The sequence below is a fragment of the Rhodococcus sp. P4_B6 genome (assembly GCF_056402215.1).
Window position 1 is genome coordinate 56,128 of record NZ_JBFUHV010000020.1, and the last position, 57,030, is coordinate 113,157.

The window sequence follows — 57,030 nt, forward strand, 5'->3', positions numbered from 1 at the left end:
GGCGGCCCGGACGGCGTCGTCGATGTCCTGCCCGGTTCCGGCGGACACGTCGACGAGGGGGCGTCCGGTGGCCGGGTTCAGGTCCGTGAACGTTCCGCCGTCGGACGCCGGACGCCACTGCCCGCCGATGAACAGCTGCGTGGCGGTTCCATCAGGAAGCCCTGTGGCACTGACGTTCTCGTGTACTGCGGTCATGGCGTCAACTCTCCCGGTGGTGTTGTGATGGCTGTCACAAGCATGCGGGCGAGGGGGTGGCGTCGTCTTGCACGCACGCGCATGCTTGTTGCTCGTATGCGCACCGATTCGACGTCCGGGGCCGCTGAGTCGCGGTTTCCTGACAGTAAACAGCGCTGTTACGATGCGGACGTGACGACTCGACCCGAGACCGAGGTTCACCGCGACACGGGAGACCCCGCGCCCGTCGAGCGGGAGGTGCCGTCCGACACGCCGACCGGGCCCGATCTCGAGAAGGTGATCGCCAGGCAGGTCCGGGCGCTCCGCAAGGCCAGCGGGCTGTCCGTCGGGGACATGGCAGCCAAGGTGGGGATCTCCAAGGCGATGCTGTCGAAGATCGAGAACTCGCAGACCTCGTGCAGTCTGTCGACACTGGCGCGTCTCGCCGCCGGACTCGACGTGCCGGTGACCTCCCTGTTCCGGGGTGCCGACACCGCCCGCGACGCTGTATACGTCGAGGCGGGCCACGGCGCGGTCATCGTCGGACGCGGCACCCGGGTGGGGCACCACTACGAACTCCTCGGCGCCCTGCGCGGGCAGCACAAGCGACTCGAACCGGTGCTGGTCACGCTCACCGACGCCAGCGAGACGTTTCCGCTGTTCCARCACGCGGGCACCGAACTGCTCTACATGCTCGAGGGCGTCATGGTCTACGGGCACGGCGAGGCCGAGTACACGCTGCGACCGGGGGACTCGCTGCTCCTCGACGGCGAGGGCCTGCACGGTCCCAACGACCTTGTGCGGTTGCCCATCCGGTTCCTCGCCGTCACCGCGTACCCGGACCATCACGAGGAGTGACTCCTCCGACCGCGTTTTCGTCCTTCCTCCACGCCGGGTGCCGGGCGTAGAGTGGCGGGTGGTTCGAAAGGTCGTGGTAGCAATGTTGGCGACAGTTCAGATAGCGTCCGGTGGAAAAGCGGCGCTGCCCTTCGATCCTGCCGAGCCGGTCTACCTGGCCACCGCGGGCGCGATCGGGCTCTACTATTTCGATTACGGCACCGATGCGCGGATGAACGCGGATGATCACGGCGACTTCTACGTCGTTCAGATCCCGCTGTCGGGAACGGCCAGAATTACCTGTGGCGCAGAAGAGTTCGACTCGACCATGTCGGTCGCGTCGATTCTGTCGCCGGGACGCCCAGCAAGCATGGAGTGGCACGAGGGGCAGTCTCAGCTGATCATCCGACTGGCGCGCGGCACCCTCGAAGAGCACCTGCAGGAAATTCTCGGGAGTCCACTCAATCAACCCCTGCGATTCGAGCCGCAGATGGAACTCGGAAGTCCCGCTGTGCGCGGGTGGCGTGAGGCGGTCGAACTGCTCGAACGCGAAGTCGCGAATCATGCAGCAATCACCGGTGATTCGGCCGCGATGGAGGAATTCGATCGAATCGTGCTGACCCAGTTCCTGTCCGCCCAGCCGAACAACTACAGCGACAGGCTTCGGAGTCTGGCTCAGAGCCTGACGTAGTCGGCGACGAAGGCAGGGCCCTGCCCGCGGAATGCTGCGGACAGGGCCTGGTCTGTGTGGCGCTGGATCAGGCCTTCGCGGGGTCTCCCACCGCTTCCGCGGCGATGGCTTCCGCACCGAGCACCGCGTCTGCGCCGTGCTTGGATGCTCCGGTGAGGCCGACGGCGTCGAGCACGTAGGCCGTCTCACCGTGGACGGACACGTCGAGGCCGTCGTATTCGCTGTCCTGGTCGGCCCGGATGCCCATGAACTTCTTCAGTGCCGCGGCGATCACCAGGGTGACAACGAAGCAGTAGGCGAGAACGGCTGCCACGGCGACACATTGGCGCCACAGCACGTCGAAGCCGCCGCCGTAGAGCAGTCCCGCTGCGCCGTTGGGTGCGGCCGGATCCGCGAGGAACCCGATCAGAACGGTGCCGAGGATGCCACCGACCAGGTGCACGCCGACGACGTCGAGCGCGTCGTCGTAGCCGAGCCGGTACTTCCAGGAGACCGCGAAGCAGCAGACCGCGCCGGCCGCGCCTCCGACGACCAGTGCGCCGAGGGGGGAGACGGCGCCGCAGGCGGGCGTGATGGCGACCAGGGCGGCGATCAGCCCGGATGCCGCGCCGAGCGACGTGGCCCGGCCTTCTCGCAGCTTCTCGACGGCCAGCCACGCGCAGATGCCTGCGCATGCCGCGGCGACGGTGTTGAGGATGACGACGGACGCGCTGTTACCGGCGGACAGTGCCGAGCCGCCGTTGAACCCGAACCAGCCGAACAGCAGGATGCCGGCGCCGAGCATCGTCAGAGGAAGGCTGTGCGGGCGCGGCGAGACGGGGAACGTCTTGCGGGCCCCGAGAACCAGGACGACGGCGAGGGCGGCAACGCCGGCATTGATGTGCACCGCCGTGCCTCCGGCGAAGTCGATGGCGCCGAGGGTGTTGGCGATCCATCCACCGATCACCGATCCGTCCTCCGAGTCGAACGCGAAGACCCAGTGGGCGACGGGGAAGTAGACGAACGTGGCCCACAGTCCGGCGAACAGCATCCACGCGCCGAACTTCATCCGGTCGGCCAGTGCGCCCGAGATGAGGGCCACGGTGATGCCGGCGAACAACAGCTGGAATCCGGAGACCAGCGCGGGCGGCAGTCCGGGTTCGGCGGGCGCGTCCAGCAGCGCACTGGAGCCGAAGAACTCGAGCGGGTCGCCCAGGAGGCCGAGGCCGCCGAGGGAATTGCCGAGCACGGCCGAGTAGCCGAACACGATCCACAGCACGCCGACGACGGCGAACGCGCCGAACGTCATCATGGCCATGTTGAGCGTGTTGCGCACGCTGACCATCCCGCCGTAGAACATGGCCAGGCCCGGCACCATCAGGCTCACCGCCGTGAAGGCCGCCAGAATCCAGGCGGTGTCGGCCGCAGCGACTGCTTCGTTCATAGTCGTCCACCTTGATCGAGGATGGCGGGACACTCGCAGTGTCCGCCGATGGGAATCAATGTCTAGCGTCAGTGAACCAAAGTGGAGATTGCAAAAATAGTGCGTTGCGTGACGAATGCGTTAAGTATGGTTTCAGGAAACAAAGTATCTTATTAGTGAACTTGATGAGTGAGGAGGACTGGTGACAACAGCTCGCGAGGCACGCCTCATCCGTCGCGCGGATCGTCGCGTCACGCGGTGGGCCAACGGTGCGGGGACGACCGCGGAGATCGCCGCCGGTGCCGCGTCCCGGTGGCGGTTCAGCGTCGCGACGCTCGACGGGAGTTCGACGTTCTCGCCGTTCCCCGAGGTGGACCGCATCTTCACGGTGATCGGCGACCATCCGGTGTCCCTCGACTTCGGCGGTGGCCCGACCATGATTGCCCGTCTCGGCCCGACCCCCTTCGCCGGTGAGGACGGCCCCGCCTGCGAGGCGGCCGGGGCGACCGAGGCGTTCAACGTGATGGTCCACCGGTCCACGACTGCCGCCTCGGTGGAGATCGTCGAGATCGGGACGGCGCACGAGACAGCCGCGGACGGGCGGGTGGCCGTCCTCCTGCTGGTCCTGAGCGGAGGCCTCACGACGGACCTCGGGCCTCTCGAACCCGGCGACTGCCTGCTCGTCGAACAGGGGTCCGTCCACCTGTCCGGACCGGCGTCGGTCGCTCTCGCCCAGATCCTCGACAGGTGAGCGGCAAAGTGTGCCCCGGCACGCTTCGAGAGAATCCGGCGCAGGCGCTCGATGGCGCGCTCGGTCGCGGGACGATCCTTCGCGACCAGCTGGTGCATGATGAAGCCCTCGATCGCCGAGTACACCAGCAGGGTCAGATCTTCGTCGGCGGTGATGCCCAGGCGGGTCAGTGCCTGGGACGTCGCCTCGATGTACGTGGCGTACAGCAGTTTCACGTGTGGATCGAGGCGCGGCGTTCGCCGGGATTCGAGCATCAGCTCGTACTGGAAGACCTGTAGGTCGGGGTCGCGGGCGACGAGGTCCGTGAGGTGCTCGACGAAGTGGTCGAGTGACGACCCGTCGGCGATGTCGGCGAAGACGCTCGCGCTCTTGTCCAGCGCGTACCGGAGTGCGGCGTCGACGAGGGCGTCCGTCGACGCGAAACTCTGCCGGACTTCCGCGTCCGTGATGCCCGCCTCCGCGGCGACGGCCCGGACCGTCAGACCGCGCAGACCGTCGCGGGCGATCACGGCGACTGTCGCGAGGACGAGGTCGAGAGCCACCTGATCGCTGCAGGGGACTGCCCGCCGCCGCCCGTCAGCCAGCGTCACAGTTCCACATCCCCGTGGGCGGCAAGCCATCTCATGCCGGGTTCCCGGGTGCGGCTGATGCCCTTGTACTCGGCCATGTCCACCGGCAGGTCCTCGAGGACCTTGTACAGCCGTGCACCCCACTCGGGGACGGACGCGACGTCGCGGAGCGGAAGCAGGTAGGTGCGGATGAGGAACATGACGGCGCCGGAGTGGGCGAGCCGGATCAGGTGCTGCACTTCGGTTCTCAGGAACAGTCGGTCGCCTACCTCGGCGAGCGGTCCGTCGGCGAGGGTGCGACGGTCCTTCCCCCACTCCGGATAGGTCTCGGTGGACGTGTCGAGTTTGCCGTCGACGGTCAGCGTCCAGTTGGTGCGCCGGTAGCTCTGGCCGGGTTCGAGCCGCATCAGGAAGTTGTGGGCGCGGGTGATGATCTTCTCGCTGTGGACACGCGGGACGGGGCCGTGGATCTCGAGGAAGCTCATCCCGACGTCGAATCCGAAGGACCAGTCCGCCGCGAACGTCACCAGTCCGGCATCGCCCCACAATGCGCCCTCGCGCTGATCGAGGAGCACGACGTCTTCCTGGATCTGGCCGCAGATGTACACCAGCGGCGGCGCCGGCAGCGTGGTGAGGTCGCCGAACACGAAGCTGTGCTCGATCCCGAGGAGGTCGTTCCGCCAGAACCAGGTGTCCCCGCGACGTTCGAGGGTCATGGTGTCGGGGTATTCGTCGGCGAGGGTACGCATCAGGGTGAGCATGGCGTCCCACGCGGCGGGGACCATGTGCGGCAGGCACTGGTGCCGCGACGGGTCCGCGGTGAGGATGCGTTCGCGCTCGGCGAGTTCGCGGTGGTAATGATCGTCGATGGCGATGCGGGTATCACCCCAGCTGCCGGCGACGGTGTCGGTGGGGTTCCCGGCAGGCTCGACATTGGTGCTGTAGCGGTACTGGTCGCGGGGAAAGGGGAAGGGAAAACGCGCGGTACGCGAGTCGGTCGAGGTCACAGTTCCAGCTCCAATCGGTCTCCTACGGCCCGTGACACGCACGGCATGATCGAATCTCCGGACGCCTTCTCCTCGTCGGTGAGGAACAGGTCGCGGTGCTCGACCTCGCCGCCGCGGACCGACAGCCGGCATTCGCCGCACACCCCCTGGCGGCACAAATTCGGGACGGCGATTCCCTTGTCCAGCAGGGCTTCGAGAAGGCTGGTGCCCGCGGGGACGGGGACGATCATCCCGGTGCGTCCGAGCTTGGCGGCGAACGGGTTTCCATCGGGCAGCGGGCCCGCGCCGAACGCCTCCGAGTGCACCCGGCCCGGCGGCCAGCCGCATTCGCGGGCCCACTCGGCGACCGCGGCGATCATCGGCGCGGGACCGCACGTGTAGACGTGGGTGCCGAGTGGTTGATCGGCCAGCGTCGGGACGAGGCGGTCCGCGAGTTCCCCGGGGGTGGACACTGTGACGAGCCGGTCGCCGCACAGCGCCGCCAGTTCGTCGGCGTGCGCCCCCTGACTGTCGCGGAACGAATAGATCACCTCGAACGAACGACCCCATTCGAGGGCAGCCCGCACGTGCGACAGGATGGGGGTGACGCCGATCCCGCCCGCGACCAGGATGTGGTGCCGGGCGTTGAGGATCGGCGCGAACGCGCTGCGCGGACGGCTCACCCGGACGGTCTGCCCCGGCTGGAGGTCGTGGACCCAGAGCGAACCGCCGTGGCCGTTCTCGTCGAGCCGGACCGAGATCGCGTAGTGGTCCGGCTCGATCGACGGCCCCGTCAGCGAGTACGAGTTGTGCCTGCCCTCGGACCAGTTCACCGCGATATGGCTACCCGGGGTGAACGTCGGCAGCGCGCGGCCGCCCGGGTCCGCGAGCACGACGTGCCGGACACCCGGGCACAGTAGTCGGACCTCGCGCACCATCAGGGCGAGCGCGCCGGTAACACCCTCGCCCGCAGCCGTTTCGAGCACCATGGTCATGGCAGTTCCTCCGCATCGGCTCGGTAACCCAGGTACGCGCTGTGGCGCCGGGAGAAGTGGTAGTAGACGGTCAGCTCTTCGGAACACCCCGTGCACGGCGTCTGCCCGCCCACGGCCACCGGAACGTTCGGCGACGTCGTGTGGCAGTGCGCGCAGTACACGTCGCGGCCCCCGGTGTCCACGTCGCGGCCCCCGGTGTCCCCGTCGCTGATCACGGCGGCGATCTCCGCGGGCAACGCGCCCGCGGAGATCATGCGGGAGCGCACCGCCCCCACCGTCCGCTCGGAACCCGCCACCACGAATCGCCACCCGATTCGCGCTTCGGACAGCAGGTCGTCGAGCCCCGATCCCTCCACGTTTTCGACGGCCAGCGTGCGAGTCGGTACCGGGGCGACCCGCTCGGACAGCTCGCGCGGCGCCCGAGCGCCGACCGAACCGTCCGAGACGAGCACGTAGCAGGTGACGAGAGCGCCGGCCGCCAGGTCGTCGACGGCCGAGTAGTCGGACCGCCACCGTGGGACGCTCGTCGACCTCATCGAGACGGCCATCGCAGATCAGGGCGCGAAGGAACGGTGGCCGACGAAGTAGGCCAGCGCGCGGTCGGGGGTGGTGAAGCGGATGCGCGACCCCTTGGGGAAGAAGATCGCATCCTTCGCCTTCGCCACCTCGACCTGGCCGGTGTCGAGGTTCTCCAGGGTGAATTCGCCTTCGAGGACGACCTTCATCTCGTCGTACGCGTAGTAGTAGTCGAGCGGGGCGTCGGTGCGCTGAAGTTCGAAGTAGCCGGCCGACATCTCGGAGCCGTCCGGGTTGGCGAAGACGTCGTCGATGTATCCCTTGGTGCCCGGGTACTCCGCGACCGGCATCTGCGGCAGGTTCTCGTGGAATCCGGCGGTGACGCGGAACGGGACGGCGGTGGGCTTGTCGGTCGTGGTCATGGAGTCTCCTGTGAGAGGCGATGAGGGTGATGAAGAGCGAATCCCCTGCGTGAAACTCGGGGTAGCAACAGGAAACCACATCGCATATTTCCACGGCGTAAATCTCGTCGGCGGTCCGGAAAGTGTGCAGTTCAGGACCGCATTATCCTGCCGAAGCCTCAGTTAGGCGGGAGATTTTGGTGATTCGGCCACAACATTGCCGTAACGCGATGGACATAGTAGAACTGTTTCATAGTGAACAACAGCGATTCATGAGGTGAAACGAACCGCTACTCAAGCCACCAGAGCCCGACCGTCCGGCCGAATGAAGGAAGCAACGTGACAGAGACAGCAAAGTTCGTGATCGTCGGTGGAGGACTCGAGGGTCTCGCCATCGCGTGGTCGCTCGCGGACCGCGGCGAGACCGACGTCCTGGTGCTCGAGCGTGACACCTTGTGCTCGGGCATGACCGGCAAGTCGTCCGGCGTGGTCCGGTGCCACTACGGGACGCCGTCGCTGGCGGCGATGTCCTGGTACGGCGTCGACATCTTCACCCGGGCCACCGAGATCTTCGGCGACGACATGGCGTTCCGTCAGTGCGGGTACGTGGTCGGCGTCGGCGAGAACAACATCGACCCGCTCAAGGCGAACGTCGCGATGATGCAGGGACTCGGCATCGACGTCGACTACATCGGCCACGACAAGATGGCCGAGCTGTGGCCCGGGCTGCACCTCGACGATTTCGCCGCCTTCGCGTACGAGCCCCTCGGTGGCCGCGGCGAGGCGTACATGGCCGGTATGGCATTCGGCGCGTCCGCCCGCAAGCTGGGCGTCACGATCCGCCAGAGCACTCCGGTGGCGTCACTGCTGCAGAACGCCGACGGCCGCGTCTACGGGGTCACCCTGGGTAACGGCGACGAGGTGCACGCCGAGCACGTGATCCTCGCGACCGGCCCGTGGGCGCCCGAACTCGGTGCCGGAGTCGGCGTCGGCATCCCGGTGAAAGCCCAACGCGCGCAACTCGTCCTGATCGACCAGGGGGTACCCACGCCGGAGGTGCCGGTGCTGTCGGACCTCGCCGGACTGCAGTACATCTGCCGCGAACCCAACGGCGAACTGCTCGTCGGGAACAGCGACCATGCCGCACCCGAATACATCGACCCCGACAAGTACAGCAACCGCGCGGACGACAGCACCATCGAGAAGAACATCATGAAGCTGGGCAACCGGCTGCCGGACATGCCGGACCCGCGCATCACGTCCTCGTATGTCGGGGCGTACGATGTCACCCCCGACTACAACCCGATCATCGGACCCGCGCCCGTCGACGGGCTGTTCCTGGCCACCGGGTTCTCCGGTCACGGTTTCAAGATCTCGCCCGCGGTCGGCCGCCTGGTCGCCGACATGCTGCTCGACGACGGCAAGACCTCCCTCCCGAACGTCGAGCCGTCCGACTTCCGCTACTCGCGCTTCGAGGAGGGCGACCTCCTCTTCAGCCTGCACCCCTACGAGGGCGCCGGCGAGATGCGCTGACCCACACACCACCTCACCTGTAGACCACCAGTTCAGGAGCTCCCCATGGCTGTCGACACTGCTGACGCGTTCACCGCGCAGAACATCGTGACATCCCCACCGCAGACCTTGTCCGAGGTGGCCCGGGCCACCGGAACCACCTTCATTCTCGCCCTGTTCGTCACCCTGTCCGGGAAGCCGTGCGCCAAACTCGTTCCGATCGAGGCCGTCGAGCAACTTCAGGACGACGGCGTGGGCTTCGCCGGCTACGCGGCCGGGCACATGGGGCAGGAACCCAAGGATTCCGATCTCGTTGCCGTGCCCGATGTCTCGTCGTTCACGCCGATCCCGTTCGTGAAGCCCGGACTCGCGATCGTGCACTGCGACCCCCACGTGGAGGGCACGCCGTGGCCGTATGCGCCGCGGGTGATCCTGAAGGAGACCCTGAAGAAGGCGGCCGAACTCGGCCTGTCGGTCAACGTCGGGGCGGAGATCGAGTACTTTCTCGTCAACCGCACCGGCGACGGTCCCCTCACCACCGCGGACACCGACGACGTCAGCCGTCAGCCGTGTTACGACGCCCGCGACGTCACCCGGATGTACGACCATCTCACCGAGGTGTCGCAGGCCATGAACACGCTCGGGTGGGGCAACTACGCCAACGATCACGAGGACGGCAACGGGCAGTTCGAGCAGAACTTCGACTACGCCGACGCGATGACCACCTCGGACCGGGTGATCACCGCCCGGTACCTGTTGTCGGTGATCGCCGAGAAGCGAGGCATGAAGGCCACGTTCATGCCCAAACCGTTCTCCGACCGCACCGGGTCGGGCATGCACCTGCACCTGTCGCTGTGGAACGACGGCGGTTCGGTGTTCCCGGACGGTGACGACCCCAAGGGGCTCGGACTGTCGAAGACCGCGTACGCGTTCATCGCCGGCATTCTGGAGCATGCGTGCGCTCTGCAGGGCGTGATCGCCCCGACGGTCAACTCCTACAAGCGAACCGGCGCCACCTCGACGAGCAGCGGCGCCACCTGGTCGCCGCGGTACGCCACGTACGGTGGCAACGACCGCACCCACTACCTGCGGGTGCCGGACAAGAACCGGGTGGAACTGCGCGGCGGCGACGGCTCCGCCAACCCCTACCTCGCGGCCGCCACCGCGATCGCTGCCGGCCTGGACGGCATCGCCCGCGACCTCGACCCCGGCACCCCCGGATCCGGCGACAGCCCCAGCGACATGCTGCCGATGACGCTGCTGCACGCCATGGACGCACTGGAATCGGATCCGATCGTGACGGGCGCCCTCGACGTCGCGGGCCCCGGCGTCGCCGAGTACTTCGCGAAACTCAAGCGCGAGGAGTTCTTCGCCTGGCACAACACCGTTTCCCCCTGGGAACTCGACCACTACCTGACAGCGTTCTGACAGACCTCCCGAAAGGAGACATCCATGTGTGGAATCGTCGGACTTCACCTGCGTGAGCCGTCCCTCTACCCACAACTCGGCGCCCTGCTCACCGACATGCTCGCGCAGATGTGCGACCGCGGCCCCGATTCCGCCGGCATGGCCATCTACGGCGACCGGACCTGGTCGCCGGAAGGGGAGTCGACGGTCTCCCTGCTCGACTGCCCCATCCCCGCAGCGGATCTCGCCGCGACGCTGTCGTCCACCCTCGACACGACGATCACCGGACTCGACCTGGACCCGACCACGATCCTGCACGGGGTCGTCGGCGCGGAGGATCTCGCCGCGGCTGTGCGCAGCGTCGTCCCCACGGCACGGGTCATCGGCTTCGGCAACGATCTCACCGTCCTCAAGGGCGTCGGGAACCCCGTCGATCTGGCGAACCGGTTCGGGCTGCCCGCCGCCACCGGCTGGCAGGGCGTCGCCCATACCCGGATGGCCACCGAATCCGCCGTCACCGCCGAGGGTTCGCACCCGTTCTCCGTCGGCCCCGACGAGTGCCTGGTGCACAACGGGTCCTTCTCGAACCACATGAGCATCAAGCACCAGCTCGAGCGCGACGGTGTCGTGTTCGACAGCGCCAACGACACCGAGGTCGGGGCGCGGTTCGTCGCCAAGCAACTCGCCGAGGGCGTCGATCTGGAGAAGGCGCTCCTGATGCTGAACGAGACGTTCGACGGCTTCTACACCCTCCTCGTCTCGACCGCCGACTCGTTCGCCGTGGTCCGCGACGCCATCTCCTGCAAGCCCGCCGTCATCGCCGAGACCGACCAGTGGGTCGCGATGGCCTCCGAATACCGCGCCCTGGCGAACCTGCCCGGCGTCGAGAACGCCCGAATCTTCGAGCCCGAACCGGAAGAGGTGTACGTATGGCACCGGTAGCCACCACCGAAGCAACTGTCCTGGACCTCGCGTCGTCGAGCACCCGGGCCGTCAACGAGCGGCTCACCTCGCCCGAGGCGCCGAGGACGGTCACCGTCACCGGCCCCCAGGGTGCGCACGCTCTCGCCTGCGGCCTCGACTCGGACATCGACGTCACGATCGAGGGCCACGTCGGCTACTACTGCGCCGGCATGAACCAGCAGGCCACCGTGACCGTGACCGGCAACGCCGGCGTCGGGGTCGCCGAGAACATGATGTCGGGGACGGTGCACGTCARGGGCGACGCGTCGCAGTCCGCCGGCGCCACCGCCCACGGCGGGTTGCTCGTGATCGACGGCAATGYCGCCGCCCGCTGCGGCATCTCGATGAAGGGCGTCGACATCGTCGTCGGCGGCAACATCGGGCACATGTCCGCGTTCATGGGTCAGGCCGGACGTCTCGTCGTCCTCGGCGACGCCGGCGAGGCCCTCGGCGACTCGCTGTACGAGGCCCGGATCTATGTGCGCGGCACCGTCGCCTCCCTCGGCGCCGACTGCATCAAGAAGGAGATGCGCGAAGAGCACCTGACGGAACTGCGGGATCTGCTGGATCAGGCCGGTTTCGACGCCGACCCGTCCGAGTTCACCCGCTACGGCTCCGCCCGCAAGCTCTACAACTTCCACGTCGACAACGCCAGCGCGTACTAGGAGACCCGTCATGAACACCCCGAACCCGGCCCTGCGCGAATCGGCGACCTTCGACCGCGGCGTCATCTCCGAGATCCAGCGGGCCGCCGAGACCGGCATCTACGACATCCGCGGCTGGGGCGCCAAGCGCAGGCTGCCCCACTTCGACGACCTCCTGTTCCTCGGGGCGTCGATGTCGCGGTACCCGCTCGAGGGGTACCGCGAAAAGTGCGACACGGACGTCGTGCTGGGTGACCGCAACGCGAAGTTCCCGCTGCACCTCGACATCCCGATCACCATCGCCGGCATGAGCTTCGGTGCGCTGTCCGGGCAGGCGAAGGAAGCCCTCGGCCGCGGCGCCAGTGAGGTCGGCACGTCCACCACCACCGGTGACGGCGGCATGACCCCGGAGGAGCGGGGACAGTCGAAGAACCTCGTCTACCAGTACCTGCCGTCGCGGTACGGGATGAACCCTGACGACCTGCGCAAGGCGGACGCCATCGAGATCGTCCTCGGTCAGGGCGCCAAGCCGGGTGGCGGCGGAATGCTGCTGGGGCAGAAGATCACCGAACGCGTCGCCGGGATGCGCACCCTCCCCATGGGTGTCGACCAGCGGTCGGCATGCAGGCACCCCGACTGGACCGGTCCCGACGACCTCGCCATCAAGATCATCGAACTGCGCGAGATCACCAACTGGGAGAAGCCGATCTACATCAAGGTCGGTGCCACCCGCACCTACTACGACGTGAAGCTCGCCGTGAAGGCCGGCGCCGACGTCGTCGTCGTCGACGGCATGCAGGGCGGCACCGCCGCCACCCAGGACGTGTTCATCGAGCACGTCGGCATCCCCACCCTCGCCGCGATCCCGCAGGCCGTCCAGGCGCTGCAGGAACTCGGGGTGCACCGCAAGGTCCAGCTCATCGTGTCGGGCGGCATCCGCAGCGGCGCGGACGTCGCGAAGGCCATGGCCCTCGGTGCGGACGCCGTCGCGATCGGCACCGCCGCCCTGATCGCGTTGGGAGACAACAGTCCCCGCTACGCGAAGCAGTACGAGGAACTCGGCTCCGCCGCCGGGTTCTACGACGACTTCCAGGCCGGGAAGGACCCCGCCGGGATCACCACCCAGGACCCGGAACTGTCGAAGAACCTCGACCCCGTCGAGGGCGGACGGCGGCTCGCCAACTACCTGCGGGTCCTCACCATGGAAGCGCAGACCCTGGCCCGCGCCTGCGGCAAGTCGCACCTGCGCAACCTCGAACCGGAGGACCTCGTCGCCCTCACCGTCGAGGCGTCCGCCATGGCCCGCGTGCCCCTTGCCGGAACCACCTGGATCCCCGGCGCCCTGTAGGCGGCTCCGCCACCCGTGCGCCTTTTTGGTAGCTGGAACAACCAGAAAGGCGCACGGGCGCGAAGCGCCTACTCCTACGAGTAGAGGACCCAATACATGACTTCGTTCGATTCGCTGTGGGCGACCATTCTCGATGTCGGTCAGCACAAGTCGACGCGCGGGTACCGCCGCTTCGCGTGGAACGACTCCGACATGACGCTGCGCGAATGGTTCGGCGACTGCGCCCGGCAGCGGGGGATGAGCGTCGAGGAAGACCGCAACGGCAACCTGTGGGCCTGGTGGATGCCGGAGGGATGGGACGGCGATCCACGCGACAGTTTCGTCACCGGATCGCACCTCGACTCCGTGCCTGACGGCGGCGCCTACGACGGACCCCTTGGGGTCGTGTCGGCGTTCGCGGCGATCGACCTGGTGCGGGAACGGGGGATCGTGCCGACGCGTCCGGTGGCGGTCACGGCGTTCTCCGACGAGGAGGGTGCGCGATTCGGTGTCGCCTGCGTCGGCTCGCAACTGTCCACCGGGGCGGTGGCACCCGCCCGTGCCCTGGCTCTGCGGGACAGCGACGGCATCAGCCTCGGCGAGGCACTGATCTCCGCCGGCCGCGACCCACACCATCTCGGCGAGGATCCCGACCTCGTCGACCGCGTCGGCGTGTACGTCGAACTGCACGTCGAGCAGGGGCGCGCCCTCGATCTGATCGACAGCCCCATCGCCGTGGCCTCGTCGATCTGGCCGCACGGCCGGTGGCAGTTCGTGTTCTCCGGGGAGGCCAACCATGCAGGCGCCACCCGGTTGGTCGACCGCCGCGACCCGATGCTCGCGTTCGCGTCCTCGGTCCACACCGCACGGTCCGCCGCGGCGCTGCACGAGGCGGTCGCCACGTTCGGCAAGGTGCGGGTACTTCCCAACGGTGCCAATGCCATTCCGTCGGAGGTGCGGGCGTGGCTCGACGCCCGGGCCGCCGACGAGGAGACGCTGACGAAACTGGTGCAGCAGATCACCGCCGAGGCGCAGGCCTACGCGGCCGCCGACGGCATCGGTCTCGAGGTCGACGCCGAATCGGTGACACCGATCGTCGACTTCCCGCACGACACCCGGGAGCGACTGCGCCGCTCCCTCGCTCACCTCGGCGACATCCCCGTCCTCCCGACCGCGGCCGGCCACGACGCCGGAATCCTGTCGGCGAAGGTACCCACCGCGATGATGTTCGTCCGCAACCCGACCGGTGTGTCCCACTCGCCCGACGAGTTCGCCGAAGCCGACGACTGCAACCGTGGCGCGGAGGCGCTGGCGGACGTGATGGCCGACTGGGTGACCGCCACCTGACCCCCATGTGAGTGGCAAAGCGTGCCGGGGCACTCTTTGCCACTCACGTGCGGCACGCCCCTCGGGTCAGGGACGTGCCGCACGTGCAGCACCAGTAGGCGATTCGGAACGCTATCCGACCACGGCGGCCGGGCTGCGCCGCGGCACCCTTCCCTTGTCGGCGGTGAGCGTGGCGGGGTTTGCCACCTCTCGCATCATCCTGCTCGCTATTTGACAGGTGCGGGATTCGAGCCGGTCAGCAGCAGGTGGCCGGCGTCGACGGGGATGGTCACGCCTGTCACCGACGCGGCGAGGTCGGAGTTCAGGTAGAGCGCAGTATCCGCGATGACCTGCGGCGGCATGAACGTCGTGCCCTTGAGGGCGTGGAAGTGATAGCCGCCCTCGATCATGTCGGCCTCGGTCCCGCCCTCGTGGCCGGCGAACATGTCCCAGGCGCCCTGGTGGTCGGTCATCGGTGTCTTGATCGCTCCCGGGTTGATCGAGTTGCACCGGATCCCGTGCGGCGCCAGCTCGAGCGCGATGTTTTTCATCAATCCGATCACGCCGTGCTTGGCCGTGACGTAGTGCGCGTAGTTCATGCCCGGCTCCAGTCCGTTGACCGAGGACGTGATGACGATGGACCCGCTTTGGCGCTCGATCATGTGTGGTGCCACGGCCTTCGCGGACTTCCACACGCCGGTCAGGTTGACGCCCATCATCTCTTCCCAGTCGTCTTCGCTGAGCTCCCAGAACGGTGCCTGTGTCCAGATACCCGCATTGGCGATCAGGATGTCGATCTTTCCGAACGTCGAGATGGTCTGGGTGACTGCGTCGTCGAGTGAAGCCTGCGACCGCACGTCAACCTCGAACGACAGCGCCCGGCGCCCGAGGGCCTCGACCTGCGCAACCGTCTCGGCGAGGTCGGATCCGTCCGCCATCTTGTACGGCGCGGTGCCCATCTGGGCGGCGATGTCGATGACCACGACGTCCGCGCCCTCGCGCGCCGAGGTTACAGCGTGCGCGCGCCCCTGGCCGCGTGCTCCACCGGTGATGAATGCGACCTTCCCGTCCAGCATTCCCATGATTACCTCCTGATTGATGGAACGATTTCGCTGCTGTCAGAGTTGTCCGCCGGCGTCGACGGTGTGCGTGGTGCCGGTGATGTACCGGCCGGCGTCACCGACCAGGTACAGCACCGCATTCGAAATGTCGATCGACTCCAGTGCGGGGACGGGAAGCGCGTTGAGCGTGAGCGCAGCTTCCTCGAAGTCGGCACGCGTGGGGTGTCCGAGATCCGGTCGGAAGAGCTGGTAGGTGGGCTCGTTGAGGATCATGTCCGTCGCCACCGTGGTGGGATGAATGGTGTTGACCCGGATGCTCTGCGGGGCGAGTTCCTGCGCGAGCACGCGCATGAACCCGATCAGGCCCGCCTTGGCGGCCGAGTAGTGCGCGGTGTTCGCGTTGGCTTTGAGGGCCGCGAGGGAACTGGTGATCACTACCGAGCCACCGCGTCCTCCGGCGATGATGTGGGGTACCGCGGCAACACAGGTCTTCCAGACGCCGGTGAGATTGACGTCGATCATCGTCGACCACGTCTGTTCGGACATTTCCAGCGTGGGCGCGGGTACCGAGATTCCGGCGTTGCCGAGCACGATGTCGAGTCGGCCGAGTTGAGCGACCCCGTCGTCGACGGCTGAAGTGAGCGCGGCGAGGTCCCGGACGTCGACTTCGGCGGTCACGATCCGGCGGCCGAGGGCCTTGACCTGGCGCGCGGTCTCGGCGAGATCGTCCGGGGTGGCCGTCGCATACGGCACGGTCTCCACCGGGCGGCAGACGTCCACCGCGATGATGTCCGCGCCTTCCCGGGCGAGGAGCAATGCGTGACTGCGGCCCTGGCCGCGTGCGGCGCCTGTGATGAATGCGACCTGATTCTCGAGTTGTCCCATGACAGTTGACCTTCCGGCACATGCGGCGCCGATTCGAGCGGCATCGCGTCGTATCGAGCAGGTTATGTCATGCGGTGACAAAACATCGCGAATTGGGTGATTCGGTTGGGAAGTCGTCCGCCGGGCACTCGGCCTTTGAGATCATCGACGCGTGACCAGGATCGGCGACCGAACCCCCGCACCCTCCGACCGCGGTGGGCGTCCCGCGGCGACCAGTGCGCACGAGCTGGCAGCGGTGGCGCAGCGGCTGTTCCTCACCCATGGGTTCGAGCAGACGAGCGTCGACGACATCGCCGCGGAGGTCGGCATCAGCCGCCGCACCTTCTTCCGCTACTTCCCGTCCAAGGCCGATGTCCTCTGGGTCGAGTCGGACGCCGAACTGGCCAGGCTGTGCGAACAACTCTCGGCCGGTCTGCCGGCCGAGCCGTACCGGACGGTCGTCGCACGCGCGGTGATCGGGGCCCTGCACGTTCCCGAAGACCAGCACGAGTGGGCGCGGCACCGGGCTCAGTTGGTGCTCAGCGTCCCGGCGGTGCAGGTGCACGCCGCGGCCCGGCACGCCGCGTGGCGTGCTGCGGCCACCGAGTTCGCCAGCGTCCGATCGGGGGAGCCGGCGACCGCACTGTTCCCGACAGCGGTCGGGTACGCGGTGGTGGCGGCGGTTCACACCGCGCACGAGTTCTGGCTTACCAACCCGGGTGTTGACCTCGACGAGGCCCTCGCCCGGTCGCTCGATCTCCTGCTGCCACCGGAGCCCGCCACCCGGTGAGGTCGCCGCGCTCGACGACACGGCGCGCCACCGTGACCCCCATGTGAGTGGCAACGCGTGTTCGGGCACTCTTTTCCACTCACGTACGGGAGGGGCGCCATTCCTCCAGCTGTTCGACGGCGGTGTTCGCGACCGCGACGGCCTCGTCGCGGTCGACCCGCGACAGCAGGAGGGCGCTGACGGACAGGGACGTCAGGAGCCGGGCTCGGTGCTGCAGGGTGGCGGCCGGGGCGTCGGGGTCGTGGGCGCGGAGTGCGTGGGTGAGCGCCCCGGACAGTTCACGCTGGTAGCTCTCGACGACGGACCGTTGCGTGTCGTCGTGCGCGGCGAAACCGGCGGCACTGTTGAGCAGCAGGCAGCCGCGGCCGGGGGTTTCGTCGGGGAGGGAGGCGAGGGCGCCGGCGAGGCTGCGGTAGTAGCGCGAGGCGGCGTCGGGGCGGGTGGGCTCGTCGGTCAGGATGCGGAGCCGAGGGCGCACCACCCGGTCCAGGTAGTCGTGCACTGCGGCGTCGTAGAGTCCGCGTTTGCTGGTGAAGGCGTTGTAGAGGCTCGACCGATTCAAACCGGTGACGCGCTCGAGGTCGGGTATCGACGTGGCTTCGAAGCCCTTGTCCCAGAACAGGTCGCGGGCGCGGCCGACCACCTCGGCCGTGTCGAAGTCCTGCGTGCGCGGCATGACGATCCTCACTCGTGGTTGTGAAACGGCCATTTCAGTATATATTGAAATGGTCAGTTCAGAACGAGGAGGGATTTCGTATGGTCGCCGCGGGTCTTGTTCTTGCCGCACTCGCCAGTGCGCTGCACGTGTACATCTTCGTGCTCGAATCCATCCTCTGGACCGCTCCGCGCACCCGCGCGACGTTCGGGACCGGCGTCGAAGAGGCCGCCGCCACCCGGGAGCTTGCCTTCAACCAGGGCTTCTACAACCTCTTCCTGGCGATCGTGACGGCAGTCGGAATCGTCGCCGTCGCCATCGGCGCCACCGCGGTCGGATCGGCCCTCGTGTTCGCCGGCGCGGGCTCCATGCTGCTCGCGGCGCTCGTACTCCTGCTGTCGTCGCCCGACAAGGCTCGCGCGGCGATCACCCAGGGGACGCTGCCGCTGCTCGCCGTCGTCCTCCTCGCGCTCGGACTGGCGCTGTGACCTCAGAAGTATCGAAAGGAACACCATGCCGTCGAGCACCCAGATTCAACTGATCAACCGGCCGGTGGGCTGGCCCACCCAGGACGACTTCCGCACCGCCTCCGTCGAGTTGCCCGCACTCGGGCCCGAGCAGGTGCGCGTGCACAACGAGTTCGTCTCGGTCGACCCCTACATGCGCGGCCGGATGAACGATGTGAAGTCGTACATCCCGCCGTTCGTGCTGGGCGAGACGATGACCGGCGGGGCCGTCGGTCGCGTCGTCGAATCCACCGCCGCCACCCATCCGGGCGGCTCGGTGGTCGTCCACGACCTCGGGTGGCGCGACGTCGCGCAGGGTGACGCCTCGGCGTTCCGCGTGGTCGAAGAGATTCCGGGAGTGCCGATCTCGGCCTACCTCGGGATTCTCGGACTGACCGGGCTCACCGCCTACGTCGGCCTCGTGCACATCGCCCACCTGAAGGCCGGCGACGCGGTGTTCATCTCCGGAGCCGCGGGAGCGGTCGGGACCGCCGCCGGACAGATCGCGCGACTCGAGGGCGCGTCCCGGGTCATCGGATCCGCCGGGTCCGCGGAGAAGGTCGCGCTGCTGACCGACCGGTACGGATACGACGCCGCCTTCGACTACAAGCAGGCGCCGGTGCGCGAGCAGCTTCGCGGACTCGCGGGCGACGGCATCGACGTCTACTTCGACAATGTCGGCGGCGATCACCTCGAGGCCGCCCTCGACGTCATGCGCCCCGGCGGGCGGGCCGCACTGTGCGGCGCGATCGCGGCATACAACGCCACCGAGCGCACTCCCGGCCCCGACAACATGGTGAACATCATCAGCCGCGGTCTCACCCTCGAGGGCTTCACGCTCGGCAACTACACCCACGTGTTCCCCGAGTTCGCCGCCAAGATGGGACCGTGGCTCGCGTCCGGCGACGTGGTGCACGACGAGACCGTCGTCGACGGCATCGAGAACTCGGTCGACGCGTTCTTGCAGCTCATGCGCGGCGCGAACGTCGGGAAGATGCTGGTGAAGGTGTAGCCACCCGTGCGCGGCTAAGGAGTCCAGAGACTCGTTAACCGCGCACAGGCGCGTCAGCGCCTCACGGAGGAGTACCGCTCGCGGACGTCGGGTGCCGGGTCGGCCTCGAAGCGCCGGGTGGACGTCTGGCTCCACTGCGGCGGCTCCGGGGTCCCGGCGAGGGTCCAGGCCGCTTGACGGCACGCGCCGATCGCGACGTATTCCGCCGGCTGCGGCACGAGAACCGGCGCCCCGAAGATGGCGGGCGCGAGTTCACACAGTGCCTGTGAGCGGGCACCGCCGCCGATCAAGAGGATCCGACGCACGGTGACGCCCTGGGCGATCAGGTGGTCGATGCCTTCCGCCAGACCGCACAGCAGCCCCTCGACGGCCGCGCGAGCGAGGTGGGCGGGCGTCGAATTCGCCAGCCGCAGACCGTGAACGGAGCCGGTGGCGTCGGGACGGTTGGGGGTGCGTTCGCCCTCGAAGTACGGCACCATCACCAGGCCGCCGCTGCCGGACGGCGCCGACAGCGCCAGCCGCGACAGCTCGTCGTGATCGACTCCCAGTAGCGAGGCGGTCGCGTCGAGGACCCGGGCGGCGTTCAGCGTGCACACGAGCGGCAGCTGGCGTCCGGTGGCGTCGGCGAAGCCGGCGACGAAACCGCCCGGATCGTTCGCCGGTGTCACGGACACCGCGGACACGACGCCCGACGTTCCCACGGAGACGACGACGTCGCCCTCCTGGGCGTCGAGGGCGAGTGCTGCGGCGGCGTTGTCCCCGGTGCCCGGTCCGACGGCGGCACCCCAGCGGGTCTCACCGATCCGCTCGGCGGGCCCGGCGACACGCGGCACGGCGGCCGTGCGCCCCCGCAGCGCCAGCGACAGCAGGTCGGTCCGGTAGGAATCCGTTGCGGCGGAGAAGTATCCGGTGCCGCTGGCGTCGCCGCGGTCGGTGGCCAGGGTGCCGAGGTCGGATCGGCCGGTGAGCTGCCAGGCGAGCCAGTCGTGGGGCAGGCACACCGCGGACGTCCGGTCGGCGTTCGCCGGTTCGGAATCGGCGAGCCAGCGCAGTTTGCTGACGGTGATCGCGGCGAGGGGCACCACACCCACCGCATCCGCCCACGCGTCCGGACCGCCGAGGTCCTCCACCAGTTGCGTGGCGGCGCCGGCGGAGCGAGTGTCGTTCCACAGCAACGCCGGACGCACGACCGCGCCCGCGTCGTCGAGACAGACCATGCCGTGCTGTTGCGCTCCGACCGACACCGCCGCGACGTCGTCGAGTCCGCCGGCGGCGGCGACGGCGTCGTCGAGGGCCGAAGCCCACTCGCGCGGATCGACCTCGGTGCCGTCCGGGTGCGAGGCCTTGCCCTCGCGGACGAGTGCGCCGGTGTCGGCGTCGCAGACCATCACCTTGCACGACTGGGTGGACGAGTCGATGCCCGCGACGAGTGTCATTGCCGCACACCCGCCGCGCGGTCCAGTGTCTCGCGGGTAGGGAGGTCCGCCCCGGCGCGCGCGACCGTGAGGCCCGACATCAGTACGGCGTTGTCGAGCACGTTCCGCAGTTCGTCCGGTTCGATCGCGTGGAGGGCGGCGCGGCTCTCCGCGCCGAGGAAGCCGTGCGACCAGAATCCGTCGAGGAGTCCGGCCATGAACGCGTCGCCCGCTCCGACGGTGTCGACCACCTCGACGTGGCGGGCCGCGACCTCGACGAGTCCGGCCGCGCAGACCGCGAAGGCGCCCTCGGCGCCCTTCGTCACCGCGACCATCGCCGGACCGCGCGACAGCCACGCGCGGGCGATGTCGACGGGGTCCCGATCGGGGTCGTACCAGCGGAGGTCCTCGTCGCTGACCTTGACGATGTCGGAGATCGACACGAGGTGCTCGATTCGCTCCCGGGCGCGCGTTTTGTCGGTGATCAACACCGGTCGCACGTTGGGGTCGTAGCTGATCGTCGCGGCGGCGCGCCGGCGTTCGAGCATGTTTGCCACCACATCGCAGCCGGGTTCCATCACGGCGGCAATGGAACCGGTGTGGACGAGCGACGGGGCGGATGCCCCGCTGGGGGAGGGGAGGTCCCACTCGATGTCGAACTCGTAGGTGGCGGATCCGGCAGTGTCGAGGGTGGCGTGGGCCGTCGCGGTTCGCTGCGCGGTGACGCTGCCGGGCGCGACGATCACCCCCGACTGCTCGAGGTGCCGGATGATCGACCGGCCCCGTGTGTCGTCGCCGATCCGGGTGACGAATTCGACCGGACGACCGAGCCTGCCGAGGCCGACCGCGACGTTGAGCGGGCTACCGCCGACGTATTCGGTGGTGGCGCCGTCGCTCGCCGTGACGATGTCGATGAGGGCTTCACCGATGACCAGACTCATGACTGCACCTTCTCACGCAGAGCCTCGAGTGTCTTCCGTGCGCCGACGCCGTGCAGTGAGTCCAGCGCCCAGAGGTAGGCGGTGACGAAGCGCGGGTTGTCGGCCAGATCGCCGAAGACGGATCGGTTCTCGATGAAGGCCGTGGGGTTCTCGTGCTGGCTGCGCGCGATCGGGACGAGGGAGTCCTTCAACTGGTCGACGACGTCGATGGGTTGTCCGTCCTCGTCGACTCCTTCGGCGTAGCGGGCCCAGCTCGCCACGATCGCGGCCGACAGTCGAATGTGCCGGTCGGCCACCAGGTTCTCGCGGATCACCGGCAGCAGCCACTTCGGGATGCGGTCGGACGATTCGGCACACAGGCGAGCGACGGTGTCGCGGATCTCGGGATTGGAGAAGCGTTCGATGAGCGTGCGCTTGTAGTCGTCGAGGTCGACGCCGGGGACCGGCGCCAGGGTGGGTGTGGCCTCGTCGTCCATGTATGCGAGCAGGAAGTCGGCGAACAGCGGATCCTGTGCGACGTCGTGCACCAGTCGGTACCCGGCCAGGTATCCGAAATAGCAGAGGCCCTGGTGGCTGGCGTTGAGCAGGCGCAGTTTCATCAGTTCGTACGGTTCGACGTCGTCGACCACCTGTACACCGACGTCCTCGAATGCCGGGCGTCCGAGCGGGAACGCGTCCTCGAGCACCCATGACGTGAACGGCTCGGCTGCGACGGGCCACCGGTCGTCGACGCCGAAGCGCGACGACAGCGCCTCCGTCACCTCGGGGGTGGTGACGGGTGTGATGCGGTCGACCATGGAGTTGGGGAACGACGTCTCGGCGCGCATCCACTCGGCGAGGTCCGGGTCCTTCAACTCCGCGTACGCCAGGAACATCCGGCGCGCCACGTCGCCGTTGCCCTGAATGTTGTCGCAGGACATGATGGTCGGTGACGGCAACCCGCGCGCGCGGCGCCGGGACAGGGCCTCGACGACGAGTCCGAACGTGGTCCGCGGGACGGCCCCGTCGGTGAGATCGTGCACGACGTCGGGGTTCTCGGCGTCGAACTTGCCCGTGTCGTGGGTGAAGTTGTAGCCGCCCTCCGTGATCGTCAGCGAGACGATCCGGGTGGTCTCCGCGGCGATCTTCTCGATGACCGCCTCGGGGTCGTCGGGGGCGAGAAGATAGTCGACGATGGACCCGATGACGCTCACGTCCCAGGTGCCGTCCGGGTGTCGCAGCGCCAGCGTGTACAGGCCGTCCTGGGCGTCGAGGGCGTCCTTCATGCGCCGGTCACCGGGCAGCACCCCGACTCCGCAGATGCCCCAGTCGCGCGCCTGACCGCGCCGCAACAGGCGGTCGACGTACATCGCCTGGTGTGCCCGGTGGAATCCGCCGACACCGAAATGCACTATGCCCACGGTGATGTCGCCTCGGTCGTAGTTCGGCACCTGCACGGTGTCGTCGAACTGCTGCAGTGCCTGCGCGCTCAGTTGCATCGGTCTCTCCTCATTCCTGGACGCGTACGACGGCCTTGAGGCTGCCCGGCGTCCGGTCTGCGTTCAGTGCTTGTTCCGCCTCGGCGAGCGGGAATCTTCCGGTGACCATCGAATCGAGGTCGACGCGCCCGGACCGCGCCAGCGCGATCGCCGTCGGCCAGGTGTTGGCGTAACGAAACACCCCGGTCAGAACCAACTCTCGGTTCTGGATGGTCTGGACGGGCAGCGTCATCTCGGGGGCGCCCATGCCCACCAGGACAACGGTTCCCGCAGGCCGGACCGCCTGGATGCCGGCCAGTACCGCGCTCGGGGCGCCCGACGCGTCGACGAACGAGTCCACGTGAAGTCCCGCGACGTCCTGCTCGCGCGGGTCGAGCACTGCGGTGGCACCGAATTTCGCTGCGACGTCGCGCCGCCGGGGGTCGAGGTCGGAGACGACCACCTCGGTGGCACCGAACGCGAGGACCGTCTGCACCAGTGCGATTCCGATCGGCCCCGCACCTGCGATCAGAACCCGCGAACCCGCCGTCACGCCGGCCTTGCGGGTGGTGGCGATGGCCACCGACAACGGCTCGCACAGTGCGGCCGCGTCCTCGGACATCTCGTCGGGAATCGGATGCGCGAACGCCGAGCCGATGGTCACGTACTCGGCCAGCGCCCCGTCGATCGGCGGGGTGGCATAGAACTGCATGTGCGGGCACAGGTTGTAGAGACCGCGCCGGGATTCGTCGGTGTCCGGGTCGGGGCGCTGCGGTTCGATGGAGACTCGCTGCCCGATGCGCTCCGCCGAGACGCCGGCCCCGACACCCACCACGGTGCCCGACGCCTCGTGTCCCAGCACGATCGGCTGATCGACCACGAACTCGCCGATGCGGCCCTCGCGGTAGTAGTGGGCGTCCGATCCGCAGACGCCGACCGAGGCCACGCGGATCAGGACGTCACCGGGGCCTGGAGTGGGCACGGACCGTTCCCGGATTTCGATCGCGCCCGGCTCGACGAGCACGCTGGCACGCATCGTCCTGGGGATATCCGATGGGAGTGTTGTGTGGGTCACACTTCGATGCTAGCGTATTGAGCAGATGAACGCATAGTGATCATTTGCTCACGGCTTCTCGAGGCTCCGAAGACACACTCGACGGGCTCGGGATCATGGCGAGGAGAACCAGTGACGTCCCCCAACTCGACGGCCCCGACGCCGTCTCCCATCGCGGCACCACCGCCGTCCACGACGGAGGATCTGCGCCTCGCGTTGCGCGCCGCAACGTTGTACTACCTCGACGGAATGACCCAGGCCGAGGTCGCCACGCGACTCGGTGTCTCCCGCCCGACCGCGGGCCGGCTGGTGGCGCGAGCCCGTGCCCAGGGCCTGGTGCGCATCGAGGTGCAGGCACCCGCGCATCTGCGGGATGCACTGCGCTCGGACGAGGAGCGCGCGCTCGAGGAGAAGTACGGCCTCGTCGAGGCGGTGGTGGTCGCCGACTCCGTCGACGCCGCCGGTGCGATCGACGACCACAACAGCTTCGCCGGTGTCGGGCGCGCCGCCGCATCCCTCCTCGTCCGCCGGATCCGGGAAGGCGACACCCTCGGATTCACTTGGGGGCCCGAAACGGTCGCCGTCGCGCAGGGGCTGCCGTCCGGTGCGGCCACGTGCGCATCCGTCGTCCAGCTCGACGGCTCGGTGAGTGCGATCAACTATCAGACCGGAACGGAGTACGTCCTGGGTAGATGCGCAGAGCAGCTGCAGGCCAACACCGTTCGGCTTCCCGTTCCCCTGTACGCGGACGCATCGACCGTGGTATCCATGCGGGGCGACTCCGTCATCTCCAAGGCGCTCGAGGCGGGCCGGACTGCRGAGATGATGATGTTCGGCACGGGCGCCGTCTCCACGTCGACAACGTTGTTCGAGGGCAGCTTCATCGACACGGACATGCTGTCCGTGCTCACCGGCCTCGGCGCGGTCGGTGAAGTCGGTGGACGCTTCTACCGGCTCGACGGAACCGAGGTCTCCGGACCACTGGACGAACGGGCCATGTCCGTTCCTCTCGACGACATCCGCGCGTGCGAGGGATCGATCCTCGTCACCGGTGGCGTCGCCAAACACCAAGCGGCACTGGGTGCCCTCCACGGCGGACTGGCCAAGATGCTGGTTTGCGACATCGAATGCGCGCGTTGGCTGCTCGATCAGTAGCACCACGCAAGAGAGGTGAAGATCGGTGAAGAAACACAGGAAACCGGCGACGATGCTGGTAGCGGGGGCAGGAGCACTCTGCCTCACGCTCAGCGGATGCGCGGGCGCCGGATCGCTGGGCGCATCGGACCAGACCATCACCATCGCGATGGTCTCCAACTCGCAGATGCAAGATGCGCAGAAGCTCGCCTCGCAGTTCGAGGAAGAAAACCCCGACATCGACCTGAAGTTCGTCACGCTGTCGGAGAACCAGGCGCGCGCGAAGATCACGGCATCCACCGCAACCGGTGGCGGCGAGTTCGACGTCGTGATGATCAGCAACTACGAGACCCCGCAGTGGGCGCAGTACGGCTGGCTGAAGAACCTGTCGGAGTACGCCCAGGCGACGGAGGGCTACGACGAGGCCGACTTCATCCCCACCCTGCGCGAGTCGCTGTCCTACGACGGGAGCATGTACTCGGTGCCGTTCTACGGCGAGTCCTCGTTCCTGATGTACCGCAAGGACTTGTTCGAGCAGGCCGGAATCACCCTGTCGGAGAAGCCGACCTGGACCGAGGTGGCCGCGGCGGCGAAGCAACTCGACTCCGAGGACATGGCCGGCATCTGCCTGCGCGGCAAGCCCGGCTGGGGTGAACTGCTCGCACCCCTCGACACCGTCATCAACACGTTCGGTGGCCGCTGGTTCGACGAGGACTGGAACGCTCAGCTGACCAGCCCCGAGGTGGAACGCGCGGTCCAGTTCTACGTCGACCTGGTGCGCGAGTACGGCGAGCCCGGCGCCGCGACGAGCGGTTTCGGCGAGTGCGCCACGCAGCTCGCTCAGGGTCAGGTGGCGATGTGGTACGACTCGACGTCCGCCGTCTCCACGCTCGAGGATCCGTCCTCGAGCGCCGTCGTCGGCAAGATCGGGTATGCACCCGCGCCCATCGAGGTGAAGGACAACTCCGGCTGGCTGTACAGCTGGGCGCTCGGAATCCCCGAGAGCAGCGAGAACCCCGATGCGGCCTGGAAGTTCATTTCGTGGATGACCGACAAGCAATACATACGCACGGTCGGTGAGGATCTCGGCTGGGAGCGGGTGCCTCCGGGCAGCAGACTCTCGACCTACGAGATTCCCGAGTACAAGGAGGCCTCGGCGGCGTACGGACCGCTGACGCTCGAGGCGATCGAGAACGCGACCCCGGAAGCTCCCACCGTGCAACCGGTTCCGTACACGGGCGTGCAGTTCCTGGCGATCCCCGAGTTCCAGGATCTCGGAACCCGCGTCAGCCAGCAGATCAGCGCGGCGATCGCCGGCCAGCAGACCGTGCCCGAGGCACTCGCCCAGGCACAGCAGTACGCCGAGGTCGTCGGCGCGACCTATCGGGAGGAAAGATGACCACCATCGCCGAGAAACCCACCGCGGACGGCACCGCCGACCGGGTGCGGGAACTGCGGGAGGCCAAGGACGACAGCGTCTCCCGGGCCGAGGGCTGGCGTCGCCGGGGGCCATTGCTGCCCGCCCTGATCTTCATGATCGTGGTGACGCAGATTCCGTTCCTGTTCACGCTGTACTACTCGACGCAGTCCTGGAACCTGGTGCGGCCCGGTTCCCGCGAGTTCGTCGGGCTGCAGAACTACGTGGACGTGTTCAAGGACAGCCAGTTCCGTGAGGTCGCGGTCAACACCGTGATCCTGATCGTCGGGACCGTGCTGATCTCGGTGGTGCTGGGTCTGCTCCTCGCGCTGCTGCTGGACCGAGCGTTCCTGGGCCGTGGCATCGTGCGTACTCTGCTCATCACGCCGTTCCTGGTGACACCCGTCGCCGGCGCGCTGCTGTGGAAGACGACGATGTTCGACCCGGTGTTCGGCATCGTCAACTTCGTGCTCTCCCCGTTCGGGGTGGGGCAGGTCGACTGGGTCAGCAAGTTCCCGCTGGCCTCGGTGATGGTCAGCCTGGTGTGGCAGTGGACGCCGTTCATGATGCTGCTGATCCTGGCCGGACTGCAGTCGATGCCGCGCGACATCCTCGAGGCGGCCCGGGTGGACGGCGCCAAGCCGTTCGCGATGTTCCGCGAACTGACGCTCCCGCATCTGCGCCGGTTCATCGAACTCGGTGCCGTCCTGGGTGCGATCTACCTGATCAACACGTTCGACGCCATCTACATGATGACCCAGGGTGGCCCCGGCACCGCCAGTGCCAACCTGCCCTTCTACATCTATCAGCGCGCATTCCTCGGTTTCGACATCGGGCAGGCCGCCGCGATGGGCGTCATCGTGGTGATCGCGACCATCGTCGTCGCGACCCTGGCGTTGCGCCTGATTTTCAAGAGCTTTACCGGTAACGAGGAGGCAGCGTAATGAGTACCGACACTGCGGCGGCGCCGGTGGAGTCCACTTCCACCGCTCCGGAGACCAAGCGGGCGCGCAAGCACCGCAAGTTCAGCCCGTGGAGTGTGGTGGCGTGGATCGTGGCGCTCGGCTTCTTCTTCCCGGTGGCGTGGATGGTGCTCACCGCGTTCAAGCAGGAGGGCGACGCCTACACGACCCCGCCGAAACTGTTCTTCACCCCCACCCTGGACCAGTTCAAGGCGGTCCTCGACAGCGGCATCGGCACCGCACTGCTGAATTCGGCGTTCGCGACCGCCATATCGACGATCCTCGTGCTGGTGCTCGGGGTGCCGGCGGCGTTCGCGCTGTCGCTGCGGCCGGTCCGCAAGACGAAGGACGCCCTGTTCTTCTTCATCAGCACGAAGATGCTCCCGATCGTCGCCGCGATCATCCCGCTGTACGTGATCGTCAACGACATCGGACTGCTCGACAACATCTGGGCGCTGATCATCCTGTACACGGCGATGAACGTACCCATCGCGGTGTGGATGATGCGTTCGTTCTTCCTCGAGGTTCCGGGCGAACTGCTCGAGGCCGCCAGCATGGACGGCGCGAGCCTGTGGACGTCCGTGCGTGAGGTGATCCTCCCGCTCGTGTCCCCCGGTATCGCGGCGACCGCGCTGATCTGCGTGATCTTCTCGTGGAACGAATTCTTCTTCGCCGTCAACCTCACTGCCGTTCAGGCGCAGACCATTCCGGTGTTCCTCGTCGGATTCATCACCGGTGAGGGCCTGTACTGGGCCCGGCTGTCGGCGGCGGCGACGCTGGCGGCGCTCCCGGTCATCCTGGCTGGTTGGGTCGCGCAGAACAAACTGGTTCGCGGCCTGTCCTTCGGCGCGATCAAATGATCACCCCGGCAACCACTTCCCCCACCGTTAGTACCCACCTGAGGAGCAATCATGGCTGACATCGCGTACAAGGGCGCCTCCTGCCTCTACGAGAACGCCGACACGCTGGCGGTCGATTCGCTCGACCTCGACATCGAAGACGGCGAGTTCATCGTCCTCGTCGGCCCGTCGGGTTCCGGCAAGAGCACGGCGTTGCGGATGCTCGCCGGCCTCGAGGACATCGACGAGGGCACCATCGAGATCGGCGGCAAGGACATGGTGGGGGTGCCGTCGAAGGATCGCGACATCGCGATGGTGTTCCAGAACTACGCCCTCTACCCCAACAAGACGGTGGGCGAGAACATGGGATTCGCGCTGAAGATGCGCGGGGTCGGTGTGGAGGAACGGAAGAAGAAGGTGGCCGATGCCGCCAAATTGCTCGACCTCACCGACTATCTCGACCGTAAACCCGGCAAGCTGTCCGGAGGTCAGCGTCAGCGGGTGGCGATGGGCCGCGCGATCGTGCGTGAGCCGCAGGTGTTCTGCATGGACGAGCCGCTGTCGAACCTCGACGCCAAGCTGCGCGTCCAGACCCGCACCCAGATCGCGGCGCTGCAGCGCCGGCTCGGCACCACCACCGTGTACGTCACCCACGACCAGGTCGAGGCCATGACCATGGGTGACCGGGTAGCCGTCCTCAAGAACGGCAAGCTGCAACAGTTCTCGGCTCCCACCGAGCTGTACGATCGCCCGAAGAACGCCTTCGTCGCCGGTTTCATCGGTTCGCCTGCAATGAATCTGATGACCATGCCCATCGTCAGCGACGGCGTGCGCCTCGGGAACTCGACGCTCCCGCTCGAACGCGAGCAGCTGTCGACGCTGCACGCGGCCGGCCTGGAGACCGTGACGGTCGGCGTGCGGCCCGAGCAGCTCGAACTGTCGACCGGGGAGGGCGGCATCGAGGTGATCGTCGACCTCGTCGAGGAGCTCGGGAGCGAATCGTACGTCCACACCCACATCGCCGGGGACGGCACCCAACTCGTCGCCCGGTCGTTGACCCGCACCCCCGCCCGGCTCGCCGACACCGTCTCACTGCGCAAGCGAGACGGAGCGGTGCACCTGTTCCACCCGGAGACGGGGGATCGGATCGGGGACTGACGTCGGGTTCCGGATTCGCCGTGCGGGCAGGGAAGTAAGACTCCCGCGCCCGCACGGCGATGCGCGCTTCGACCTCGAGGGCTACGACTCGCATCTCGACGCACACCTCGGCACAGGCAAAGATGTAATGACCTCGTGTGAGGAGGACACATGCAGAACATGCGAAGTTCGCGGCGTCGTCGGCGTGCCCGACCCCCGCGGAAGCGCCCATGCCGACTCCGAGCCGGGCCGGAACCCCCCAGCGGGGATGCAGTACGTCTCCGACACCACAGGTCGACACTGGTCTTCGAATGCGTAAAGAGGAACCTGCCCTCGTCCGGTAGCGACACCAGGGCAGAACCCTGGCATCACCGGCGTACGAACATCCGTAGGAGGAGTTGTGTTTGTCCCGTTCAGTGTCAACGATTTTCTCGACCGCGCGGAGACCGTGTACGGGGACAGGATCGGTGTGGTCGACGAACCTGACCAACCCGCCCCGTCCCAGGGGTCGCTGACCTACGCCGAGATCGCCGACCTGGCCCGCCGCCAAACCGCCAAGCTCGATGAACTCGGCATCGGCGCCGGTGAGCGGGTCGCGATCGTCAGCCACAACTCCAGCCGGTTGATGACCTCGTTCTTCGGGGTCAGCGGTTCGGGCCGGGTGCTGGTCCCGGCCAACTTCCGGCTGCGCCCCGACGAGGTCCGTTACATCGTCGAGGACTCCGGTGCCCGCGTCCTCTACGTCGATCCCGAACTCGAGGACGCGCTCGCGGAGGTCGACTGCGAGCACAAGTTCGTCCTGGGCTCGGACACCGACCTCTACGCCGCTCCCGGGGCGGTGCCGCAGCCGTGGGAGCCGGACGAGTCGGCCATCGCCACCCTCAACTACACCTCCGGGACCACCGCCCGCCCGAAGGGTGTGGAGATCACCCACCGCAACATCTGGGTCAACGCGGTCACGTTCGGGCTGCACGCCGGGATCGGTGACCGGGACGTGTACCTGCACACGCTGCCGATGTTCCATTGCAACGGCTGGGGTCAACCGTTCGCGCTGACCGGCGTCGGCGCCCGGCACATCGTCCTGCGCAAGGTCGACGGCGCCGAGATCCTGAGGCGGGTCCGCGACCACGGGGTCACGGTGCTCTGTGGGGCGCCGGCGGTCGCGTCCGCGGTCCTCGAGGCCGCACAGACCTGGGAGGGCGAGATTCCCGGCCGGGACCGGGTGCGGATCATCATGGCCGCTGCGCCGCCGCCCACGACGACCGTCGTGCGGGTCGAGGAGGAACTCGGTTGGGAGTTCATCCAGATCTACGGTCTCACCGAAACCTCCCCGCTGCTGACCGTCAACCGCACCCGCGCTGAATGGGACGACCTCGACCCCGAGGACCGCGCGGCGAAACTGATCCGGGCCGGCGCCCCGGCGCTCGGTGTCCGGCTGCAGATCGAGGAGGGCGAGGAAGGCGCGGGGGAGGTGCTGGCCCGCTCCAACGTCGTGATGGAGGGCTACTGGAACAAACCGGAGGAGACCGAGAAGGCGCTGGCCGGTGGCTGGTTCCACACCGGCGACGGTGGCGTCGTCGGCGACGATGGATATCTGACCATCGCCGACCGGAAGAAGGACGTGATCATCACCGGCGGTGAGAACGTGTCTTCGATCGAGGTCGAGGACTGCCTGTTTTCCCACCCGGCCGTGTCCGAGGTGGCCGTGATCGCGGTGCCGAGCGAGAAGTGGGGAGAGACGATCAAGGCCCTGGTGGTCCTGACCCCCGGCACACCGTCCGACAGCGGCACGGAGGCGGAGTTGATCGGCTGGTGCAAGCAGCATCTGGCCGGGTACAAGGCACCGACCTCGGTGGAGTTCCGCAGTGAGCTGGCCCGCACCGCCACCGGCAAGCTGCAGAAGTTCAAACTGCGCTCCCCGTATTGGGACGGACACGCACGTCAGGTCAACTGACATCGAGTTTTCAGTGTGGAACGTACCGGCCGTGCAGGTCGATACGTCTCAATTCCTGGGTGGAGGCGCCGCTGCGGTGGCGGACGATGGATGTCATCGAGGGCGGAGTTCTCCTGCCCCGCCCCACCGAGGGCACATCAGACCCCAGCCGGCCCCACGTCAGGCCGGCCAGCCAGCACGCGCTGCTCGAGCTCTTCCGGATAGCCCTGCTCGAACGAGGAGTTGGCTTGTCACCCGCACGACGACCGACGGCAAGCAGGTGAGCGCGCGCGGATGCGACCACTGGGAGTTCCGGGACGACAAGATCGTCCGCAAGGACTCCTACTGGAAGATCGTCGACGCCCCCGCCTAGGACGGCAGCCGGGCTGCGCGGAATACCCCGTGTCCGTCAGCCACTGCCCTCGATCCTCGCTCATCCGCACAGCCGAATCGACTTCCTGTGCGGCTGGGCGTCCCATTGGGTGGGGCGAGCCCGGTCGAAACCGGGCAGCAGGTACGGTGAGAGAAGATAAAGTATAGTTATGATGTTTAAGCGTGGGGTGGAGCCTCGGCGGACGCACCCTCCGGCTTCGTCAGACTCTCATCCGTCCTGAAGTGCGTTGGCGGGGATATGAATTCTGTGGAGAAAGACGTCTTCTCTGTCGATCTCGGTCGAGTGCGGGACGACTCCGTCTCGAAGTTGGTCGACGGCGTCGTGCATCAACTGGAGATGACGATCGCGGTCGGCCTGCTGGCCGGCGGGGAACGGCTACCCACCGAGGCCGAGTTGGCCGCCAAACTGCAGGTTTCGACGGTGACGTTGCGGCAGGCTCTGACCGTATTGAGGGACCGCGGTCTGATCGAAACCCGGCGAGGCCGGGGCGGGGGGAGCTACGTCCGCGACTTCGGCACCGCCGACCGCGAACGGGCGGACGCGCAACTTCGCACGACGAGTGCGGAGAAGTTGCGGGACCTCGGGGACTTGGTGGGGGCATTGACCGGCGCGGCAACCCGCCTTGCGGCCCTGCGCACCTTGCCCGAGGACGTCGACCGGCTGGAGGATCTCGCACGGAATTTTGCCGAGGCCACTCGTGCGGACGTTCGACGCCGCGCGGACAGCCGCTTCCACATCGAACTCGGCGCCGCGGCGCAGTCGTCGCATCTGACGACGTTGATCGTCCAGGCGCAGGCCCAGGTGGCCCCGCTGCTGTGGGACACGGACGCGCTGGATCCGCACGATGCGATCCGCGAGCACGCGTTGATCGTGGAGGCCATCCGCAATCGTGATCCCGACGCCGCGCACCGCCATGCGCTGGAGCATTGTGCACGAGAAACCCGCGTTCTGGTCGATCGTCACCTCGCGTTGGCGGCGACGTGAAGAACGAGGACGGCCGCCGGCCCGCGCAGCTTCCGGATTTGGATCGGCTGACCGCAGAGATCACCGACTATCTGCGCGCGACACTGGACAGCCTCACTCGTGTGCGTGCCGACATGCGCGAGTTGCTCGATCGCGTCGAGCGGGACGGGCGTCGACCCGCCCGCTCCGATCTCGGCGGAATCCGCGAGAGTCTGCAGGCGTGTCTACGGAACCCCGAGTACGCGGTGGATCGCATCGGCGTGGCCACCGCCGTGGACTATCTGACGGACAGCCCGTACTGGATGGAGTGGTGGGGCTACGACGACCACGGGGATCTCGAGTTCATCGGCCACAGCGTCAACCCCGGACAGGTGTCCTTCTACGACTACTCCAGCCGGGGCTGGTTCTCCATTCCTCAGACCTGCGGCACCCCTGCCATCATCGGACCGTACGTCGACTTCGGCGGTATCGACTCCTACAGCTACACGGTCACGATCTCGGTGCCGGTCATCACTGCGGGTGGTTTCGCCGGCGTCGCGGGTGCCGATGTTCTGGCGCATCGGTTCGAGCGTTTCCTGTTCACGGGGGACCGGGGCCGAAGTCCCGTCGTTCTGGTGAATGCGGACTTGCGCGTCATCGCCTCCACGACGTCCGGATACCTACCCGGGGACCTTCTGCAACCGGACGACGTCACGTCGTGGTCCACGTCGGAACTGGCCGCGGACCTCTTCCCGAACGGCAGAAGCTGGCAGTTGGTGTCGCCTCTGCCCTGATCCCGGGGCCTCGGATCCGCGGTTACCCGTGTCCGGTAGCCCCTGACCTGGCACTTCGCGCTAGAAATTTAAAAAGTGAAAATATCTTCTATTGCTTATAGACTTTCCTTGTGCCACGATGATGTGGCGGGCGTCACAACTCCTGCGGCGCGCGGGACTACCGCCGGCGGTGGGAGCGAGCCTGGGCAATCGCCAAAGACGTTGTGACGCATGCAGCTTTGTGGACGTCCGCCGCCGTTGTCGGATTCCCAACTTCGAGGTCGAGCAAGTTGGCCTTCGCTGCAGCAGTCAACTTCACTACTTCGGTTTCAGGAGACATGCATGTACGACGTGATCGTCGTTGGTGGCGGTACAGCGGGAGTGGCCACGGCCTACTTTCTTCGAGACCTGAAATTGGATATCTGCGTGCTCGAGGCAACCGGTGAAGTGGGAGGAAGGTCGAACACGGTAGATCTCGCGGGGGCGAGTGCGAACTCCGGTGCACTGTTCATCTACAGGAACACCCGGACCGAAGAACTTGCCACCGAACTCGCGCTGGACGTCGTACCGTTCGAACCCGCGACGTACGGAATCCATGTCAACGGCAAGACGATCGTCGCCGAGACCAACGAAGACCTCGTCGCACGTCTGGATCTGACCGACTCCGAAAAGGCGGAGTTGAGCGAATTTTTCGACAGTGCCCTGCTCGAATACAACGAGCACACGAGCAACGGCGTGCTGGACCAGGACGATCAGGGTCTGGCTACCGAGACGATCGCCGACCGGCTCAGCGGACTGCAACCCGGCGTACGTCAGATCATCGACGCCGCTCTGCGCGGCGGGGCTGTCGGAGACCCGGCCAAGCTGTCGGCGAAGTACGCCCTCCGCTACTTCGCGAGCTACCTCGCGCGAGAGAAGCGCAACCGATCCTTCGCGCTCGGCGGCATGCAGGCCATCCCCAGGGCGATGCACGGCCACCTGCCTGCGGACACCGTTCGGTTCGACACCGTGGTCACCGGTGTCGCCTTCAAGGACGAGCAGGACGCTTACGAGGTCAGCTTCACCGGCCCGGAGGGAGTGGGAACACTCCTGACCCGTCATGTCGTATCGACGCTGCCTGCCCCTCTGGTTCCCACCGTCTTCAGTGATCTACCGACATGGAAGACCGACGCGCTCAGCAGCTTCGACACTCCCGGCAGCACCACGCTCAATATCGTCGCCGATATCGACGGCCTGTCCGGCATCGAAGACTGGGCGTTCATCGTGACCGCCGGAATGCCGTTCGACGCGATCATCAACCCGACCCCGGGCCGGGTAGGACCCAACTGGGCCGCGGGCAGAGTGCAATTCACCTGCTACGGGAATTCCACCGGGTTCCAGCCGGGGTTCGCCGAAGACGAGGCCCGCGTCGCCGACTGGGTGGAGAGCTTCTTGACCGTTGCACCGCAGCTCAGAGGAAGGATCACCGGCGTTCACGCACGTACGTGGGAACACTGCTTTGCACTACTCGGCCCCGATCGCGCCGCGAATCTGGCCGAACTCCAGCGGTCGGTGGGCTCGATCCACTTCGCCGGGGACTACACGTCCGAGACCGCGGGGACCCACGGGGCGTACACGGAAGCAGAACGTGTCGCTTCCCTGATCCGGGCCTCCGTTGCCTCCTCGAACAACTGACCGACGCTCGCCGGCCCGACACCGACTTCAGAACACCATCACTGACGAGGAGCTCGTTATGACGACGATCAACCCTTTGGACGATGCGCCACTGTCCAGATTCCACAAGAAGCTAGCGCTGTTCTCCTCGGGCGGACCGTTTCTCGACGGCTACGTCTTGTCGATCATCGGTGTCGCGATGGTGCAGTTCGCGGATCAGTGGAGCCTGTCGTCCGTCGAACAGGGCCTGGTCGGTGCCTCGTCGCTGATCGGAATCCTGCTGGGCGCCTATGCCGGTGGATGGCTGACCGACAAGTTCGGACGTGAGATTCTGTTCACGATCGACCTGGTCGCCMTCATCGTGTTCTCCGTGGCTCAATTCTTCGTCCAAGACGTCGTGTGGCTGATCATTCTGCGCCTGCTGATCGGTATGGCCGTAGGTGCGGACTATCCGATCGCCACCTCCCTGCTGACCGAATTCACGCCGCGCAAGTACCGGGGTCCGTTCCTCGGCGCGTTCGTCGCGATGTGGTTCGTCGGCGCCGCAGCTGCTTACGTCGTCGGAGAATTCCTGGCACGAACGGGACACGAAGACGCATGGCGTTGGATGCTGGCCAGCGCCGCAGTGCCTGCGACTCTGATCGTCCTCGCCCGGGTCGGAACACCCGAGTCCCCCCGTTGGCTGGCGAACAAGGGAAAGATCGACGAAGCGAACGAAGTGATGCGGAAGGTCTACGGACCCACCGTCAGCATCGCAGACCTCCCGAGGGAAGACGGCACCGTCAGCGTCAAGGATCTCCTGCGATCGGGATACGGAAAGCGGATGGCTTTCATCACGCTGTTCTGGACCTGCTCGATCGTGCCGCTGTTCGCCGTCTACGCGTTCGCACCCGCCATCCTCGGGGCACTGAAGCTCGAAGGCGATGCAGCACACTTCGGGTCGGCCGTGATCACGATCCTGTTCCTGGTCGGATGCGTCGTCGCGCTGCTTCTGGTGAATCGGATGGGCCGGCGACCCCTCCTCATCCACAGCTTCCTGTGGTCCGGACTCGCTCTCCTGATCCTCGGACTGTTCCCCGAAGCACCGAGCGTGATCATCATGGCGCTGTTCGCGATCTACGCGGTGGTCATCGGCGGCAGTCAGATCCTGCAGTGGGTCTACCCGAACGAGCTGTTTCCCACCGAGATCCGGGGTTCCGCGGTAGGAATGGCCTCCTCGCTCAGTCGCATCGGCGCCGCGGTCGGCACGTTCCTGGTGCCGCTGTCGCTCAGCGGTATCGGCATCGGCCCCACGATGCTCATCGCKGCCGCCATCACCCTCCTCGGCGCGGTCTTGTCACAGGTCATGGCACCGGAGACCCGCGGAATGGCACTGACGGAAAGCGCCGCACTGAGCACCACCACACGCACGACGCTACCTACCGCCTGACTCCCAGCCGGCAGGGCAGATACGATTCGCAGGTACCCGGGCGCTCGCCGAGCGTCCGGGTACCTCACGGCTACGAGCGATTCGACGTTCCCGGACCCCCGACGAGCCTTCCCAGCGCGAGGCCGACGTGCAACTCCAAGCGGTCCTGGCCGATCGACAGATCCAGCGTCGTGAGTTCCTGAATTCGACGTAGCCGGTAGTAGAGGGTCTGCCGATGAATGCTCAGAGCATCGGTCGTTGCGGCAATGTCGCCACCATTGTCGAAGAAGGTCTCCGCGGTGGAGAGAAGGTCTCGGTTCCGGTGCTCGAACAGCGCCCTGACCGCAGGGGTGATGACCGCTTCGGCGATGAGCTCCGCGGACGCGATTGCGGCCAGCCGATACACGCCGAGCTGATCCCAGTACGCCACCGGCCCCTTGGAGGGCTCGAACGCAATGACGTCGAGGCACAGCCTTGCCTGCCGCCAACTCTTCCTGGCATCCCGAAGGTTCGCGTAGGTTCCCCCGACTCCGACGACGCTTCCCTCGGCGGTGTAGCTGTCGACAGCTGAGCGAAGTGCGGCAGATGATGAATCACGGTGCGTTACAAATACTGCCGTGAGTCGTCCCATCGGCACCGCGGTGACGCCCGGCCGTCGATCGATCGCGTCGTGGTCCGTTGCGAGCATCGTGAATTCGGCGTCGGACACGTCGCCCGACGCCCGGAGATGCTCGGCGGCAGCCGAAGACCTGTCCGGATCGCCTTCCAGCAGGTCCGCAAACGCCCCTGCCAGGTGTCCGTTCCCCGATGCGTCGGCGGCGAGCAGCGCGCCCGCCTGGGCCGCGAGCGGCATCAATTCTTCGAGTTCATGGTCGGAGATCGATGCGTCGTCGTCCGGCAGGACGAACAAGAACCCGTACGTTTTTCCTCCGTGCCGGACGGGGAGGCAGATTCGTGCCTTCGAGCCGGTATTCCTGTTCGCCGGTGTTCGAACCGGCCTGGTGGCGTAGGTGATTCCGCAATCGACGATCCAGTTGCGGGTGTCCGCATCGGTCGCTTGCCTGACGACCGACTGTGAGTGATCTTGTGACATTGCGATCGACCGGGCACTGTACGCGATCATCTCGAAATCGCTGTCGAGCAGCACTACGGACGCCCCCAGGTGCCGGCGCGTGCGTGCCATGAAATCGTCGACGCTCGCAATGGCAGCACCCCGGCCGATCTGATTCATAACTAATATATTAACATGCGGCCAGTTTGTTGATCATCCATATGTCTGACGTACACCTGCATACTTCTGGCATCTGTCGATAGTCGCGGAGCACCTCGGGGGTGTTATATGGATCACATCCAGACACGGGACGTGATCATCTCCTGGGCGGGTGCGTTGCTGCCGCCAGGTTTGATCGAAGTCGTTGGGCGAGTGGAAGTCTCGCTCGGCGGATGCGGACAGACCTCCCCGCGTCCACGTGTGTCGAATCGATCGTGAGAGCTGCCGATGTCTGATTTGGATAAGAACCCGTCACCCGCCCTGCAGAAGAGCCTCAAGCAACGTCACCTGACGATGATTGCTATCGGCGGCGTCATCGGCGCCGGACTGTTCGTCGGTTCCAGCGCGCTGCTGAACTCCTCGGGCCCCGCCGCAATCTTCTCCTACGCGATCACCGGTCTCGTAGTCATTCTCGTCATGCGCATGCTCGGCGAAATGGCCGTGGCAGACCCGTCGACGGGGTCCTTTGCCGGATACGCGCGTAAGGCGTTCGGGCACCGCGCGGGTTTCACCACCGGGTGGCTGTACTGGTTCTTCTGGGTAGTCGTCGCCGGGGCCGAGGCCGTGATCGGCGGAAAACTCCTGCAGCGGTGGATAGATCTCCCCTCGTGGCCCATGGCGGCGGCGTTGCTGCTCGCCATGGTCGCCACCAACCTTCGGTCGGTGCGCAATTTCGGTGAGTTCGAGTACTGGTTCGCCGGCATCAAGGTCGCCGCGATCATCGCGTTCCTCGCAATCGGGGCGTGCTTCGTGGTGGGCCTGTGGCCGGGGCACAGCGCGGACGTCTCCAACCTGACCGATCACGGGGGATTCGCACCGAACGGATGGACGGTCGTTCTCTCCGGTGTCGTCGTCGCGGTCTTCTCCATGGTCGGTCCCGAGATCGCCACGATCGCGGCGGCAGAGTCCGAAGAACCCGAGAAGTCGGTTGCCAAGGCCGCGAACTCCGTGATCGGCCGTGTCGGAGTGTTCTATCTCGGCTCCGTGCTTCTCCTGGCGATCATCGTCCCCTGGACTTCCATCAGGGTCGGCCAGTCGCCCTTCGTCGACGCCTTGAACGTCATGGGTATCCCGGGCGGCCCGGACATCATGAACGCGGTGGTCCTGGTTGCGGTGCTGTCCTGCCTGAATTCGAGTCTCTACACCGCCTCGCGCATGATGTTCGTGCTGGCCAATCAGGGCGACGCACCGCGTTCGGTCGCTCGGGTGGACAAGAACGGAGTTCCCCGCGGGGCGCTGCTGGCCGCGTTGTGCGTCGGGCTGGGCTGCGTTGCGCTCGACTACTTCTCGCCGACGACGGCGTTCGCGTTCATCGTCAACGCGTCGGGCGCCACCATCTTGATGGTCTACCTGATGATCGCGCTCTCCCAGATCAAACTCCGGTCAATGCTCGGCCGGGAGAAGGCCCGCGAACTCCGCTTCAAGATGTGGCTCTTCCCGTACCTCTCGATCCTCGGGGTCGTCGGTATCCTCGCGGTCTTGATCTCGATGTTCTTCGTCGAATCCACGCGATCGCAGATCTCCCTCAGCCTGGGTGCCCTCGCCGTCACCCTGATCGCATACCAGGCTCGGCGCAAGTTCGGCCCCGGGCGTACGCCGGCCGGTTCCGTCGAAGGCGGAAACATCGATAAGGAACCAGACTTCGACACCGAGGCGTCGTACGCGCTGCCGAGCGACCGGTAGTCGCGGGATTCCTCTGGGCCGGAGCACGCTGCTCCGGCCCAGAGACATGCGCTACGTGACCCCGCCTAGTCTGCTGCGTCCCCGGAACGCTCTTGCCGTCCGGGCCTCGGATGGCGGGAGGAAACGGTCAGACGTCGTGCGGCGCTTCCGGTTGCGGTGCTCGTTCCGGGCTGCTGCCGCGGCGTGCGGGCGGTCGAGAATCGGCGATCGGCCTCGGTCGCGCCGCCCCAGATCCCGTACGGCTCACGAACTGTCTGGGCGTACGTGTGGCACTCGGACACGACCGGGCAGGAGTGACAGATCTGGGTGACGAACTCTTCGCGATAGCGTCGAGCCTGCCGTGTTTCGCCGTCGGGGGAGAAGAACAGGTCGGTGTCCATGTCTCGGCAGCGGGCATGCAACTGCCAGTCCCACATCTCCGTCGAGGGTGCGTACGGGTGCGCTGTCAGAGACGCGCTCATGACTTCTCCGCTTCTATCCGGTCTTTCACGCTATCGATGACCGTAGCCGGGATCACACCCACCCGTCAATAGATTCGATCTGTGATCACAACAGGTGCTAGGGTGGCTGTAACCGTCGGTGACCTCTCTCCGGCGATCTCGCCACAACTCGGAGGTCCTCATGGGCAGGCCGAATACTCTCGTTCTGCGGGAGATGAAAACGACTCCACCGCACAGTTCTTCGTCGAACTTGCTTGCGGACCGGGTATACGAGACCCTGCGCGGGCACATCGCGCAGGGTCACTGGGCGCCGGGGACGCAGCTACGGATCCGGGAGGTCGCCGCATTGGTGGGCACCAGCGTGATGCCGGTCCGGGAGGCGTTCCGGCGGCTCGAGCAGGCGGGTCTGATCGTCACGGAGCCCTACCGGGGAGCGTCGGTGCGGGAGTTGAGTATCGACGAACTCGAATACGTGTACGACGTGCGCATCATGCTCGAGCCCGATGCCGCGCGCCGGGGCGCCGTCCTGGCCGACGACGCGGCCGTCGAGACGATGAGACAGCACTGGCGGCTGCTGGAGAGCGCGGCTGCGCACGGCGACATCGCAGGAGCCGTCGCTCAGGACGAACTGCTGCTGTCGGCGTTGTTCTCCGCGGGAAACAACCCGGTTCTCACCGGGCTGATCCAGGGCATGTGGGACACCTGCCGCCCCTACAAGAACCTCTGGGTGCGCGACGCCGTCGGGCACGGACTGTCCCGGTGGAGCTATCTCGCCGACCTCGTCGCTGCAGTCGAAACCCGCGACGGCGACAGCGCATTCCGCATTCTCGAGCACGTGTGCCGCACTTCTCGCTCCACCGTGCGCGGAATTCTCGATCCGCTGTCCACCAGATTTTCCGAGCACATCGACGGACCGCCACGGGATTTCACCGCTGGAACCCGGATCCAGGCACGAGCGTGCCGCCCACACGGATGACCGTATGGGCGGCATGGCAGGACTCGATCGGCACCGTCGACGTCGGTTCGTGGTGCGATCGAATCAGCGACTGTGGTTGTGCATGACGTGCTTGGTGCGGGAGTAGTCGTCGAGGGCGTAGATCGACAGGTCGCGGCCGTAACCGGAACCCTTGAATCCACCCCACGGGACCTCGTTGGCCAGCACCAGGTGTGAATTGACCCAGACGGTACCGGAATCCAGCCGCGCAGCGATGTCGTGACTGCGGCGCGCGTTCTCGGTCCAGACCGAAGCGGACAGGCCGACGGGTACGTCGTTGGCGCGGCGCACGGCCTCGTCCTCGTCGGTGAAGGTCTCGACGGTGACGACGGGTCCGAAGATCTCCTCACGGGAGCACTCGGCGCCGTCGGGGACGTCGACGAGCACCGTCGGTGCCACGAAGTAGCCGGTACCGGCCAGTGCCGTTCCGCCGATGGCGACCCGGATGCCCTGCTGGGCGGCGCGATCGAGGTATCCGACGACGCGATCGAAATGAGCCTTGGAGACCAGGGGCCCGATCTCGATGTCGTCCCCGGAGCCGGGTTCGCCGATGGCGAGTTCGCGGACCTGAGCGACGAAGAGTTCGACGAACTTGTCGGCGACCGACTCGTGGACCAGGACGCGGCACGCCGCGCCGCATTCCTGCCCGGAATTCCAGAAGCTCGCGACCCGCAGCGATTCAGCTGCCTCCTCGAGGTTGGCGTCGGCGAAGATCACGACCGGCGCCTTGCCGCCGAGTTCGAGGTGGACCCGCTTGAGGGTCTCGGCGGCGCCGCGGGCGACGGCGCGGCCACTGCCCACCGACCCGGTGAGGGCGATCATGTCCACGTCCGGGTGCTCGGCGAGCCGGGCGCCGACGACCGAGCCGCGGCCTGTGACCACGTTCAGCACCCCGGCGGGCAGCAGGTCGGCGACGAGTTCGGCGAACTTCAGGGTTGTCAGCGGGGTCTGCTCCGACGGCTTGATCACCAGGGTGTTGCCGGCTGCGAGGATGGGGGCGATCTTCCAGGCGGCCATCAGCAGGGGGTAGTTCCACGGGGTGACCACTCCGACCACTCCGAGGGGTTCGCGCAGGATCACCGACAGGTGGTTCTCGACGTAGTCGCCGGCGGCCATGGACGTGGTCGCGCGCAGAGCGCCGGCCATGAAGCGGAAGGTGTCGATGGTGCCGTCGACGTCGTCACGGGAGACGGCCAGGGGCTTTCCTGCGTTCGCGGATTCGAGCCGGGCGAGCAGGTCGGCGTTGGCTGCGAGCCGGTCGGCGATCTTGTGCAGCACCTCCGACCGCTCCTTGGGTACCACGCGTGCCCAGGCTTCCGCGGCCGCTGCGGCGACGCTCACCGCACGGTCGACGTCCGCGGTGGTGCCCTGCGGGATCTGGGCGATGACGTTCTCCGCGCTGGGGTCGATCACATCGAACACGTCGCCGGGAGCAGCATCGTCGAAGGCGCCGTCGACGAAATGCGAGGTAGGGGGAAGATCGGCCGCCGTGATCAGCGGCGCCGAGCCGGGTGCACGGCGTACCGTCACGTCCTCGACGGGAGTAGAGATGGACATCAGAGGTACCTCCATGATCGTGGAACTCGAGCTGCAGGCCCGGTCCGTTGTGGATCCCGGGCCGATTACGGCGGGCATGAATAGTGCGGGTGCAATGGCGTGTATTCGGGGATCGCCTGAGGTGGGCGTGCTGCTGCGGCATCTGCGTCTCGCACCAGACTAAAATGTAATCACAGATCACACAAGGGTGAGGCTGTTTTCGGTCGCCCGAAAACACCCGGAAAGCGCCATGTGCTGCTGCTGCTCCGACAGCGCGTATTACCGATCGGAGGTCGCCGGCCGCCGGGGGAGGTCCGATCGCCGGTTAATATGTGATCTGTGGTCATGTCCAAGCGCGCCGAGCCGACACTTCTGACCGATCAGGTCTACTCGATGATTCACGAGTCGATCATGAACGGTGATCTGCCTGCCGGTGCCCGCCTGCGCGTGCGTGATCTCGCCGAGCAGGTGGGAACCAGCGTGATGCCGGTGCGCGAGGCGATCCGCCGACTCGAGGAAGCCGGGTTGGCCGAACGCGTGCCCCACCGGGGGGCGGTGGTCAAAGGCCTGACCCTCGCCGAGTTGGTGCACGTCTACGACGTGCGCCGGCTGCTCGAGGTGGAGGCCGCCCGGCTCGGCGCCCAGCGAATCAGCGCCGAGGACTGCGACCGGATGCAAGCCGAGTTCACGCTGATGCGCGCCGCCGTCGCCGAGGGACGCGTGGTCGCCCTTCTCGACCACGACGAGGCCCTGTTGTCGATCCTGTACGAGGCCGCCGCGAATCCTGTTCTTCTGCAGACGATCCGCAACCTGTGGAACCACTGCCGGGCCTACAAGATCGTGGGCGCGCAGGGAAGCCTGGACTCCGGGGGAGACGACCCGCTGTGGCGATTCCAGGAGCGCCTCGTTGCTGCTGCCCGGGATCGCTCGGGTGAATCCGCGGCCGCGGTCAACGAGGAATCGCTCCTCGACGCGACCGACCGCATCAAAGCGCTCCTGGCGACCGAGCAGGCCGCGTCGGCAGACGCCGGCTAGCGCGAAACACACCTCTACGCCGTCGGCGCGAATCGCCGTCGAGCAGTGCACCCTCGGGCCGGTATGACCCCCGAGTAACCACGGCCGGAAGGTCGCGCCGCCGAAGATGGTGGGCCCGCGGCCGGGTGAGCGATCGGCTGTCCCGCTGTGTCATCGGGGTGGAAGCACGCCCGGGGGTTGTGTGATCTGTGATTACATATTATTGTTCTGTGACGAGACGCACATCACACCAGAGGGTGCGGGAAGTAGTGAACGAAGCCAGCTCGTATCGCCGGGTCGCCGGCACGGCCTCGGGTCGAGAATCACGTGTTCTCGAATCGCTATGTGTCTCAACAGGAATTGAATCAACATCCGACCACCTCGATATCGCCACCGAGGAATGCCGCATCAGGTCCGGGTCGGCACAGTATGTCAACAAGGAGTCCGAGATGACGACGACCAACCCGTTGGACGACGCGCCACTGTCCACATTTCACAAGAAGTTAGCGGTGTTCTCCTCGGGAGGGCCGTTCCTCGACGGTTACGCCCTCTCGATCATCGRTGTCGCGATGGTGCAGATCTCGGGCCAGTGGAACCTGTCGTCGGCCGAACAGGGCCTGATCGCCGCGTCCACGCTGATCGGCATCCTGCTCGGCGCCTTTGCCGGCGGTTGGCTGACCGACCGCTTCGGCCGGGAGGTCCTGTTCACCCTCGACCTGGTTGCGATCATCGCCTGCTCCGTGGCGCAGTTCTTCGTGGAGGGCGTCGTCTGGTTGATTGTTCTGAGGCTGCTCCTGGGCATGGCCGTGGGTGCGGACTACCCGATCGCCACGTCACTGATGACGGAGTTCGCGCCGCGTAAGTACCGTGGTCCGTTGCTGGGTGCCTTCGTCACCATGTGGTTCGTCGGAGCGGCGGCAGCGTACGTCGTCGGCGAGGTCCTGGCGCGAACCGCCGGAGACGACGCGTGGCGTTGGATGCTCGCCAGTGCCGCATTCCCCGCAGTATTGATCGTCGTGGCCCGGGTCGGCACACCGGAGTCGCCCAGGTGGCTGGTCAGCAAGGGGAAGATCGACAAGGCCAACGAAGTGCTGCTCAAGGTCTACGGTCCCGGTGTCACCGTCGCCGACCTTCCTGCGGACGAAGAGACCAACGTCGGCGTCAAGGAACTCCTCCGCTCCGGCTACGGCAAGCGGATGGCCTTCATCACCCTCTTCTGGACCTGCTCGGTGGTTCCGTTGTTCGCCGTCTATGCCTTCGCCCCGGCCATCCTCGGTGCCCTCAAACTCGAGGGCGACGCCGCACACATCGGATCCGCCGCCATCACCATCCTGTTCATGGTCGGTTGTGTCTTCGCGCTGTTGCTGGTCAACCGGATGGGCCGGCGCCCGCTGCTGATCCACAGCTTCGTGTGGTCGGGTCTGGCCCTGCTGCTGCTGGGAATCTTCCCCGGAGCGCCGAGCGCGATCATCATGGTTCTCTTCGCCGCCTACGCGGTCCTCATCGGCGGCTCCCAGATCCTGCAGTGGGTGTACCCGAACGAGCTGTTCCCCACCGAAGTCCGCGGTTCCGCAGTCGGATTGGCGTCCTCGCTCAGCCGCATCGGCGCTGCGATCGGCACGTTCCTGGTGCCGCTGTCCCTCAGTAGCCTCGGCATCGGCGTCACCATGCTGATCGCCGCCGGCGTCACCCTCTTCGGTGCCGTGATCTCCCAGATGTGGGCACCCGAGACCCGGGGGCTGTCCCTCTCCGAGAGCGCCGGGCTCGGCCAGACGGCCAAGTCGCCCGCCCCCGCGGAGACGATCTCCGTGTAGCAGAACCCAGGCACTATTCGAGAACCGTGTCCTTCGCTTCGAAGGACACGGTTCTCGTGTGTCTCATGGACTTTCCCGGCAGCGCCGAACCGTACAGGCCGGCACTCGACCGGTGAACGCTTGCTGCGGGATTCGGTGTCTCTGCGGTGGCAGACATACGGCACCACTCCGACGGTCAACCGGCGAGCAGTCGGGAAGGCCTATCGCTTCGCCCTGACGACCAACGTCACCGAGCCATCGTCGCGGACGGCGACGATGGCTCGGTGACGTAAAGGTCAGCGACAGTCAGTGGGTGTCGATCGCGTCGGCTTCGTGCTTGCGCCGGCGAATTTCCAGCGCGCTCGGGCCTCGCGACGAGTGACGTCGACCGCTGACGCGCACTGACGCACGATCCCGCGGTCGTTCCTTCGTGACGGTGCTGTCGGACGTCGCCGGTGCTGGAGGAGTAATTTCGCCGGCCTTCTTCGGTTCGCGCGTTGCGACCCAGCACACCGTTGCTCCGACGCACACGATCGCGGTACCGACCCAGAAGGTGACTCCGAGCGCGGTAGCCAACATCAGCGAAGAGAACGCAGCCGACAGTACCGGTGTGAAGTAGGAAGCGGCAGCGAGCAAGGTCATGTTTCCGTGAAGAATGCCCACATTCCACAGGGCATAGCCGAAGCCGATGGCGCATGYCGCTACCAGTGTCGCTACCACCCCGGTCAGCGTCAGGTGGAGGGGTTCGGTGTCACTGAACAGGTACAGGACCCAGAACGATGCTGCGGTAAGCATGAAGAACGGAGTAATCCCGTTGTTGCCCTTGGCGAACAGCTTTGTCACGGTGCAATACGCGGACCAGATGACGGCACCCAGGAGTGCGAGGGCGTAACTGAGGGGATTCGTGCGAATGTTCTCGATGGTCCCGGGCAGGTCGAGTCCGGCGTCACCGCCGAGGACCAGTGCGATCCCGGCAATGGACAACCCGATGCCGGGGATGAACAAGAGCGAGGATCTCTGACCGGTGAACAGGATGGCGAACAGGACTGTCAGGCACGGCCACAGGTAGTTCACGATGCCGACCTCGATCGCCTGGCGCGCGTCGGTTGCCAGTCCGATCGCGAGAGCGAAGCACACTTCGTATCCGGCGAACATCAGCGCACCGGTCAGCAGATAGACGCGGTTGAACTCGCGAAGTTTGGGCCACCCGACGGTGAGGAACAACAAAACGGAGCAGCACGTGTAGATCATGGCCGCGCCGCCGATGGCGCCGAGACTCTCGGTGACCAGTCGGATCATGCCGACCATGGTGCTCCACAACACAATCGCTGCCAGGCCGGCCAAGGTTGCGTTCCGGCCAGTCATCGCCACTCTTGCCAAGATGATCCTCCTTCGTGCTGAGCTCAGGGATTGTCGAACCCGAACACCGTGACGTGCAGGCGAGGAGGGAGTTCGTCCCGCGGCACACCTGAGAGGTCTGTGGATCGAGTTGTCGTGGGCACCACGAATCGGCGTACATCGGCGCGAGGGAACCCGACCGTTACGCGATTCTTACCTGAATGTAATCTGTGATCACAAAATTGACAAGGTGACGTGCGCCGCAGTGGTCGGTAGGCGTGCAACCTGCAGGAATGATCAGCGGTGGCCATCACGGGAACGCCGTGTGGCCCGCTCGGGGAGCGGGCCACACGGAACTCTCGGTCGGAATCAGAAGTCGGGGTAGTAGCTCGGACGCGGCGCCGTGGTCCGAATGTCGGGAAGCTCCATGTTCCGCTTGTCCTCCTCGTCATCGACCCAGCAGTCGGCGATCTCGTCGGTGGTCGCGAACCAGACACCGTCGTGGGACACCATGTGCTCGATCAGCTTCTGGTACCACATCATGTGATGGGCCTGGCCGACGATCTGCGGATGCACACACGAGACGAACGCGGCACCCTCGACGTTCTGATAGCCGTAGTCGAAGATGTCGCGCCAGCGTTCGAAGACGGTACGACTGTCCTGCTGGCCGGCCTGTACTCCGGTGATGCAGGCGAGTGGCGGGAAGTCGTCGAGGTACCAGCTGACCGGCAGTTCGAGGACGTGGCTCGCCTTGCCKGGCTTGTTGCCGTTCTCCCAGTCGATGGCCCACCGCTGCGGACGGTATGCCTCGAGGTCGCGGCCCATCAGGGAGGAGTCGTACTTGAACCCCATCTTCTCGACGATGTCCAGGGTGTTGTCGGAGTAGTCCCAGTACGGCGAGCGGTACCCCGTCGGACGAACACCGAGTTGCTTGTCGAAGGTGGSGAAGGCACGCTCGACCAGCTCCTCCTCGGTCCCGGCATCGATCAGGGTGGGGTTCTCGTGGAAATACCCGTGGTGGCCGAACTCGTGACCCTTCTCGGCGATCTGTTCACATTCCTTCGTGAACGTGTCGACGGTGTGCCCGGGCGTGAACCAGGTGGTCTTGATGTCGTAGCGGGCGTAGAGATCGAGTAGGCGCGGGACGCCGACCTTGGCGCCGAACTCGCCGCGCGACATGAAGGACGGGCTGGGTTTGTTGAACCCGCCCAGCCAGAGTGACTGTGCGTCGAAGTCGGTTCCGAGATTGACTGCAATCTTCTTGCCCGCGGGCAGTTCGAGATGACCCATTGTCGCTTCTCCTGATATCGGTTGCGTGCTTGTGGTGGGGTGAGGCTCGTCGAGATCGGCGGAGCGTCCTAGCCGAGCTGGCGTGCGGTGGTGTGGGAGGGCCAGCGGCGGTAGGACTCCACGCGCCGGCGGCGATCCTGGAACGTGGTCGCGGCACCGTCGAGACGGTTCCGGCGCAGGACATCGAGATCGACGACGCCTGTGACGACATTCTCGGTGTTCGCTACGGGCGCTTGCGCCACGACCCCGGAGGGGGTCCACGGGAGGTCGCAGGGCGAGAGAATCGAACTCTGGGTCCACCCGCTGGGGATGGGGCCACCGGGTGCGCCGCCGGTGGCGCAGTGCGCGAAGTAGACCTGGTTCTCGATGGCGCGGGCCTGCGCGCAGTGCCGCACCCGCCAGTACCCGTACTCGGTGAAGGTGTACGACGGACAGAGAATTATCTCCGCGCCCTGTTCGGCGAGCGACGACGCACATTCGGGAATTTCGGTCTCGTAGCAGACGTTGAAACCGACCGTGGCGAACGGAAGTTCGAAGACGTCCATGTCGTCGCCCTCCCTCGTCGACCAATCCGCCTCCGCAGGAAAGATATGCGTCTTGCGGTGCTCGTACTGTTCCCCGTCGGGGCCGAAAATGTATGCGATGTTGTAGTATCCGTCTTCGCGATATTCCAGGTGCGATCCCGCCGCGATGAATTGATTGCGCTTGCGCGCTTCCGAACTGAACAAAGAACGGTATTCCCGGGTGTAATCACCGATACGCGTCAATTCGGTGACCGGATCGTCTTGCCACGAATCGGCGATGGTGAACAACTCCAGCGTGAACAACTCCGGGAAGAGAACCAGGTCGCTGCCGGCCGCCTGGTCGAGGAGTCCCCGTGAATGGTCGGCGAACTCGTCGAAACTACTCACCGGACGGATCGCGAAGCTCGCGGCGGAAATTGTGATCGAATCTGACATTGAACCCTGCCTCGGTTGTGACGACCATTACGGATGCATTCACGCTAACGACGAACGCGCCGTAAGGCGGCTAGACCTGGGCTAGCCATATGGCTAGCGACGCAAATCTCCGTAGTATTCGATGACATGGTCGGTCTCCCGGAAGATTCGCCTCGGTGGAAGCTCTCGATGCTCGCGGAGGAGCTCGCCGAGCCGCTGCGGCTTCTCCGTGTCTCGATGAAGGCGCGCGAGGCCGTCATCATCTACGCACCGAGTGGCGGGCCCCTGCGGGTGATTGCATCGGAACCGTTGGGCAACTCGGTGTTCACGTCGGAGGAACCCGTGCGCAGCAACATCCAGTGGTCACCTGTCGCGGCCACGGCCCGGCACGTGCGGCTCACGTCGTTGATGCGCCCGGTCTCACTCGATTTCGACCGTGCACTGATCCTCCCGTTCGCGGACGGTCACGGGCACGGCGAGGTGATCCTGGGGTCGGCGGCCGCACTGGACGCGGAGACGCTCGCGACAGTCCGGCGATTTGCTCGGGATATCGACGCGCTCCGTACTCGTGTCCACGAGACCAGGCATCGCGACCTCGACCGTGCCTACCGRGTTGTCGCGCGCGCGGCAACGTCCGACGTCTCACTGGACCGCGTTTTCGACATCACTCTCGCCGCCGCGCGCAATCTGCTCGAAGGAGATGTCGCGTATCTGTCGTTGCCGGTCGATGACAATTACTTCGTCTTCACTCGAACGCTGGGGATCAACACCGACCCGTTCCGTGATCTCCGGGTCGGGTCGGGCGAGGGGCTCGGCGGGGCGGCGCGTGAGACCGGGCACCCCATTCGTTCGCTGAACTACGAGGAAGATCGCAACCTTCGCGCCGCCATGCGCGAGGAGACGCGTGGCGAGGGAATCAACTCGGCACTGGCGGTTCCCGTCCGTGACGGCGGCAACGTCGAGGCGGTGCTCTACGTCGCGAGCCGGCGGCCGCGCGCGTACAGCGAAGACGACGAACGCGTACTGGCGGATTTCGCGAACGCGGCACTGCTGGGTCTGGACCGGTCCAATCTGGACGAGAGCCGGCGGGAGGTCGTTCGAGACCAGGAACGTGCCCGGCTCGCGCAATCACTCCACGACGATCTGGTACGCCGGTTGACCCAGATCGGTTTCGCGGCAGAGGAACTCGAATACCAGTCGACCGGTGACAGCCGATCGCGTGCAGCGTCCATCAGCGCGAGTGTCGACGAGTGCATGTCGTTGGTGCGTGACGAACTGCGTCACCTCCTGCAGAGCGAACGGGCGAGTGAGTGCACCCTCGAAGACGTCGCGGAGCGAGTGTTCGCTGTGCCGAGTGTGTCGGGCATGAGCCGAACTGCCGACTTCTCGTCGGGCGGTGTCAGCGGGGCGGGCATGCACGTGCGGGTGCCTGCAGACATCGGCGAGGCGATGTGCAAGGTGGGCCAGGAAGCTGTCTTCAACGCCGAGAATCATTCGAAGGGAGACCGATGTTCGATGTCCTTCGAGGTCCACCCCGGGGTGTGCGTCATGTCGGTGAGCGATGACGGTCGATCCTTCGACGCACACGAACCCTTCGAGGGCCACTACGGAATCGAGTTCATGATACGTGAAGCGCGCAAGGTCGGCGGCGAGGTGAGGTTCGATCGCACCCCGTCGGGAGGACTGTCCGTCACGGCCAGCTTCCCGATCGGCTCCGATCAGGCGGTATCAAGTTGAGCGACGTGCCGGAACCGCGCCGGATCGGTGTCTTCTCGATCGACGACCACGAGATAGTCCACGCCGGCCTCGAGCGGTTGGCGGAGAGGGAACCCGACTTCGTCTTCCTCGGAGCAGCGGCAAGTGTCGCGAGCGCGGAGAAGGACGCCCTGCGCTGCTCCCCGGATATCGTCATGCTGGACCTCTTCATCGGCGAAGAGCAGGGGTGGTCGTTGTGCCGCGACCTACTCGCCGCCTCGCCCACCACCAAAGTGGTGTTCTACACCGGATACGGCAATGCCCAACTCGTGGACCGGGCAATGCTGTTGGGCGCATCGGGATACATCCTCAAAGCGGCGAGCATGTCGGCGCTCCCGGACATGCTGAGAACAGTCGTCCGCTCCGGCCAGTACATCGATCCCGCACTCCTGAAGGAGTGGGTGGACGCACGCCGGGTAACCACCGAGAAACCGGCGTTCAGCGAGCGCGAGCTCTCGATCGTGACCATGATCGCCGCCGGGCTGGACAACTACGCCATCGCGGAGCGCATGAACCTCACGTTCCACACGGTGAAATTCCACATCGGGAAGATGCTCAAGAAGACCGGAGAATCCAACCGCGCCGGGCTGGTTCGCTACGCCAAGGAGCGGTTCCTCATCGAGTAGGGCTGTACCGGAAGGTCGCCAGTTGACCGGATTGCCGGTCGACCGGCGATCGATCCGTCGCGGAGTAGGTTGTAGGTGTCAGCTGTTGGGCAATGGCTCCGGAGCCGGCTGGGTCGCGAGATCTGCGGCGGTGAGCGCTCCGGACGCAATTTCCTGCTGCACACGGAATTTCTGGATCTTCCCGGACGGTGTCATGGGGAGTGTGTCGGTGAAGTACCACAGCGACGGCGTCTTGTGGGCGGCGATTCGGTCGCGGCACCAGGCTTTCAATTCGGTCGGGTTCGGTGGATTGGCGGGGTCCGCCGGTCGCACGACGGCGCCGATCTGCTCGCCCCATCGGGTGTCCGGAACCCCGACGATCGCAACTTCGGCCACGTCGTCGTGGCGGAACAGCAGTTCTTCGATCTCGCGCGGATAGATGTTCAGGCCGCCTCGAATGATCATGTCCTTGAGGCGGCCGGTGATGCGGAGGAAGCCTCGTTCGTCCATCGTCGCGAGATCACCCATGTGCAGCCATCCGTCGGCGTCGATGGTGGCGGCGGTTTCGTCCGGCATCTCGGAATAGCCGAGCATCGTCTGGTAGCCGCGACAGCATATTTCACCCTGTTCACCGATCGGGACAATCTCCTGGGAGACGGGGTCGATGATCTTCACTTCCAGTTCCGGCAGCGGCTGTCCCACCGTGGTGGCCTGATCGGCCGGATCGTCGGTGACTCGGGTCTGGCTGATGACGCCGTGCATCTCGCTCTGCCCGAACAGGATCGTGACTTGGCAGTCGAGTTCGTCGAGCACCCGTTCGACGAGTGCCTGGGGAACTGCTGCCGCACCGGACAGTACGGTGTGGAGGCTCGACAGGTCGCGTGTTCCACGGTCCGGGTGCTCGAGAAGCGCGATGAGCATCGTCGGAACCATCAGCGAGTGCGTTCCGCGGTAGGCCTCGAGCATCTCGAGCATGAGCGCGGCGTCGAAGCCGGGTAGCACCACATAGGTCCCGTGTGCCGCGAACGTCCCGAGTTCGGTGACGGCACCGCCCCCGATGTGGTACATCGGCAATGCGTTGACGCAGACGACGTGGTCCACCAGCCCGGCCCGCTCGAACACGAACGTGGCTTCGTTGACGATTCCTTTGTGATGCAGGAGTGCACCTTTGGGGAAACCGGTGGTTCCGGAGGTGTATTGAATCTGCACCGGGGCGGTGGGTGCGACAGCGGGAAACTCCAATGCCGGATCGCCGGTCGCGATGAAGGACCGCCACTCGCTGGGTGCGATCACCATGCGGAGTTCGGGGAGCGACGGCCGTACTTCCGCCAGAAGTGCCGTGAGGTCCGCGCCGCGATAGGTATCCCGGTAGAAGAGTCCGACCGAGCGGGACTGGCGGAGGATGTACTCGAGTTCGTGGGCGCGGTAAGCGGGGTTCACGCCCACCACCACCATCCCGGCCATCGCGATCGCTTGCTGGAGGATTACCCACTCTGCACTGTTGGGCGCCCAGATTGCGATCCGGTCTCCGGGCGCGAAGTGGGCCAGCAGTGCTCTGGCTACCATCTCGGTGTCGGCGAGGAGTTGACGGTAGGTCCACTCTCGCCGATCGGCTGGATCGGGAGTTCCGTCGACCAGGGCGAGGCGGTCGGGTTCCGCCGACGCGGCCTCTCGCAGCAGGTCGCCGACGGTGATGTCGCGGACGCCTGAGCTCGGTGTCGCCGGCCAGAGAGACTTTTCGAGGGGCATGATGCAATCCTGCCTTCGGACTGTGCGGGGTGGGGGGAGTTGGTGGAGCGAGAGGTGCTCGTGACGAGGAAGCCGGAGTCGGCTGTGAGGCGGTGTCTCAGTCACCACGCAATGTAATACATATGTGGAGCTGATCGCTATGAATCCGTCAAAATAGTGTGGACGAGCTGAGGCGCGGCACTCGATCCCTCACCCTGCCGAGATGCCACCATTCGGGCTGACCGCTTGCCCGGTGATCCGACGGGCCTGAGGGCTGCACAGAAACAACACGAGGTCCGCCACGTCGACCGGCTCGGCGACCCCCAGTGACGCCAGTCCGGCGGCCTTCGCGAAGAGCTTGGCGCTGAACGGCTCGGCCATGACACGGTCGTAGGCGCCGGTGTCCCGGATGAGCGACGGCGTCACCGCGTTGACGCGGATGCCGTCGCGCTTGGCCTCCATCGCAAGGGTTTTGGAGAACATCACGATGGCCGCCATGGCCGCGCCGATGACGGATTCTCCCGGGGTCGGATGTTTCGCCGCGTCGGAAGCTATGTTCACGATCGCGCCGCCGTGCTTCGCCCGCATGTGTGGAAGTACGGTTCGGCACATATTGATCGGGCCGAGCGCCTGCTGCAGCAGGATAGCGGGAACATCTTCGGGGAGCGTGTCGTGAAACAGCTGGGGCGTGAACGCGCTGACCGTGCTGTTGATCAGGATGTCGGCCGGTCCCAGCGAGGCCGACAGTTCCTCGGTCACCCGCGCGGCCTCGGCGGGGTCGTTCACATCGCCCGCCGCGAAGAAGGCCCAGACACCCGAAGCGAGTGTTCGAATCTCCGCCGCTGCCTTCTCGCCGCGTTCGGTGTTGCGGCCGACCAGACCGATGCGCTGGGTGCCCGCCCGGACCAACTGGCGGGCGACCTGCAGGCCTACTCCGCTCGTCCCACCCACGATGTAGACGGTCGCCTCGGACAGGTCCGGTACCCAGACTTCGGGTGTGTCTGTTGTCATCGGATGTTCCTCTGCAGTTCGAGGGGCACCGGTTCGCCGGTGCCCGAATGGGAATGGCCGGGCCTGCCGTCGCAGTCCTGGCAGTGCGGCGTTCCGCCCGACAGGCTCGCCCGGAATTGTTCTTCGGTGGCGGCGTCGGACGACGTCGGCGCCTGAGCGGTGCCCGCGTAGTCGTCGCGGGCCAGCAGTCCGGCGCCGTACGCGCCCGCGATCTGTGGCTGATCGAGTAGTTCCACCGGGTGGCCCAGCGCCCGCGAGACGTGAAGCCGGGCGGCCGGGTTCTTCGCCACTCCGCCCGTCATCACCGTCGGTGTCGCCTTGCCGACCTGTGCCACCAGTCCGAGTGTGCGCGCCGCGACCGCTTTGTGCACGGACGCGGCGATGTCCGCCTTCTCGCGGCCCTGCGCCAGTAGTGAGATCACCTCGGTCTCCGCGAACGTGGCGCACATACTGCTGACCTCGAGGCCCTCGGAACCGGCGAGCGCGAGTTCGCCGACTGCGTCGATGTCGACTTCCAGTGCCCGCGCGAGCACGTCGAAGAAGCGGCCGGTCCCGCTCGCGCACCGGTCGTTCATGGCGAACCGTTCCACGAGGCCGTCGTCGTCGACGATGATGGCCTTGCTGTCCTGTCCGCCGATGTCGATCACCAGCCGCACACCCGGGTGCAGGGCTGCGGCGCCGCGGGCGTGGCAGGTGATTTCGGTGAACGTCCGGTTCGCCCCGGGGACCAGTTTCCGCCCGTAGCCGGTGCTGATGGTCCGCCGGATGTCGGATTGCGCGACACCGGCGGCCGCCATCGCCCCGTCCATTGCGCGCGCGACCGCTTCGCGGCTCACGGCTCCCATCTGGACGACACTCGATCCGCGCAGGGCGCCGTCCTGGTCCACGACGGCGGCCTTCGCCGTGGTGGACCCGAGGTCCACGCCCATGACGAACCAACCCGGCGTTGTCTTGTCTGCGGAGGTGGCGGCCATCTAGATCACGGACTTCATCCGTTGTACGTCGATGGCCTCGAGCATCGCCTCCAGTCGACTGTCGAACAGTTCGTCGTTGTAGAACGACGCGTCGGCGACGTCGCCTTCGAAGAAGAACGACTTGACGCCGCGCTCCGTCTCGGCAGCGCGGGCGAGCATCGTCTGCGGGTTGGTCATCGCCCGGCACGTCCGCGTCGAGTGGAACGCGATCCCGTCGATCGCGTATTCGTCCAGCCGGCGGAGCAGGAGTTCCTGCAGGTTCTTCAATCCGTGGTTCAGTGGGCAGAGCAGGTAGTGCTGCGCCATGCCCAGGAGCGGGTTGTCCACGTCGATGAGCTGCGGCTCCTGCCAGAAGGATTCGTGGGTGTAGCGGCCGGCGACGACGGCGACGTCGTATTCCGCGAACTTCCGGGTGAGGAAGCCGAGCTTGTTCCAGTTCATGATGCCGTCGAAGTACACGCGGTAGCGTTCGTCCGCGACCGCGCTGACCCCGTCGGTGACCCGCTGCTGAATTTCGGCCTTCACGCCGGCGAAGTAGTCGACCAGCGCCTGATTGCCGGGCAGGAAGTTGATCGGGGCGATGCTCGCGACCCAGTCCCAGTAGGTCGCAGGCGTGGGTGCCTGCGTGCAGAGCGCCATTCCTTCGAGGCGCAGCTCGGAGGCCCGTTTGATGTAGGACATGCTCTCGCTGAGTCCATCCCAGTCGAACGGTCTCCCGGTCTGGTATTCGAGGAAGGTGATGAGCTCGCGCAGCTGCCCTTCGACGTACTTGCTCACCTCGGTCCACTCCTCGCCCCGCATGTACCCGGCGTCGGGTTTGTTGCCCCACAGCATGGGGATCGAGACGTTGAACAGCGGGAGCTTGCGATCGAATACCCGGTACGTCATCGCGTCCCATTGCTGACCGGTGCTACATCCGGCGTAGCCGTTGACGAAGAAATCCGGGGCAGGCAGTTTGCTCGCCAGTTCCTGCTGGTCGACCATGCCGACCACGCCGGTCTCCCGGTCTGCGGCGGTTTGGTGCGTCAGCACCGCGCAGCCGAGATGTGTTCGCGCATAGGAGCAGAGCTCACCGATGTAGCCGTACTCGGCGCCGGCAGCCTGGGCGGGCCCTTCGAGGTGCTGGGCGGCCAGTCGGGCGGCGAACGCCTCGCCGTGGCACCACTCCAGGCCCGCGGCCTGGAACAGCGGGTTCAGTGCGGCGCCGTTGTACCAGACGACGTGCTTCCCGCGCTCCTTGGCGGTGAAGATGTTCTCCCAATAGTCGGCCACCAACTTGCCGCCGGCCCGCGTACTCGACAAGCGGCGGGTCTTTTCCTTGCTGATCTCTTCGATCGCCATGGCGAACTCCTCTGAGTGAAAGTCGAATTCAGGACGGGACGGGTGCGAGCTGACGGCGAATGCGCTCCACGAAGGTCTCGATCTTGGTGCGGAGTGTCTCGACGGGGTTGCCTTCGTGCTCGGTCTCGAGGAGCAGCAGCGGTATCCCGCGCGCGTCGAGCGCCTTGCGTAACTCCGGGTAGTAGAGCATGTGGGGTTCGCAGAACTTCGCCATCAAGACGACGACACCGTTCGAGCGGCTCCTCTCGAGTGAGTCGATCAGGTAGGTGTCCCAGTCGACCCCGACGGTGACCCGTGTCGGGCACGGGGCGTTGTCGTTACGGTCCAGGTACCACACCGACAGCGCCTCCAGCGGGTCGCCGTGCTCGGGTACGTCGGTCGAGATGTACCGGAAGCCGGTGTACAGGTCGTCGTCGACGACGATCACTCCGGATTCCTCGATCACATCGAGGACCTCGGGGCGCGGGGCGTG

At 66.3% G+C, this 57,030-nt stretch carries 53 protein-coding genes and 1 pseudogene (2 of these 54 cut by a window edge); 29 read left to right on the forward strand and 25 right to left on the reverse strand.

Features of this window, described 5'->3' with window-relative positions; genetic code table 11:
• A protein-coding gene (styD, locus tag AC1DWT_RS12630; protein WP_072937013.1) for a phenylacetaldehyde dehydrogenase StyD crosses the window boundary here: on the reverse strand, positions 1-195 show its 5' end (the start). The gene continues 1,293 nt to the left of window position 1, outside the view; only the first 195 of its 1,488 coding nucleotides appear in the window; the start codon lies at positions 193-195; the stop codon falls past the left edge of the window.
• Positions 196-366: 171 nt separating this feature from the next.
• Here styD and AC1DWT_RS12635 point away from each other — a divergent pair, with 171 nt between their 5' ends.
• Positions 367-1,032: a helix-turn-helix domain-containing protein gene (locus AC1DWT_RS12635; protein WP_012689757.1), complete on the forward strand. Its 666-nt coding sequence runs from the start codon at positions 367-369 to the stop codon at positions 1,030-1,032.
• An 82-nt stretch (positions 1,033-1,114) separates the two neighbouring features.
• Positions 1,115-1,702: a cupin domain-containing protein gene (locus AC1DWT_RS12640; RefSeq protein WP_477920781.1), complete on the forward strand. Its 588-nt coding sequence runs from the start codon at positions 1,115-1,117 to the stop codon at positions 1,700-1,702.
• Between the two features lie 67 nt (positions 1,703-1,769).
• On the opposite strand, the gene AC1DWT_RS12645 is transcribed toward AC1DWT_RS12640, so the two are convergent.
• Positions 1,770-3,125, reverse strand: coding sequence for an ammonium transporter (locus AC1DWT_RS12645; protein ID WP_477920783.1), 1,356 nt, complete (start codon positions 3,123-3,125; stop codon positions 1,770-1,772).
• Between the two features lie 181 nt (positions 3,126-3,306).
• Here AC1DWT_RS12645 and AC1DWT_RS12650 point away from each other — a divergent pair, with 181 nt between their 5' ends.
• Positions 3,307-3,855, forward strand: coding sequence for a HutD/Ves family protein (locus AC1DWT_RS12650; RefSeq protein ID WP_477920785.1), 549 nt, complete (start codon positions 3,307-3,309; stop codon positions 3,853-3,855).
• A gap of 101 nt (positions 3,856-3,956) precedes the next feature.
• Here the strand turns inward: AC1DWT_RS12650 and AC1DWT_RS12655 are convergent.
• The 5 genes and pseudogenes from AC1DWT_RS12655 to AC1DWT_RS12675 all read right to left on the reverse strand — a co-directional run.
• Positions 3,957-4,475 (reverse strand): annotated as a pseudogene (locus tag AC1DWT_RS12655) (TetR/AcrR family transcriptional regulator); the annotation flags it as partial.
• A complete protein-coding gene (locus tag AC1DWT_RS12660) occupies positions 4,442-5,431 on the reverse strand; it encodes a heme-dependent oxidative N-demethylase family protein (RefSeq protein ID WP_477920787.1) in 990 nt (329 codons plus the stop codon). The gene AC1DWT_RS12660 and the pseudogene AC1DWT_RS12655, both read right to left, overlap by 34 nt.
• Positions 5,428-6,405, reverse strand: a complete 978-nt coding sequence (locus AC1DWT_RS12665) for a PDR/VanB family oxidoreductase (RefSeq protein ID WP_477920789.1) — start codon at positions 6,403-6,405, stop codon at positions 5,428-5,430. The genes AC1DWT_RS12660 and AC1DWT_RS12665 overlap by 4 nt, the downstream gene beginning before the upstream one ends.
• Positions 6,402-6,941, reverse strand: a complete 540-nt coding sequence (locus AC1DWT_RS12670; protein WP_477920791.1) for a dimethylamine monooxygenase subunit DmmA family protein — start codon at positions 6,939-6,941, stop codon at positions 6,402-6,404. Before AC1DWT_RS12670 ends, AC1DWT_RS12665 begins: the two co-directional genes overlap by 4 nt.
• 18 nt (positions 6,942-6,959) lie before the next feature.
• On the reverse strand, positions 6,960-7,343 hold the full coding sequence (locus AC1DWT_RS12675; protein WP_072937021.1) for a cupin domain-containing protein: 384 nt from the start codon (positions 7,341-7,343) through the stop codon (positions 6,960-6,962).
• A 318-nt stretch (positions 7,344-7,661) separates the two neighbouring features.
• Between AC1DWT_RS12675 and AC1DWT_RS12680 the strand changes: the two genes are divergently transcribed.
• From AC1DWT_RS12680 to AC1DWT_RS12705, 6 genes are all read left to right on the forward strand, one after another.
• A complete protein-coding gene (locus AC1DWT_RS12680) occupies positions 7,662-8,855 on the forward strand; it encodes an NAD(P)/FAD-dependent oxidoreductase (protein WP_477920793.1) in 1,194 nt (397 codons plus the stop codon).
• 45 nt (positions 8,856-8,900) lie between these two features.
• Positions 8,901-10,262, forward strand: a complete 1,362-nt coding sequence (gene glnT / locus AC1DWT_RS12685; protein WP_072937023.1) for a type III glutamate--ammonia ligase — start codon at positions 8,901-8,903, stop codon at positions 10,260-10,262.
• Between the two features lie 24 nt (positions 10,263-10,286).
• Entirely contained in the window at positions 10,287-11,183 is an 897-nt protein-coding gene (locus tag AC1DWT_RS12690) for a class II glutamine amidotransferase (protein ID WP_206013620.1), read from the forward strand.
• A complete protein-coding gene (locus AC1DWT_RS12695) occupies positions 11,171-11,869 on the forward strand; it encodes a protein glxC (RefSeq protein WP_477920796.1) in 699 nt (232 codons plus the stop codon). Before AC1DWT_RS12690 ends, AC1DWT_RS12695 begins: the two co-directional genes overlap by 13 nt.
• A gap of 10 nt (positions 11,870-11,879) precedes the next feature.
• Positions 11,880-13,196 carry an FMN-binding glutamate synthase family protein gene (locus tag AC1DWT_RS12700; RefSeq protein WP_072937026.1) on the forward strand — a complete coding sequence of 439 codons (1,317 nt, stop codon included), beginning with the start codon at positions 11,880-11,882 and terminating at the stop codon, positions 13,194-13,196.
• A gap of 96 nt (positions 13,197-13,292) precedes the next feature.
• Positions 13,293-14,522 (forward strand): allantoate amidohydrolase, encoded by a 1,230-nt coding sequence (locus tag AC1DWT_RS12705; protein WP_477920798.1) that lies wholly within the window; start codon positions 13,293-13,295, stop codon positions 14,520-14,522.
• Positions 14,523-14,728: 206 nt separating this feature from the next.
• On the opposite strand, the gene AC1DWT_RS12710 is transcribed toward AC1DWT_RS12705, so the two are convergent.
• Positions 14,729-15,583, reverse strand: coding sequence for a mycofactocin-coupled SDR family oxidoreductase (locus AC1DWT_RS12710; RefSeq protein WP_477920800.1), 855 nt, complete (start codon positions 15,581-15,583; stop codon positions 14,729-14,731).
• 36 nt (positions 15,584-15,619) lie between these two features.
• Positions 15,620-16,447 (reverse strand): mycofactocin-coupled SDR family oxidoreductase, encoded by an 828-nt coding sequence (locus tag AC1DWT_RS12715; RefSeq protein ID WP_477920802.1) that lies wholly within the window; start codon positions 16,445-16,447, stop codon positions 15,620-15,622.
• 151 nt (positions 16,448-16,598) lie between these two features.
• On the opposite strand from AC1DWT_RS12715, the gene AC1DWT_RS12720 reads away from it, so the two are divergent.
• Positions 16,599-17,216, forward strand: coding sequence for an acyl-CoA-like ligand-binding transcription factor (locus AC1DWT_RS12720; protein WP_072937030.1), 618 nt, complete (start codon positions 16,599-16,601; stop codon positions 17,214-17,216).
• Positions 17,217-17,295: 79 nt separating this feature from the next.
• Here the strand turns inward: AC1DWT_RS12720 and AC1DWT_RS12725 are convergent, their stop codons facing one another.
• A complete protein-coding gene (locus tag AC1DWT_RS12725) occupies positions 17,296-17,892 on the reverse strand; it encodes a TetR/AcrR family transcriptional regulator (RefSeq protein ID WP_072937031.1) in 597 nt (198 codons plus the stop codon).
• 80 nt (positions 17,893-17,972) lie between these two features.
• On the opposite strand from AC1DWT_RS12725, the gene AC1DWT_RS12730 reads away from it, so the two are divergent.
• Positions 17,973-18,359: a DUF1304 domain-containing protein gene (locus AC1DWT_RS12730; RefSeq protein WP_206013618.1), complete on the forward strand. Its 387-nt coding sequence runs from the start codon at positions 17,973-17,975 to the stop codon at positions 18,357-18,359.
• A gap of 25 nt (positions 18,360-18,384) precedes the next feature.
• On the forward strand, positions 18,385-19,389 hold the full coding sequence (locus AC1DWT_RS12735; protein WP_206013617.1) for an NADP-dependent oxidoreductase: 1,005 nt from the start codon (positions 18,385-18,387) through the stop codon (positions 19,387-19,389).
• A 53-nt stretch (positions 19,390-19,442) separates the two neighbouring features.
• Here the strand turns inward: AC1DWT_RS12735 and xylB are convergent, their stop codons facing one another.
• The 4 genes from xylB to AC1DWT_RS12755 are packed head-to-tail and all read right to left on the reverse strand — an operon-like array spanning position 19,443 to position 24,238.
• Positions 19,443-20,825 (reverse strand): xylulokinase, encoded by a 1,383-nt coding sequence (xylB, locus tag AC1DWT_RS12740; RefSeq protein WP_095862098.1) that lies wholly within the window; start codon positions 20,823-20,825, stop codon positions 19,443-19,445.
• Positions 20,822-21,745: a carbohydrate kinase family protein gene (locus AC1DWT_RS12745; protein WP_477920806.1), complete on the reverse strand. Its 924-nt coding sequence runs from the start codon at positions 21,743-21,745 to the stop codon at positions 20,822-20,824. The genes xylB and AC1DWT_RS12745 overlap by 4 nt, the downstream gene beginning before the upstream one ends.
• A complete protein-coding gene (locus AC1DWT_RS12750; RefSeq protein ID WP_477920808.1) occupies positions 21,742-23,223 on the reverse strand; it encodes a mannitol dehydrogenase family protein in 1,482 nt (493 codons plus the stop codon). Before AC1DWT_RS12750 ends, AC1DWT_RS12745 begins: the two co-directional genes overlap by 4 nt.
• Positions 23,224-23,233: 10 nt before the next feature.
• Entirely contained in the window at positions 23,234-24,238 is a 1,005-nt protein-coding gene (locus AC1DWT_RS12755) for an NAD(P)-dependent alcohol dehydrogenase (protein WP_206013614.1), read from the reverse strand.
• A 150-nt stretch (positions 24,239-24,388) separates the two neighbouring features.
• On the opposite strand from AC1DWT_RS12755, the gene AC1DWT_RS12760 reads away from it, so the two are divergent.
• From AC1DWT_RS12760 to AC1DWT_RS12810, 11 genes are all read left to right on the forward strand, one after another.
• On the forward strand, positions 24,389-25,411 hold the full coding sequence (locus AC1DWT_RS12760; RefSeq protein WP_072937038.1) for a sugar-binding transcriptional regulator: 1,023 nt from the start codon (positions 24,389-24,391) through the stop codon (positions 25,409-25,411).
• 52 nt (positions 25,412-25,463) lie between these two features.
• Positions 25,464-26,789: an ABC transporter substrate-binding protein gene (locus AC1DWT_RS12765; protein ID WP_072937039.1), complete on the forward strand. Its 1,326-nt coding sequence runs from the start codon at positions 25,464-25,466 to the stop codon at positions 26,787-26,789.
• Positions 26,786-27,751: a carbohydrate ABC transporter permease gene (locus tag AC1DWT_RS12770; RefSeq protein WP_072937040.1), complete on the forward strand. Its 966-nt coding sequence runs from the start codon at positions 26,786-26,788 to the stop codon at positions 27,749-27,751. Before AC1DWT_RS12765 ends, AC1DWT_RS12770 begins: the two co-directional genes overlap by 4 nt.
• A complete protein-coding gene (locus AC1DWT_RS12775; protein ID WP_072937041.1) occupies positions 27,751-28,629 on the forward strand; it encodes a carbohydrate ABC transporter permease in 879 nt (292 codons plus the stop codon). The genes AC1DWT_RS12770 and AC1DWT_RS12775 overlap by 1 nt, the downstream gene beginning before the upstream one ends.
• A 51-nt stretch (positions 28,630-28,680) precedes the next feature.
• Entirely contained in the window at positions 28,681-29,766 is a 1,086-nt protein-coding gene (locus AC1DWT_RS12780; RefSeq protein ID WP_072937042.1) for an ABC transporter ATP-binding protein, read from the forward strand.
• A 13-nt stretch (positions 29,767-29,779) separates the two neighbouring features.
• Positions 29,780-30,064, forward strand: coding sequence for a 2Fe-2S iron-sulfur cluster binding domain-containing protein (locus tag AC1DWT_RS12785; RefSeq protein ID WP_371851530.1), 285 nt, complete (start codon positions 29,780-29,782; stop codon positions 30,062-30,064).
• 81 nt (positions 30,065-30,145) lie between these two features.
• Positions 30,146-31,699: an AMP-binding protein gene (locus tag AC1DWT_RS12790; RefSeq protein ID WP_095862101.1), complete on the forward strand. Its 1,554-nt coding sequence runs from the start codon at positions 30,146-30,148 to the stop codon at positions 31,697-31,699.
• Positions 31,700-32,309: 610 nt separating this feature from the next.
• Entirely contained in the window at positions 32,310-33,056 is a 747-nt protein-coding gene (locus AC1DWT_RS12795) for a FadR/GntR family transcriptional regulator (RefSeq protein WP_387491168.1), read from the forward strand.
• The gene (locus tag AC1DWT_RS12800) at positions 33,053-33,808 is read left to right on the forward strand and encodes a PDC sensor domain-containing protein (RefSeq protein WP_477920812.1); all 756 of its coding nucleotides are present in this window, start codon (positions 33,053-33,055) and stop codon (positions 33,806-33,808) included. The genes AC1DWT_RS12795 and AC1DWT_RS12800 overlap by 4 nt, the downstream gene beginning before the upstream one ends.
• A 321-nt stretch (positions 33,809-34,129) precedes the next feature.
• Positions 34,130-35,461, forward strand: coding sequence for a flavin monoamine oxidase family protein (locus AC1DWT_RS12805; RefSeq protein WP_477920813.1), 1,332 nt, complete (start codon positions 34,130-34,132; stop codon positions 35,459-35,461).
• A 58-nt stretch (positions 35,462-35,519) separates the two neighbouring features.
• A complete protein-coding gene (locus tag AC1DWT_RS12810; protein WP_477920815.1) occupies positions 35,520-36,869 on the forward strand; it encodes an MFS transporter in 1,350 nt (449 codons plus the stop codon).
• 70 nt (positions 36,870-36,939) lie between these two features.
• On the opposite strand, the gene AC1DWT_RS12815 is transcribed toward AC1DWT_RS12810, so the two are convergent.
• Positions 36,940-38,079: a PucR family transcriptional regulator gene (locus AC1DWT_RS12815; RefSeq protein WP_477920817.1), complete on the reverse strand. Its 1,140-nt coding sequence runs from the start codon at positions 38,077-38,079 to the stop codon at positions 36,940-36,942.
• Between the two features lie 267 nt (positions 38,080-38,346).
• Here AC1DWT_RS12815 and AC1DWT_RS12820 point away from each other — a divergent pair, with 267 nt between their 5' ends.
• On the forward strand, positions 38,347-39,801 hold the full coding sequence (locus tag AC1DWT_RS12820; protein ID WP_477920818.1) for an amino acid permease: 1,455 nt from the start codon (positions 38,347-38,349) through the stop codon (positions 39,799-39,801).
• 65 nt (positions 39,802-39,866) lie between these two features.
• On the opposite strand, the gene AC1DWT_RS12825 is transcribed toward AC1DWT_RS12820, so the two are convergent.
• Positions 39,867-40,262: a WhiB family transcriptional regulator gene (locus tag AC1DWT_RS12825; RefSeq protein ID WP_378676396.1), complete on the reverse strand. Its 396-nt coding sequence runs from the start codon at positions 40,260-40,262 to the stop codon at positions 39,867-39,869.
• 160 nt (positions 40,263-40,422) lie between these two features.
• On the opposite strand from AC1DWT_RS12825, the gene AC1DWT_RS12830 reads away from it, so the two are divergent.
• The gene (locus AC1DWT_RS12830) at positions 40,423-41,217 is read left to right on the forward strand and encodes a GntR family transcriptional regulator (RefSeq protein WP_477920820.1); all 795 of its coding nucleotides are present in this window, start codon (positions 40,423-40,425) and stop codon (positions 41,215-41,217) included.
• A 63-nt stretch (positions 41,218-41,280) separates the two neighbouring features.
• Here the strand turns inward: AC1DWT_RS12830 and AC1DWT_RS12835 are convergent, their stop codons facing one another.
• The gene (locus AC1DWT_RS12835; protein WP_477920822.1) at positions 41,281-42,792 is read right to left on the reverse strand and encodes an aldehyde dehydrogenase family protein; all 1,512 of its coding nucleotides are present in this window, start codon (positions 42,790-42,792) and stop codon (positions 41,281-41,283) included.
• A 324-nt stretch (positions 42,793-43,116) separates the two neighbouring features.
• Between AC1DWT_RS12835 and AC1DWT_RS12840 the strand changes: the two genes are divergently transcribed.
• Entirely contained in the window at positions 43,117-43,806 is a 690-nt protein-coding gene (locus AC1DWT_RS12840) for a GntR family transcriptional regulator (protein WP_477920895.1), read from the forward strand.
• Positions 43,807-44,234: 428 nt separating this feature from the next.
• Entirely contained in the window at positions 44,235-45,599 is a 1,365-nt protein-coding gene (locus tag AC1DWT_RS12845; protein WP_477920824.1) for an MFS transporter, read from the forward strand.
• Positions 45,600-45,884: 285 nt separating this feature from the next.
• Here the strand turns inward: AC1DWT_RS12845 and yddG are convergent, their stop codons facing one another.
• From yddG to AC1DWT_RS12860, 3 genes are all read right to left on the reverse strand, one after another.
• Positions 45,885-46,943: an aromatic amino acid DMT transporter YddG gene (gene yddG / locus AC1DWT_RS12850; RefSeq protein ID WP_477920826.1), complete on the reverse strand. Its 1,059-nt coding sequence runs from the start codon at positions 46,941-46,943 to the stop codon at positions 45,885-45,887.
• A gap of 342 nt (positions 46,944-47,285) precedes the next feature.
• Positions 47,286-48,206: a polysaccharide deacetylase family protein gene (locus AC1DWT_RS12855; protein ID WP_477920828.1), complete on the reverse strand. Its 921-nt coding sequence runs from the start codon at positions 48,204-48,206 to the stop codon at positions 47,286-47,288.
• Between the two features lie 68 nt (positions 48,207-48,274).
• On the reverse strand, positions 48,275-49,165 hold the full coding sequence (locus AC1DWT_RS12860) for a carbon-nitrogen hydrolase family protein (RefSeq protein WP_477920830.1): 891 nt from the start codon (positions 49,163-49,165) through the stop codon (positions 48,275-48,277).
• Between the two features lie 126 nt (positions 49,166-49,291).
• Between AC1DWT_RS12860 and AC1DWT_RS12865 the strand changes: the two genes are divergently transcribed.
• Both AC1DWT_RS12865 and AC1DWT_RS12870 read left to right on the forward strand, forming a co-directional pair.
• Complete coding sequence (locus tag AC1DWT_RS12865) at positions 49,292-50,881, forward strand: GAF domain-containing sensor histidine kinase (RefSeq protein ID WP_477920832.1); 1,590 nt, start codon at positions 49,292-49,294, stop codon at positions 50,879-50,881.
• Between the two features lie 5 nt (positions 50,882-50,886).
• Positions 50,887-51,525: a response regulator transcription factor gene (locus tag AC1DWT_RS12870; protein WP_179377594.1), complete on the forward strand. Its 639-nt coding sequence runs from the start codon at positions 50,887-50,889 to the stop codon at positions 51,523-51,525.
• Between the two features lie 78 nt (positions 51,526-51,603).
• Here AC1DWT_RS12870 and AC1DWT_RS12875 read toward each other — a convergent pair whose 3' ends face one another.
• From AC1DWT_RS12875 to AC1DWT_RS12895, 5 genes are all read right to left on the reverse strand, one after another.
• Positions 51,604-53,253 carry an AMP-binding protein gene (locus AC1DWT_RS12875; protein ID WP_477920834.1) on the reverse strand — a complete coding sequence of 550 codons (1,650 nt, stop codon included), beginning with the start codon at positions 53,251-53,253 and terminating at the stop codon, positions 51,604-51,606.
• A gap of 189 nt (positions 53,254-53,442) precedes the next feature.
• Positions 53,443-54,243, reverse strand: coding sequence for an SDR family NAD(P)-dependent oxidoreductase (locus AC1DWT_RS12880; protein ID WP_095862116.1), 801 nt, complete (start codon positions 54,241-54,243; stop codon positions 53,443-53,445).
• Positions 54,240-55,217 (reverse strand): acyl-CoA dehydratase activase, encoded by a 978-nt coding sequence (locus AC1DWT_RS12885; protein WP_072937074.1) that lies wholly within the window; start codon positions 55,215-55,217, stop codon positions 54,240-54,242. Before AC1DWT_RS12885 ends, AC1DWT_RS12880 begins: the two co-directional genes overlap by 4 nt.
• Entirely contained in the window at positions 55,218-56,558 is a 1,341-nt protein-coding gene (locus tag AC1DWT_RS12890) for a 2-hydroxyacyl-CoA dehydratase subunit D (protein WP_072937075.1), read from the reverse strand.
• A gap of 28 nt (positions 56,559-56,586) precedes the next feature.
• Positions 56,587-57,030, reverse strand: the final stretch of a protein-coding gene (locus AC1DWT_RS12895; protein WP_477920837.1) for a 2-hydroxyacyl-CoA dehydratase subunit D. The gene runs 729 nt beyond the window's last position; the window shows 444 of its 1,173 coding nt (coding positions 730-1,173); the start codon falls outside the window, past its right edge; it ends in the stop codon at positions 56,587-56,589.

Bases quoted from the DNA above. Each gene is read 5' to 3' on its own strand.
- AC1DWT_RS12640 (WP_477920781.1), top strand. From the start codon at position 1,115: ATGTTGGCGACAGTTCAGATAGCGTCCGGTGGAAAAGCGGCGCTGCCC.
- AC1DWT_RS12645 (WP_477920783.1), bottom strand. From the start codon at position 3,125: ATGAACGAAGCAGTCGCTGCGGCCGACACCGCCTGGATTCTGGCGGCC.
- AC1DWT_RS12665 (WP_477920789.1), bottom strand. From the start codon at position 6,405: ATGACCATGGTGCTCGAAACGGCTGCGGGCGAGGGTGTTACCGGCGCG.
- AC1DWT_RS12670 (WP_477920791.1), bottom strand. From the start codon at position 6,941: ATGAGGTCGACGAGCGTCCCACGGTGGCGGTCCGACTACTCGGCCGTC.
- AC1DWT_RS12675 (WP_072937021.1), bottom strand. From the start codon at position 7,343: ATGACCACGACCGACAAGCCCACCGCCGTCCCGTTCCGCGTCACCGCC.
- glnT (WP_072937023.1), top strand. From the start codon at position 8,901: ATGGCTGTCGACACTGCTGACGCGTTCACCGCGCAGAACATCGTGACA.
- AC1DWT_RS12690 (WP_206013620.1), top strand. From the start codon at position 10,287: ATGTGTGGAATCGTCGGACTTCACCTGCGTGAGCCGTCCCTCTACCCA.
- AC1DWT_RS12700 (WP_072937026.1), top strand. From the start codon at position 11,880: ATGAACACCCCGAACCCGGCCCTGCGCGAATCGGCGACCTTCGACCGC.
- AC1DWT_RS12705 (WP_477920798.1), top strand. From the start codon at position 13,293: ATGACTTCGTTCGATTCGCTGTGGGCGACCATTCTCGATGTCGGTCAG.
- AC1DWT_RS12710 (WP_477920800.1), bottom strand. From the start codon at position 15,583: ATGGGAATGCTGGACGGGAAGGTCGCATTCATCACCGGTGGAGCACGC.
- AC1DWT_RS12715 (WP_477920802.1), bottom strand. From the start codon at position 16,447: ATGGGACAACTCGAGAATCAGGTCGCATTCATCACAGGCGCCGCACGC.
- AC1DWT_RS12725 (WP_072937031.1), bottom strand. From the start codon at position 17,892: ATGCCGCGCACGCAGGACTTCGACACGGCCGAGGTGGTCGGCCGCGCC.
- AC1DWT_RS12730 (WP_206013618.1), top strand. From the start codon at position 17,973: ATGGTCGCCGCGGGTCTTGTTCTTGCCGCACTCGCCAGTGCGCTGCAC.
- AC1DWT_RS12735 (WP_206013617.1), top strand. From the start codon at position 18,385: ATGCCGTCGAGCACCCAGATTCAACTGATCAACCGGCCGGTGGGCTGG.
- xylB (WP_095862098.1), bottom strand. From the start codon at position 20,825: ATGACACTCGTCGCGGGCATCGACTCGTCCACCCAGTCGTGCAAGGTG.
- AC1DWT_RS12745 (WP_477920806.1), bottom strand. From the start codon at position 21,745: ATGAGTCTGGTCATCGGTGAAGCCCTCATCGACATCGTCACGGCGAGC.
- AC1DWT_RS12750 (WP_477920808.1), bottom strand. From the start codon at position 23,223: ATGCAACTGAGCGCGCAGGCACTGCAGCAGTTCGACGACACCGTGCAG.
- AC1DWT_RS12755 (WP_206013614.1), bottom strand. From the start codon at position 24,238: ATGCGTGCCAGCGTGCTCGTCGAGCCGGGCGCGATCGAAATCCGGGAA.
- AC1DWT_RS12765 (WP_072937039.1), top strand. From the start codon at position 25,464: ATGCTGGTAGCGGGGGCAGGAGCACTCTGCCTCACGCTCAGCGGATGC.
- AC1DWT_RS12770 (WP_072937040.1), top strand. From the start codon at position 26,786: ATGACCACCATCGCCGAGAAACCCACCGCGGACGGCACCGCCGACCGG.
- AC1DWT_RS12775 (WP_072937041.1), top strand. From the start codon at position 27,751: ATGAGTACCGACACTGCGGCGGCGCCGGTGGAGTCCACTTCCACCGCT.
- AC1DWT_RS12780 (WP_072937042.1), top strand. From the start codon at position 28,681: ATGGCTGACATCGCGTACAAGGGCGCCTCCTGCCTCTACGAGAACGCC.
- AC1DWT_RS12795 (WP_387491168.1), top strand. From the start codon at position 32,310: ATGAATTCTGTGGAGAAAGACGTCTTCTCTGTCGATCTCGGTCGAGTG.
- AC1DWT_RS12805 (WP_477920813.1), top strand. From the start codon at position 34,130: ATGTACGACGTGATCGTCGTTGGTGGCGGTACAGCGGGAGTGGCCACG.
- AC1DWT_RS12815 (WP_477920817.1), bottom strand. From the start codon at position 38,079: ATGAATCAGATCGGCCGGGGTGCTGCCATTGCGAGCGTCGACGATTTC.
- AC1DWT_RS12820 (WP_477920818.1), top strand. From the start codon at position 38,347: ATGTCTGATTTGGATAAGAACCCGTCACCCGCCCTGCAGAAGAGCCTC.
- AC1DWT_RS12825 (WP_378676396.1), bottom strand. From the start codon at position 40,262: ATGAGCGCGTCTCTGACAGCGCACCCGTACGCACCCTCGACGGAGATG.
- AC1DWT_RS12830 (WP_477920820.1), top strand. From the start codon at position 40,423: ATGGGCAGGCCGAATACTCTCGTTCTGCGGGAGATGAAAACGACTCCA.
- AC1DWT_RS12835 (WP_477920822.1), bottom strand. From the start codon at position 42,792: ATGTCCATCTCTACTCCCGTCGAGGACGTGACGGTACGCCGTGCACCC.
- AC1DWT_RS12840 (WP_477920895.1), top strand. From the start codon at position 43,117: ATGTCCAAGCGCGCCGAGCCGACACTTCTGACCGATCAGGTCTACTCG.
- AC1DWT_RS12860 (WP_477920830.1), bottom strand. From the start codon at position 49,165: ATGTCAGATTCGATCACAATTTCCGCCGCGAGCTTCGCGATCCGTCCG.
- AC1DWT_RS12875 (WP_477920834.1), bottom strand. From the start codon at position 53,253: ATGCCCCTCGAAAAGTCTCTCTGGCCGGCGACACCGAGCTCAGGCGTC.
- AC1DWT_RS12880 (WP_095862116.1), bottom strand. From the start codon at position 54,243: ATGACAACAGACACACCCGAAGTCTGGGTACCGGACCTGTCCGAGGCG.
- AC1DWT_RS12885 (WP_072937074.1), bottom strand. From the start codon at position 55,217: ATGGCCGCCACCTCCGCAGACAAGACAACGCCGGGTTGGTTCGTCATG.
- AC1DWT_RS12890 (WP_072937075.1), bottom strand. From the start codon at position 56,558: ATGGCGATCGAAGAGATCAGCAAGGAAAAGACCCGCCGCTTGTCGAGT.